Origin of the sequence: Cronobacter malonaticus LMG 23826 (assembly GCF_001277215.2) — a bacterium.
GTDB lineage: Bacteria > Pseudomonadota > Gammaproteobacteria > Enterobacterales > Enterobacteriaceae > Cronobacter > Cronobacter malonaticus.
Map to the genome: position 1 here is coordinate 2,733,884 of NZ_CP013940.1, position 55,205 is coordinate 2,789,088.

General features: G+C 59.1%; 55 protein-coding genes, 5 tRNA genes, 1 other RNA gene and 1 riboswitch (2 of these 62 running past the window's edge). Of the genes, 26 read left to right on the forward strand and 35 right to left on the reverse strand.

What is annotated here, in order from left to right; genetic code table 11:
• Positions 1–1,329: the 3' portion of a glycoside hydrolase family 1 protein gene (locus tag AFK66_RS12865; protein ID WP_007782238.1), read on the forward strand. It extends 144 nt beyond the left edge of the window; the window shows 1,329 of its 1,473 coding nt (coding positions 145–1,473); its start codon lies off the left edge, out of view; it ends in the stop codon at positions 1,327–1,329.
• 9 nt (positions 1,330–1,338) lie between these two features.
• Positions 1,339–2,730 carry a glycoside hydrolase family 1 protein gene (locus AFK66_RS12870; protein WP_007782236.1) on the forward strand — a complete coding sequence of 464 codons (1,392 nt, stop codon included), beginning with the start codon at positions 1,339–1,341 and terminating at the stop codon, positions 2,728–2,730.
• A gap of 443 nt (positions 2,731–3,173) precedes the next feature.
• Here AFK66_RS12870 and rhlE read toward each other — a convergent pair whose 3' ends face one another.
• On the reverse strand, positions 3,174–4,598 hold the full coding sequence (gene rhlE / locus AFK66_RS12875) for an ATP-dependent RNA helicase RhlE (RefSeq protein ID WP_023899109.1): 1,425 nt from the start codon (positions 4,596–4,598) through the stop codon (positions 3,174–3,176).
• A gap of 225 nt (positions 4,599–4,823) precedes the next feature.
• On the opposite strand from rhlE, the gene cecR reads away from it, so the two are divergent.
• Genes cecR through AFK66_RS12900 form a run of 5 tightly spaced genes read left to right on the forward strand, consistent with a single transcriptional unit; the run spans position 4,824 to position 10,467 of the window.
• Complete coding sequence (cecR, locus tag AFK66_RS12880; RefSeq protein ID WP_023899110.1) at positions 4,824–5,522, forward strand: transcriptional regulator CecR; 699 nt, start codon at positions 4,824–4,826, stop codon at positions 5,520–5,522.
• A complete protein-coding gene (hlyD, locus tag AFK66_RS12885; RefSeq protein ID WP_007782227.1) occupies positions 5,515–6,516 on the forward strand; it encodes a secretion protein HlyD in 1,002 nt (333 codons plus the stop codon). Before cecR ends, hlyD begins: the two co-directional genes overlap by 8 nt.
• A complete protein-coding gene (locus AFK66_RS12890) occupies positions 6,503–8,233 on the forward strand; it encodes an ATP-binding cassette domain-containing protein (protein WP_023899112.1) in 1,731 nt (576 codons plus the stop codon). Before hlyD ends, AFK66_RS12890 begins: the two co-directional genes overlap by 14 nt.
• Positions 8,230–9,351, forward strand: coding sequence for an ABC transporter permease (locus tag AFK66_RS12895; RefSeq protein ID WP_023899113.1), 1,122 nt, complete (start codon positions 8,230–8,232; stop codon positions 9,349–9,351). The genes AFK66_RS12890 and AFK66_RS12895 overlap by 4 nt, the downstream gene beginning before the upstream one ends.
• A gap of 9 nt (positions 9,352–9,360) precedes the next feature.
• Positions 9,361–10,467 (forward strand): ABC transporter permease, encoded by a 1,107-nt coding sequence (locus AFK66_RS12900; protein WP_007782089.1) that lies wholly within the window; start codon positions 9,361–9,363, stop codon positions 10,465–10,467.
• Here AFK66_RS12900 and AFK66_RS12905 read toward each other — a convergent pair.
• Positions 10,429–10,845, reverse strand: coding sequence for a YbhQ family protein (locus AFK66_RS12905; protein ID WP_007782087.1), 417 nt, complete (start codon positions 10,843–10,845; stop codon positions 10,429–10,431). The two genes, AFK66_RS12900 and AFK66_RS12905, sit on opposite strands and share 39 nt — an antisense overlap.
• Before the next feature lie 135 nt (positions 10,846–10,980).
• On the opposite strand from AFK66_RS12905, the gene AFK66_RS12910 reads away from it, so the two are divergent.
• The 3 genes from AFK66_RS12910 to AFK66_RS12920 are packed head-to-tail and all read left to right on the forward strand — an operon-like array spanning position 10,981 to position 14,008.
• Positions 10,981–11,742, forward strand: coding sequence for an endonuclease/exonuclease/phosphatase family protein (locus AFK66_RS12910; RefSeq protein ID WP_023899114.1), 762 nt, complete (start codon positions 10,981–10,983; stop codon positions 11,740–11,742).
• The gene (gene clsB / locus AFK66_RS12915) at positions 11,739–12,980 is read left to right on the forward strand and encodes a cardiolipin synthase ClsB (protein ID WP_004387498.1); all 1,242 of its coding nucleotides are present in this window, start codon (positions 11,739–11,741) and stop codon (positions 12,978–12,980) included. The genes AFK66_RS12910 and clsB overlap by 4 nt, the downstream gene beginning before the upstream one ends.
• Positions 12,980–14,008 carry a lysylphosphatidylglycerol synthase transmembrane domain-containing protein gene (locus tag AFK66_RS12920; RefSeq protein WP_007782071.1) on the forward strand — a complete coding sequence of 343 codons (1,029 nt, stop codon included), beginning with the start codon at positions 12,980–12,982 and terminating at the stop codon, positions 14,006–14,008. Before clsB ends, AFK66_RS12920 begins: the two co-directional genes overlap by 1 nt.
• 359 nt (positions 14,009–14,367) lie before the next feature.
• On the opposite strand, the gene AFK66_RS12925 is transcribed toward AFK66_RS12920, so the two are convergent.
• The 6 genes from AFK66_RS12925 to moaA all read right to left on the reverse strand — a co-directional run bounded on the left by AFK66_RS12925 (position 14,368) and on the right by moaA (position 17,875).
• Positions 14,368–15,075 carry a Bax inhibitor-1/YccA family protein gene (locus AFK66_RS12925; protein ID WP_032968024.1) on the reverse strand — a complete coding sequence of 236 codons (708 nt, stop codon included), beginning with the start codon at positions 15,073–15,075 and terminating at the stop codon, positions 14,368–14,370.
• A 95-nt stretch (positions 15,076–15,170) separates the two neighbouring features.
• On the reverse strand, positions 15,171–15,623 hold the full coding sequence (gene moaE, locus AFK66_RS12930) for a molybdopterin synthase catalytic subunit MoaE (protein ID WP_007782066.1): 453 nt from the start codon (positions 15,621–15,623) through the stop codon (positions 15,171–15,173).
• Between the two features lies 1 nt (position 15,624).
• A complete protein-coding gene (gene moaD / locus AFK66_RS12935) occupies positions 15,625–15,870 on the reverse strand; it encodes a molybdopterin synthase sulfur carrier subunit (protein WP_007782063.1) in 246 nt (81 codons plus the stop codon).
• Entirely contained in the window at positions 15,863–16,348 is a 486-nt protein-coding gene (gene moaC / locus AFK66_RS12940) for a cyclic pyranopterin monophosphate synthase MoaC (protein WP_023899115.1), read from the reverse strand. Before moaC ends, moaD begins: the two co-directional genes overlap by 8 nt.
• 3 nt (positions 16,349–16,351) lie before the next feature.
• A complete protein-coding gene (gene moaB / locus AFK66_RS12945) occupies positions 16,352–16,864 on the reverse strand; it encodes a molybdenum cofactor biosynthesis protein B (RefSeq protein ID WP_007782058.1) in 513 nt (170 codons plus the stop codon).
• Positions 16,865–16,885: 21 nt separating this feature from the next.
• Positions 16,886–17,875 (reverse strand): GTP 3',8-cyclase MoaA, encoded by a 990-nt coding sequence (moaA, locus tag AFK66_RS12950; protein ID WP_023899116.1) that lies wholly within the window; start codon positions 17,873–17,875, stop codon positions 16,886–16,888.
• Positions 17,863–17,998: riboswitch (molybdenum cofactor riboswitch) on the reverse strand. (Overlaps the previous gene by 13 nt.)
• Positions 17,999–18,220: 222 nt before the next feature.
• Here moaA and yvcK point away from each other — a divergent pair.
• Entirely contained in the window at positions 18,221–19,129 is a 909-nt protein-coding gene (yvcK, locus tag AFK66_RS12955) for a uridine diphosphate-N-acetylglucosamine-binding protein YvcK (protein WP_007782053.1), read from the forward strand.
• 408 nt (positions 19,130–19,537) lie between these two features.
• Here the strand turns inward: yvcK and uvrB are convergent, their stop codons facing one another.
• On the reverse strand, positions 19,538–21,559 hold the full coding sequence (gene uvrB / locus AFK66_RS12960) for an excinuclease ABC subunit UvrB (RefSeq protein WP_004386467.1): 2,022 nt from the start codon (positions 21,557–21,559) through the stop codon (positions 19,538–19,540).
• A 480-nt stretch (positions 21,560–22,039) separates the two neighbouring features.
• Entirely contained in the window at positions 22,040–22,387 is a 348-nt protein-coding gene (locus tag AFK66_RS12965) for a hypothetical protein (RefSeq protein WP_230582699.1), read from the reverse strand.
• Between the two features lie 61 nt (positions 22,388–22,448).
• Here AFK66_RS12965 and AFK66_RS12970 point away from each other — a divergent pair, with 61 nt between their 5' ends.
• Positions 22,449–23,156: an ABC transporter ATP-binding protein gene (locus AFK66_RS12970; protein ID WP_007782046.1), complete on the forward strand. Its 708-nt coding sequence runs from the start codon at positions 22,449–22,451 to the stop codon at positions 23,154–23,156.
• Here AFK66_RS12970 and bioD read toward each other — a convergent pair.
• The 4 genes from bioD to bioB are packed head-to-tail and all read right to left on the reverse strand — an operon-like array spanning position 23,153 to position 26,759.
• Positions 23,153–23,836 (reverse strand): dethiobiotin synthase, encoded by a 684-nt coding sequence (gene bioD, locus AFK66_RS12975; protein WP_007782043.1) that lies wholly within the window; start codon positions 23,834–23,836, stop codon positions 23,153–23,155. The two genes, AFK66_RS12970 and bioD, sit on opposite strands and share 4 nt — an antisense overlap.
• Positions 23,829–24,587: a malonyl-ACP O-methyltransferase BioC gene (bioC, locus tag AFK66_RS12980; protein ID WP_023899117.1), complete on the reverse strand. Its 759-nt coding sequence runs from the start codon at positions 24,585–24,587 to the stop codon at positions 23,829–23,831. Before bioC ends, bioD begins: the two co-directional genes overlap by 8 nt.
• A complete protein-coding gene (gene bioF / locus AFK66_RS12985) occupies positions 24,571–25,722 on the reverse strand; it encodes an 8-amino-7-oxononanoate synthase (protein WP_007782038.1) in 1,152 nt (383 codons plus the stop codon). Before bioF ends, bioC begins: the two co-directional genes overlap by 17 nt.
• Positions 25,719–26,759: a biotin synthase BioB gene (gene bioB / locus AFK66_RS12990; protein ID WP_004385710.1), complete on the reverse strand. Its 1,041-nt coding sequence runs from the start codon at positions 26,757–26,759 to the stop codon at positions 25,719–25,721. The genes bioF and bioB overlap by 4 nt, the downstream gene beginning before the upstream one ends.
• A gap of 81 nt (positions 26,760–26,840) precedes the next feature.
• Between bioB and bioA the strand changes: the two genes are divergently transcribed.
• The 4 genes from bioA to AFK66_RS13010 all read left to right on the forward strand — a co-directional run bounded on the left by bioA (position 26,841) and on the right by AFK66_RS13010 (position 30,794).
• Positions 26,841–28,133, forward strand: a complete 1,293-nt coding sequence (gene bioA, locus AFK66_RS12995; RefSeq protein WP_023899118.1) for an adenosylmethionine--8-amino-7-oxononanoate transaminase — start codon at positions 26,841–26,843, stop codon at positions 28,131–28,133.
• Positions 28,134–28,200: 67 nt separating this feature from the next.
• Positions 28,201–28,881, forward strand: coding sequence for a type 1 glutamine amidotransferase domain-containing protein (locus tag AFK66_RS13000; RefSeq protein WP_007782028.1), 681 nt, complete (start codon positions 28,201–28,203; stop codon positions 28,879–28,881).
• A 13-nt stretch (positions 28,882–28,894) separates the two neighbouring features.
• Positions 28,895–29,371: a kinase inhibitor gene (locus AFK66_RS13005; RefSeq protein WP_007782025.1), complete on the forward strand. Its 477-nt coding sequence runs from the start codon at positions 28,895–28,897 to the stop codon at positions 29,369–29,371.
• Between the two features lie 112 nt (positions 29,372–29,483).
• The gene (locus tag AFK66_RS13010; protein WP_007782023.1) at positions 29,484–30,794 is read left to right on the forward strand and encodes a putative acyl-CoA thioester hydrolase; all 1,311 of its coding nucleotides are present in this window, start codon (positions 29,484–29,486) and stop codon (positions 30,792–30,794) included.
• Between the two features lie 185 nt (positions 30,795–30,979).
• On the opposite strand, the gene pgl is transcribed toward AFK66_RS13010, so the two are convergent.
• The gene (gene pgl, locus AFK66_RS13015) at positions 30,980–31,981 is read right to left on the reverse strand and encodes a 6-phosphogluconolactonase (protein WP_023899121.1); all 1,002 of its coding nucleotides are present in this window, start codon (positions 31,979–31,981) and stop codon (positions 30,980–30,982) included.
• Positions 31,982–32,132: 151 nt separating this feature from the next.
• Here pgl and AFK66_RS13020 point away from each other — a divergent pair, with 151 nt between their 5' ends.
• Positions 32,133–32,951, forward strand: a complete 819-nt coding sequence (locus AFK66_RS13020; RefSeq protein WP_007782004.1) for a pyridoxal phosphatase — start codon at positions 32,133–32,135, stop codon at positions 32,949–32,951.
• On the opposite strand, the gene modC is transcribed toward AFK66_RS13020, so the two are convergent.
• From modC to AFK66_RS21535, 4 genes are all read right to left on the reverse strand, one after another.
• Positions 32,948–34,006, reverse strand: coding sequence for a molybdenum ABC transporter ATP-binding protein ModC (gene modC, locus AFK66_RS13025; RefSeq protein ID WP_007782003.1), 1,059 nt, complete (start codon positions 34,004–34,006; stop codon positions 32,948–32,950). The two genes, AFK66_RS13020 and modC, sit on opposite strands and share 4 nt — an antisense overlap.
• Positions 34,006–34,698: a molybdate ABC transporter permease subunit gene (gene modB / locus AFK66_RS13030; protein ID WP_007782000.1), complete on the reverse strand. Its 693-nt coding sequence runs from the start codon at positions 34,696–34,698 to the stop codon at positions 34,006–34,008. The genes modC and modB overlap by 1 nt, the downstream gene beginning before the upstream one ends.
• On the reverse strand, positions 34,695–35,471 hold the full coding sequence (modA, locus tag AFK66_RS13035; protein WP_007781997.1) for a molybdate ABC transporter substrate-binding protein: 777 nt from the start codon (positions 35,469–35,471) through the stop codon (positions 34,695–34,697). The genes modB and modA overlap by 4 nt, the downstream gene beginning before the upstream one ends.
• A 144-nt stretch (positions 35,472–35,615) precedes the next feature.
• A complete protein-coding gene (locus tag AFK66_RS21535; protein ID WP_004386739.1) occupies positions 35,616–35,765 on the reverse strand; it encodes an AcrZ family multidrug efflux pump-associated protein in 150 nt (49 codons plus the stop codon).
• 128 nt (positions 35,766–35,893) lie between these two features.
• Between AFK66_RS21535 and modE the strand changes: the two genes are divergently transcribed.
• The 7 genes from modE (at position 35,894) to gpmA (ending at position 43,674) form a co-directional block, all read left to right on the forward strand.
• Complete coding sequence (gene modE, locus AFK66_RS13040; RefSeq protein ID WP_007781994.1) at positions 35,894–36,685, forward strand: molybdenum-dependent transcriptional regulator; 792 nt, start codon at positions 35,894–35,896, stop codon at positions 36,683–36,685.
• Between the two features lie 71 nt (positions 36,686–36,756).
• Positions 36,757–38,229, forward strand: coding sequence for a molybdate ABC transporter ATP-binding protein ModF (gene modF, locus AFK66_RS13045; protein ID WP_032983217.1), 1,473 nt, complete (start codon positions 36,757–36,759; stop codon positions 38,227–38,229).
• Positions 38,230–38,454: 225 nt separating this feature from the next.
• Positions 38,455–39,471: a UDP-glucose 4-epimerase GalE gene (gene galE, locus AFK66_RS13050; protein WP_032983216.1), complete on the forward strand. Its 1,017-nt coding sequence runs from the start codon at positions 38,455–38,457 to the stop codon at positions 39,469–39,471.
• Between the two features lie 10 nt (positions 39,472–39,481).
• Positions 39,482–40,528, forward strand: a complete 1,047-nt coding sequence (gene galT, locus AFK66_RS13055; protein WP_023899127.1) for a galactose-1-phosphate uridylyltransferase — start codon at positions 39,482–39,484, stop codon at positions 40,526–40,528.
• Positions 40,529–40,530: 2 nt separating this feature from the next.
• Positions 40,531–41,679, forward strand: a complete 1,149-nt coding sequence (gene galK / locus AFK66_RS13060; RefSeq protein ID WP_007781965.1) for a galactokinase — start codon at positions 40,531–40,533, stop codon at positions 41,677–41,679.
• Positions 41,673–42,713 (forward strand): galactose-1-epimerase, encoded by a 1,041-nt coding sequence (galM, locus tag AFK66_RS13065; RefSeq protein WP_004386743.1) that lies wholly within the window; start codon positions 41,673–41,675, stop codon positions 42,711–42,713. The genes galK and galM overlap by 7 nt, the downstream gene beginning before the upstream one ends.
• A 208-nt stretch (positions 42,714–42,921) precedes the next feature.
• Positions 42,922–43,674 carry a 2,3-diphosphoglycerate-dependent phosphoglycerate mutase gene (gene gpmA / locus AFK66_RS13070; RefSeq protein ID WP_007706899.1) on the forward strand — a complete coding sequence of 251 codons (753 nt, stop codon included), beginning with the start codon at positions 42,922–42,924 and terminating at the stop codon, positions 43,672–43,674.
• 309 nt (positions 43,675–43,983) lie between these two features.
• On the opposite strand, the gene aroG is transcribed toward gpmA, so the two are convergent.
• Complete coding sequence (aroG, locus tag AFK66_RS13075; protein WP_007781959.1) at positions 43,984–45,036, reverse strand: 3-deoxy-7-phosphoheptulonate synthase AroG; 1,053 nt, start codon at positions 45,034–45,036, stop codon at positions 43,984–43,986.
• A 324-nt stretch (positions 45,037–45,360) separates the two neighbouring features.
• Between aroG and AFK66_RS13080 the strand changes: the two genes are divergently transcribed.
• Positions 45,361–45,753 carry a protein YbgS gene (locus tag AFK66_RS13080; RefSeq protein ID WP_007706889.1) on the forward strand — a complete coding sequence of 131 codons (393 nt, stop codon included), beginning with the start codon at positions 45,361–45,363 and terminating at the stop codon, positions 45,751–45,753.
• Between the two features lie 128 nt (positions 45,754–45,881).
• Positions 45,882–46,844: a CDF family zinc transporter ZitB gene (zitB, locus tag AFK66_RS13085; RefSeq protein ID WP_032968017.1), complete on the forward strand. Its 963-nt coding sequence runs from the start codon at positions 45,882–45,884 to the stop codon at positions 46,842–46,844.
• Here zitB and pnuC read toward each other — a convergent pair.
• From pnuC to ybgC, 15 genes are all read right to left on the reverse strand, one after another.
• Positions 46,841–47,560 (reverse strand): nicotinamide riboside transporter PnuC, encoded by a 720-nt coding sequence (gene pnuC, locus AFK66_RS13090; protein WP_007781950.1) that lies wholly within the window; start codon positions 47,558–47,560, stop codon positions 46,841–46,843. The genes zitB and pnuC overlap by 4 nt on opposite strands.
• Positions 47,561–47,581: 21 nt before the next feature.
• Entirely contained in the window at positions 47,582–48,643 is a 1,062-nt protein-coding gene (gene nadA / locus AFK66_RS13095; RefSeq protein WP_032968014.1) for a quinolinate synthase NadA, read from the reverse strand.
• Positions 48,644–48,904: 261 nt separating this feature from the next.
• Positions 48,905–49,035, reverse strand: a non-coding RNA gene (locus AFK66_RS13100) — RtT sRNA.
• A 31-nt stretch (positions 49,036–49,066) separates the two neighbouring features.
• Positions 49,067–49,142 (reverse strand) — tRNA-Lys (locus tag AFK66_RS13105).
• Positions 49,143–49,238: 96 nt separating this feature from the next.
• Positions 49,239–49,314: transfer RNA gene (locus tag AFK66_RS13110), tRNA-Lys, on the reverse strand.
• A 78-nt stretch (positions 49,315–49,392) separates the two neighbouring features.
• Positions 49,393–49,468 (reverse strand) — tRNA-Lys (locus tag AFK66_RS13115).
• A gap of 3 nt (positions 49,469–49,471) precedes the next feature.
• A tRNA-Val gene (locus AFK66_RS13120) sits at positions 49,472–49,547 on the reverse strand.
• A gap of 107 nt (positions 49,548–49,654) precedes the next feature.
• Positions 49,655–49,730: transfer RNA gene (locus tag AFK66_RS13125), tRNA-Lys, on the reverse strand.
• A gap of 165 nt (positions 49,731–49,895) precedes the next feature.
• The gene (gene cpoB, locus AFK66_RS13130) at positions 49,896–50,693 is read right to left on the reverse strand and encodes a cell division protein CpoB (protein ID WP_023899128.1); all 798 of its coding nucleotides are present in this window, start codon (positions 50,691–50,693) and stop codon (positions 49,896–49,898) included.
• Between the two features lie 9 nt (positions 50,694–50,702).
• Positions 50,703–51,221, reverse strand: coding sequence for a peptidoglycan-associated lipoprotein Pal (gene pal, locus AFK66_RS13135; protein WP_004386751.1), 519 nt, complete (start codon positions 51,219–51,221; stop codon positions 50,703–50,705).
• Between the two features lie 34 nt (positions 51,222–51,255).
• A complete protein-coding gene (tolB, locus tag AFK66_RS13140) occupies positions 51,256–52,548 on the reverse strand; it encodes a Tol-Pal system beta propeller repeat protein TolB (RefSeq protein WP_007781942.1) in 1,293 nt (430 codons plus the stop codon).
• Between the two features lie 124 nt (positions 52,549–52,672).
• Positions 52,673–53,959 carry a cell envelope integrity protein TolA gene (gene tolA, locus AFK66_RS13145; protein ID WP_023899131.1) on the reverse strand — a complete coding sequence of 429 codons (1,287 nt, stop codon included), beginning with the start codon at positions 53,957–53,959 and terminating at the stop codon, positions 52,673–52,675.
• 39 nt (positions 53,960–53,998) lie between these two features.
• Entirely contained in the window at positions 53,999–54,427 is a 429-nt protein-coding gene (tolR, locus tag AFK66_RS13150; RefSeq protein ID WP_004387901.1) for a colicin uptake protein TolR, read from the reverse strand.
• Positions 54,428–54,430: 3 nt separating this feature from the next.
• Positions 54,431–55,132: a Tol-Pal system protein TolQ gene (gene tolQ, locus AFK66_RS13155; RefSeq protein ID WP_007791890.1), complete on the reverse strand. Its 702-nt coding sequence runs from the start codon at positions 55,130–55,132 to the stop codon at positions 54,431–54,433.
• A protein-coding gene (gene ybgC, locus AFK66_RS13160) for a tol-pal system-associated acyl-CoA thioesterase (protein ID WP_004387903.1) crosses the window boundary here: on the reverse strand, positions 55,129–55,205 show its 3' end. 328 nt of this gene lie beyond the right edge of the window; only the last 77 of its 405 coding nucleotides appear in the window; its start codon lies off the right edge, out of view — the gene reads right to left on this strand; it ends in the stop codon at positions 55,129–55,131. Before ybgC ends, tolQ begins: the two co-directional genes overlap by 4 nt.

A 55,205-nucleotide genomic window follows, 5' to 3' on the forward strand; every position in this document is an offset into this window, starting at 1 on the left:
CGTTGGCTCGATCAGTGGCTCGGCATGACCCACCGCCAGGTGGCGGAGGCGCAGGACCTCAACAGCACGAAATATTACCCGAAGCGCAAGGGCAACGATTTCTATCACCGCTACGAAGAAGATATCGCGCTGTTTGCCGAAATGGGCTTTAAATGCTTTCGCATGTCTGTCGCCTGGACGCGTATTTTCCCGCGCGGCGATGAGACCGAGCCGAACGAAGCGGGCCTCGCCTTTTACGACCGCGTTTTCGACACGCTGCGAAAGCACAATATTGAGCCGATCGTGTCACTTTCGCACTACGAAATGCCGCTCGCGCTGGTGACTGATTACGGCGGCTGGCCCAACCGCCAGCTGGTGGATTTTTATGTGCGCTTCGCCACCACCGTCTTCACACGCTATCGCAAAAAGGTCAAATACTGGATGACCTTTAACGAGATCAACTGCGTGAAGCACCACCCGTACGTCAGCGTCGGCGTGATTGAAGAAGATCATCCGCATCTGGAGCAGGCGAAATATCAGGGCGCGCACCACCAGTTTGTGGCGAGCGCACTCGCGACCAAAGCGTGTCACGAGATAATCCCCGGCTCGCAGGTGGGCTGCATGATAAGCTACCAGATGCTCTACCCGCGCACCTGTCACCCGGACGATTTGCAGGCGTGCGAAGAGGAGCAGCGCGTCTCGCTGTTCTTCAGCGATGTGCAGGCGCGCGGCTACTACCCGGCCTGGACCGAACGTATGTTCGCGGAAAAAAACGTCCGGCTGGAAAAATTGGTGGGCGACGACGAGATCCTGCGCCTCTATCCGGTCGATTACGTCTCGTTCAGCTATTACATGTCGAGCACCGTCAGCGCGCACCCGGAGCAGCTTGAAGGCGTGACCGGCAATCTCATCACCGGCGGCATTCGCAACCCGTATCTGCCGCAGAGCGACTGGGGCTGGCAGATAGACCCGCAAGGGCTGCGCCTGGCGCTCAACCAGCTTTACGACCGTTACCAGAAGCCACTGTTTATTGCCGAAAACGGCCTCGGCGCGATAGATACGCCCGCCTCTGACGGCACCATCAACGACGACTACCGCATTGAGTATCTGCGCCAGCATATCGGTCAGATGCAGGAGGCGATTGCCGACGGCGTGAAGCTCTTTGGTTACACCTGGTGGGGACCGATTGACGTGGTGAGCGCCGGCACCGCGCAGATCTCCAAACGTTACGGTTTTATCTACGTCGATCAGGACGACATGGGCAACGGCACCCAGGCGCGTTCGCGCAAGAAAAGCTTCCACTGGTACAAAAAAGTCATCGCCTCGAACGGCGCAGATCTCAGCGATTAAGGAGCAGACATGGCGATTTTCCCGGATAACTTTTTATGGGGCGGCGCGATTGCCGCCAATCAGGCCGAAGGCGCGTGGAATGCGGATGGCAAGGGGCCGTCCATCGCCGACGTGGTGCGCGGCGGCATCGCCTCCGGCAAACACGACGCGGTGATTGACCCGACTCTTTATTACGCGAGCCACGAGGCCATCGATTTTTATCATTGCTACAAAGAGGATGTGGCACTGTTCGCCGAAATGGGCTTCAAATGCTTTCGCACGTCGATTGCCTGGTCGCGTATCTTCCCGCGCGGCGATGAGCTGACGCCGAACGAGGCGGGCCTCGCCTTTTACGACGCCCTGTTCGACGAGCTGCTGAAATATGGCATTGAGCCGGTGATTACGCTTTCCCACTACGAAACGCCGCTGGCGCTGTTTGAGGAATACGGCGGCTGGCAGAACCGCGAGCTTATCGATTTCTTCACCCGCTACTGCGAGACGGTGTTTCGCCGCTATCAGCATAAGGTCAAATACTGGATGACCTTTAACGAACTGAACAACATGAACCGGATGCCGTTCGCCACCGGCGCGGTGGAGGCAGGCGCGTCGCCGCAGGCGATTTACCAGGCCAATCATCATCAGTTTGTCGCCAACGCGCTCGCCAATAAGCTGTGCCACGAGATTATCCCGCAGGCGAAAATCGGCTGTATGTTGTCGTTAAGCACCGTCTACCCGGCCACCTGCAACCCGGATGACGTGTTCGCCACCTACCAGCTGCGCCGCCGCTCGCTGTTTTACGCCGACGTGATGATGCGCGGGCATTATCCGGCCTACGCAACACGGCTGTTTCGTGATAACGACATTCATCTGGATATTCGTCCTGGTGATGCCGAACTGCTGGCGCAATACCCTTCGGATTATCTCGGCTTTAGTTATTATCGCAGCGTGCTGCATAAAGCGGGCGCGCAGATGCGTGTGGACACCGGCGGCGCGATGGGCGAGGACAATCCGTACCTTGAGAAAACCGCCTGGGGCTGGCCTATCGATCCGGTCGGGCTGCGGCTGGTGTGTAACGAGCTGGCCGACCGCTACGAGAAACCGCTGTTTATCGTGGAAAACGGCTACGGCGGCGAGGATATCGCCGATGAAAACGGCGAGTTCAACGACGAGGCGCGCATTCAGTATGGCCGCCAGCATATTCAGGAGATGGCCGAAGCCGTGGCGGACGGCTGCGAGATTATGGGATACACCTGGTGGGGGCCAATTGACATCGTGAGCGCCGGCACCGGCGAGATGAAAAAACGCTACGGGTTTATTTATGTTGATAAAGACAACGAGGGCAACGGCACCCTCGCGCGGCGCAGGAAGCGCAGCTTCACGTGGTATCAGCAGGTGATCGCGAGCAATGGCGAGCGGATTTAGGGGGCAGGGTTTTCGTAGGGCGGGTAAGGGTAAGCGCACCCGCCGTTAACGCCGCTGCCAGATGAAAGGCATTACCGGTTATAGGCGGGTGAACCGCGTAACCCGGGAATATGCACGCCCGGTTACCCGTTCCGTTCGCCACAACGCTGATTTTCTCTGTCACGTTTACTCACGCGAACGTGTTTAGGGGGCTCGCGGCCAGAGGGCAGCCGCAAGGGAAAACACCCGGCATCGGCGGTGGCATTGGGTTTTGTGGTTTCGTAGGGTGGGTAAGCGTAAGCGCACCCGCCGTTGAATTAAATGGTGGGTGCGCTTACGCTTACCCACCCTACGCATGAGATAAACCGCCCGTTTACACCGCCGCATAACCATAAAAAAGGTGCGCTTGCGCACACCCTTCTTCATTTACCGGCATTGTCAGGCTCCGCTAACACACCCGTGGATTATTCCCCGGACGGTTTACGCGGCGCGCGACGGGTGCGCGGTTTGCTACCTGCCGGACGGTTGCCCTCGCCTGCCGGGCGACGTGAACGCTCACCGGACGGACGATTACCTTCGCCATCCGGACGACGACCGCGCTCACCGGACGGACGGCTGCGTTCGCCGGATGAACGGTTGCCTTCGCTGTTCTGACGACGCGGCTGGCCCTGACCACGACCGCCGCCGCCCTGACCACCACGTCCGCCGCGGCCCTGGCGACCATTCACGATAGGCTCCGCCGGGATAGACGGATCCGGCTCGTAGCCCGGAATAGCCATGCGCGGGATTTCGCGCTTCAGCAGGCGTTCGATATCGCGCAGCAGTTTGTGCTCATCGACACACACCAGCGACAGCGCTTCGCCGGTCGCGGCGGCGCGCCCGGTACGGCCGATACGGTGAACATAATCTTCCGGCACGTTCGGCAGCTCATAGTTCACCACGTGCGGCAGCTCTTCGATATCCAGACCGCGCGCGGCGATGTCTGTTGCCACCAGTACGCGAATACCGCCGGTTTTGAAATCCGCCAGCGCGCGGGTACGGGCGCCCTGGCTCTTGTTACCGTGGATAGCCGCGGCGGTAATGCCATCTTTATTCAGCTGTTCCGCCAGATGGTTAGCACCGTGTTTGGTGCGGGTAAACACCAGCACCTGCTGCCAATTGCCGTCGCCAATCAGATAAGAAAGCAGCTCCCGCTTGCGTTTTTTATCCACGAAATGCACATGCTGCGTCACCTGCTCAGAGGCGGTGTTGCGGCGCGCCACTTCCACTTCTTCCGGGTTATGCAGCAGTTTTTCCGCGAGCGATTTAATGTCGTCGGAGAAGGTCGCGGAGAACAGCAGGTTCTGACGCTTCGGCGGCAGCTTCGCCAGCACGCGGCGGATATCGTGAATAAAGCCCATGTCCAGCATACGGTCGGCTTCATCCAGCACCAGCACTTCCACCTGGTCAAGCTTCACGGCGTTCTGGTGTTCGAGATCGAGCAGACGGCCCGGCGTTGCGATAAGCACATCCACGCCGCCGCGCAGTTTCATCATCTGCGGGTTGATGCTCACGCCGCCAAACACGACCAGCGAGCGGATGTCGAGATATTTGCTGTATTCGCGCACGTTCTCGCCCACCTGGGCTGCGAGTTCACGCGTCGGGGTCAGGATCAGCGCGCGCACCGGGCGGCGGCCTTTCGGGTGCGGCTGGTTCGCCGTCAGGCGTTGCAGCAACGGCAGCGTAAAGCCTGCGGTTTTGCCGGTGCCGGTCTGGGCGCTGGCCATCAAATCTTTGCCTGAAAGCACCACCGGAATGGCCTGGCGCTGGATCGGAGTCGGTTCGTTGTAACCCTGCTCGGAAATGGCGCGCAGGATCTCAGGGCTTAAGCCCAGTGAATCAAAAGACATAGTTATTCCTGACTCGTCCCGACCGCAAAGGGTGTAGTTTCAGGGAGTCTAATGGCCGTCTGGCCGGAGAAGGGACATAAACCACAATGTCGCAGAGGAACGGAGTGTAACAGTTTTTGTGAACTACCGCATAAATTCTCGCGCCTGTACGTAAATCGCTGCTTTTTTCATCTCGACAGGCGCACGTTTCGGGCATAAAGTTAATCAATCGATTGATTAACTTTTATGGATCTCATCGATATGTCGCTCTCCGTCACGCCGCCCACCTCGCGCGGCGAACAGGCTAAAGAGAAGCTCATCAGCGCCGCCATTAACCAGTTTGGCGAGTACGGCCTGCACGCCACCACGCGGGATATCGCCGCCGCAGCCGGGCAGAATATCGCCGCCATTCCTTACTACTTTGGCTCAAAAGAAGATCTCTACATGGCCTCGGCGCAGTGGATAGCCGATTTCATCCGCGCCCATTTTCAGCCCCACGCCGATGCCGCCGAAGCGCTGCTTCGCGAGCCCGAGCCGCCGCCCGCCGCGATGCGCGCGCTGATTGACGACGCCTGCCGCCAGATGATCCAGCTGATGACCGCCGACGAGACGCTAAGCGTCAGCAAATTTATCTCCCGCGAGCAGCTCTCTCCGTCGCCCGCATATCAGCTCATCCACGAGCAGGTCATCGCCCCCCTGCACCACCACTTTACGCGGCTGATCGCCCGCCTGACCGGCGCCGATCCGGACGCCACCGAAACGGTGCTGCACACCCACGCGCTGATTGGCGAAATCCTCGCATTCCGCCTCGGGCGTGAAACCATTCTGCTGCGCGCCGGATGGCGCGGGTTCGACGATGACAAAGCCGCGCAGATCCACCGGGTCGTCACGCTGCATATCGACTGGATCCTCGCGGGTATTTCAGGGAGCCTGAGTGATGAATAAAAAACGCGTCGCGCTACTGGCGCTGGTGGTGGTCATTATCGTTGCAGCTATTGCCGGGTGGCGCTGGTACGCCGCGCGCCACACCCCGCTGACGCTCTATGGCAATGTCGATATTCGTACCGTGAATTTAAGCTTTCGCGTCAGCGGCCGTCTGGCGTCGCTTGCCGTCGATGAAGGCGACGCGGTGCGCGCAGGCCAGCCGCTCGGCGATCTTGACCCGACGCCCCAGCAGAACGCGCTGCGCCAGGCGCAGGCGAACGTCGCCGCCGCGCGCGCCAAATATGATCTTACCGTCGCCGGTTTTCGCGATGAAGAGATAGCCCAGGCCGCTGCCGCCGTGCATCAGGCGCAGGCCGCGTATGACTACGCGCAGAATTTTTATCAGCGCCAGCAGGGGCTGTGGCGCACCAAAGTTATCTCCGCCAACGATCTGGAAAACGCTCGCTCGGCGCGCGATCAGGCGCAGGCGCAGCTGAAATCCGCGCAGGATAAGCTCAGCCAGTACCGCGCCGGTAACCGCCCGCAGGAAATCGCGCAGGCGCAGGCGGCCCTTGAACAGGCGCAGGCGGAGCTGGCCCAGGCGCAGCTTAACGCGCAAGACACGCGCCTGGTTTCCCCGTCTGACGGCACCATCCTGACGCGCGCGGTGGAGCCCGGCTCGATGCTCAACGCGGGCAGTACGGTGTTCACGCTCTCGCTGACCCGCCCGGTCTGGGTACGCGCTTACATTGATGAGATGAATCTGGGCCGCGCCGTACCGGGGAGCAACATCCTGATTTATACCGATGGCCGCCCCGACAGGCCGTACCACGGCCAGATCGGGTTCGTCTCGCCGACCGCTGAGTTCACGCCGAAAACGGTCGAAACCGAAGATCTGCGCACCGATCTGGTCTATCGCCTGCGTATTGTGGTGAACGACGCCGACGACGCGCTGCGCCAGGGGATGCCGGTCACGCTGCGTTTCCAGGATGAGGCGGCGGATGGAAACCGCTAACGACAGCATCGTGCTCGATGGGCTGGTTAAACGCTTTCCGGGCCTCGAAAAACCGGCGCTCGCGCCGCTCAGCGTGACGATCCGCGCAGGCAGCGTCACCGGTCTGGTGGGGCCGGACGGCGCGGGTAAAACCACGCTGATGCGTATCCTCGCGGGGCTGATGCGCCAGAACGACGGCCGCGTGCAGGTGCTCGGGCTGGACCCGATTGCAGAAGAAAACGCGCTGCACGCGGTGCTCGGCTACATGCCGCAGAAATTCGGCCTGTATGAAGATCTCACCGTCCAGGAGAACCTTAACCTGTATGCGGATCTGCGCAGCGTCACCGGCGCGGTGCGCGAGCAGACATTTGCCCGGCTGCTGGAATTCACCGCGCTCGGCCCGTTCACCGGGCGGCTCGCGGGCAAACTCTCCGGCGGCATGAAGCAAAAGCTCGGCCTTGCCTGCACGCTGGTGGGCCAGCCGAAGGTGCTGCTGCTGGATGAACCGGGCGTCGGCGTTGACCCTATCTCCCGCCGCGAGCTCTGGCAGATGGTGCATGAGCTGGCGGGCGACGGGATGTTAATTCTCTGGAGTACTTCTTACCTCGATGAAGCCGAGCAGTGCCGCGAGGTGCTGCTGATGAACGAAGGCGAGCTGCTCTATCAGGGCGCGCCGCAGGCGCTCACCGAGAAAATGGCGGGCCGCAGCCTGCTGTTGCGCCCGGATGACGGCGATAACCGCGCGCTGCTGCGAGAGATCATGCAGCGCCCGGACGTCAGCGACGCCACCATTCAGGGCGCGGCGGTGCGGGTGATTCTGAAAGAGGGTTCCGACGCAGACGCCCTGCGCGCCCTGCCCGGCGCGACGCTTCGTGAAACCGCGCCGCGCTTTGAGGATGCGTTTATCGATCTGGCGGGCGGCTCCGCGCTGCGTGAATCGCCGCTCGGCGCCATTCTGCATGACATTCCCGGCAGCCGCGACGACGTGGTGATTGAGGCGCGCGAACTCACCAAAACCTTCGGCGATTTCACCGCGACCGACCGTGTGAATTTTACCGTGCGGCGCGGCGAGATTTTCGGCCTGCTCGGGCCGAACGGCGCGGGCAAATCTACCACCTTTAAGATGATGTGCGGGCTGCTGAAACCAAGCGACGGCCAGGCGCTGGTGCTGGGCCTCGATTTAAAAACCGACTCCGGCAAGGCGCGCCAGCGGCTCGGCTATATGGCGCAGAAGTTTTCGCTGTACGGCAACCTGACCGTCGAGCAAAACTTACGCTTTTTCTCCGGCGTCTACGGCCTGCGCGGCCGGGCGCAGCAGGAAAAAATGGCGCGCATGAGCGAGGCGTTCGGGCTGAAAAGCATCGCCAGCCAGCCGACGGACGCGCTGCCGCTCGGCTTTAAGCAGCGTCTGGCGCTGGCCTGCGCGCTGATGCACGAGCCGGATATTCTGTTTCTCGACGAGCCGACCTCCGGCGTTGACCCGCTGACCCGCCGCGAATTCTGGCGGCACATCAACAGCATGCCGGAAAAAGGCGTGACGGTGATGGTCACGACCCACTTTATGGATGAGGCGGAGTATTGCGACCGTATCGGGCTTGTCTATCACGGCAAACTTATCGCCAGCGGCACGCCGGATGATTTAAAGCGCCAGGCGGCGCGCGATGCAAACGACGAGCCGACGATGGAAGAAGCCTTCATCCGCCTTATCGAGGCCTGGGATAAGGAGCACAGCCAATGATGAAACTGCGGCGCGTGCGCGCGTTGTGCGTGAAAGAGACGCGCCAGATCCTGCGCGACCCGAGTAGCTGGCTTATCGCGGTGGTCATTCCCCTGCTGCTGCTGTTTATTTTCGGCTACGGCATTAACCTCGATTCCAGCCGCCTGCATGTCGGCGTCCTGCTGGAGCAGCGCAGCGAAGAGGCGCTCGACTTCACGCACACCATTACTGCCTCGCCCTTTATCGCGCCGACCATCAGCGACAACCGCCAGCATTTGATTGAACTGATGCAGGCCGGGAAAATCCGCGGGCTGGTGGTTATCCCAGTGGACTTCGCGGCGCGGATGGCGCGCCCCGGCGACAGCGCGCCGATTCAGGTGATCACCGACGGCAGCGAACCGAACACCGCCAACTTTGTGCGCGGCTATGTGGAGGGCATCTGGCAGCTCTGGCAGGCGGAGCGCGCAGAAGACCGCGGCGAGACGTTCGAGCCGCTGATTGATGTGCAGCTCCGCTACTGGTTTAACCCGGCGGCGATAAGCCAGCACTTTATTATTCCCGGCGCGGTGACGATCATCATGACGGTTATCGGCGCGATACTGACCTCGCTGGTGGTCGCCCGCGAATGGGAGCGCGGCACTATGGAGGCGCTGCTTTCGACCGAAGTCACACGCGGCGAACTGCTGCTGTGCAAGCTTATCCCCTACTATTTCCTCGGTATGCTGGCGATGCTGCTCTGTATGCTGGTGTCGGTGTTTATTCTCGGCGTGCCGTATCGCGGCTCGCTGCTGGCGCTCTTTTTTATCTCCAGCCTGTTTCTGCTGAGCACGCTCGGCATGGGGCTGCTTATCTCAACGCTCACCCGTAACCAGTTCAACGCCGCCCAGGTGGCGTTGAATGCGGCGTTTCTGCCTTCGGTGATGCTTTCAGGGTTTATTTTCCAGATAGACAGTATGCCCGCCGTGATCCGCGCGGTGACGTATATCATTCCGGCGCGCTATTTCGTCAGTACGCTGCAAAGCCTGTTTCTCGCGGGCACGCTGCCGGGCGTGCTGCTGGTCAACGTGCTGTTTCTGCTGGCTTCCGCCGTGATGTTTATCGGACTGACGTGGGTGAATACCCGACGCCGCCTCGATTAAGGAGACGCTATGTGGCACCGCTTATGGACGCTTATCCGCAAAGAGTTGCAGTCGCTGCTGCGCGAGCCGCAGACCCGCGCGATTCTGATCCTGCCTGTCGTCTTGCAGGTGCTGCTGTTTCCGTTCGCGGCGACGCTGGAAGTGACCAATGCCACTATCGCCATCTATAACCAGGATAACGGCGCGCACGCGGTAGAGCTGACCCAGCGCTTCGCCCGCGCCAGCGCATTCAGCCATGTGACATTGCTTAACAGCGAGCAGGCGATCCGCCCGACCATCGATGCGCAGAAGGCGCTGCTGGTCATCCACTTCCCGGCGGATTTCTCCCGCAAGCTGGCGCGCGGCGAACCCGCGACGCTGCAAATTCTGCTCGACGGGCGCAACTCCAACAGCGCGCAGATAGCCGCCAATTACCTTCAGCAGATCGTCAAAGATTATCAGCAGGAGCTGCTCGCAGGCCGCGCGAAGCCTAATAACAGCGAGCTGATTGTGCGTAACTGGTATAACCCGAATCTTGACTACAAATGGTTTGTGGTGCCGTCGCTGATTGCGATGATTACCACTATCGGCGTGATGATTGTGACGTCGCTGTCGGTGGCCCGCGAGCGCGACCAGGGCACGCTCGACCAGCTGTTAGTCTCCCCGCTCGCCACCTGGCAGATTTTCATCGGCAAAGCGGTGCCGGCGCTGATTGTTGCTACCTTTCAGGCAACGATTGTGTTGGCGATTGGTATCTGGGGCTATCAGATCCCGTTCGCCGGGTCGCTTGCGCTCTTTTATTTCACCATGGTGATTTACGGGCTGTCGCTGGTGGGGTTCGGGCTTTTGATTTCGGCGCTCTGCTCGACGCAGCAGCAGGCGTTTATCGGGGTGTTTGTCTTTATGATGCCCGCGATTTTACTCTCGGGCTATGTCTCGCCGGTGGAGAATATGCCGGTCTGGCTGCAAAACCTGACGTGGATTAACCCGATCCGGCACTTTACCGATATTACGAAGGCGATTTATCTCAAGGATGCCAGTCTCGATATCATCTGGCATAGCGTGTGGCCGCTGATAGTGATTACGGCCACAACAGGCTTAGCGGCGTATGCCATGTTTCGACGAAAAATTGGCTGAATCACGCTTGCGCTCTTTAACCAGCAGTGAGAGCAGCGCAGGCCCGGCCAGGATCACCACGCCCGCCAGCGCCAGCAGCAGATTGTTATGCAGAACGCGGGAGAGCAGCCAGAGCGCAATCAACGCCGCGCCAAAATACCAGGTGGTAGTCAGCTCTTCGAGGAAATCGCCCACCTCGCGCCAGAGGCCGTCGTGGTGGCGCTGGAACGCCAGCATCAGGACCACCGTCAGCGCGTAAAACGCGCATAACACCAGGCCGACTTTCACCAGCGCCCCGCTCATCCAGCCCGCCACCAGCATGGCCACGACCGCCAGATGCAGCATAATCTGCCAGCAACTCAGGCCCGTCACCACGCGAATATATTGTTGCCACTTCATGGCCGCACTCCTGTGGGATTTTCAACTCATTCTTCAGAGTACCGCAGTTTACGGAAAATTCCGTATCCCCGCCGCTTTTTGTGACTGGGACTACACTTTAAACACATCAGGAGAATAAGAAGTGGCTGGGGAAACATGGCAGAAAACACACAGCGATTTTCATTTAACGTTTTAACGATTAATACCCACAAAGGTTTTACCGCGTTTAACCGACGCTTTATTTTGCCGGAACTGCGCGACGCGGTGCGGACGGTCTCGGCGGATATTGTCTGCCTGCAGGAAGTGATGGGCGCGCACGAAGTTCACCCACTGCATGTGGAGAACTGGCCGGACACCACGCATTACGAATTTCTGGCCGACACCATGTGGAGCGATTACGCCTACGGGCGCAACGCCGTTTATCCGGAAGGCCATCACGGCAACGCCGTGCTGTCGCGCTACCCGATTGAACATTACGAAAACCGCGACGTCTCGGTGCCCGGCACCGAAAAGCGCGGCGTGCTGCACTGCCGTATTACCCCGCCCGGCTTTCCAAAAGCGATTCATGTGATTTGCGTTCATCTGGGGCTGAAAGAGGCGCACCGCCAGGCGCAGCTCATGATGCTGGCCGAACTGGTCAACAGCCTGCCGGAAGGCGAGCCGGTGGTCGTGGCGGGCGATTTTAACGACTGGCGTCAGCAGGCTAACCGTATTCTGCGCAACGAGGCCGGGCTTGATGAGGTGTTTACCCGCGCTCACGGCCGCCCGGCGCGCACATTTCCGGTGAGTTTCCCATTGCTGCGCCTTGACCGAATCTATGTGAAAAACGCCTCGGCGAGCGCGCCGACCGCGCTGCCGCTGCGTAACTGGCGCCATCTTTCCGACCATGCCCCGCTGGCAGTGGAGATCCATCTATGAAAACGACCTGGCGTGACGGAAACCATATTGAGCTGTTAGAGAACGGCGACGAGTTTTATCCCGCCGTGTTTGACGCCATCGACAAGGCGCGCAGCAAAGTCATCCTCGAAACCTTTATCTGGTTCGACGATAACGTGGGCCGCCAGTTGCATGACGTCATCCTGAATGCCGCCCAACGCGGCGTCAGCATTGAAGTGCTGCTGGACGGCTACGGCTCGCCCGATCTTAGCGACGAGTTTGTCGGCACGCTGACCTCGGCGGGCGTGATGTTCCGTTATTACGATCCGCGCCCGCGCACGATGGGCATGCGCACCAACGTGTTCCGCCGTATGCACCGCAAAATCGTGGTAATTGATGGCGAAGTGGCGTTTGTCGGCGGCATTAACTACTCCGCCGAGCATATGAGCGATTACGGCCCGGAGGCGAAACAGGATTACGCGGTGCGCGTCGAAGGGCCGGTGGTGCAGGATATCTACCATTTTGTGCTCAGCAATCTTGGCGAAGAGCGCGTGAGCCGCTGGTGGCAGCGTCACTATCAGCAGGCGGTGGAGAACACCACGCCGGGCGAGGCGCAGGCGCTGTTTGTCTGGCGCGACAATAACGATCACCGCGACGATATCGAACGGCATTACCTCAAGATGCTGGCGAACGCCAAAAAAGAGGTGATTATCGCCAACGCCTATTTCTTCCCCGGCTACCGCCTGCTGCATGCGATGCGCAACGCCGCCCGCCGCGGCGTGAAAGTGAAGCTGATTGTGCAGGGTGAGCCGGATATGCCTATCGTTAAGGTAGGCGCGCGCCTGCTTTATAACTATCTGGTGAAAGGCGGCGTCGAAGTCTATGAATATCTGCGTCGTCCGCTGCATGGCAAGGTGGCGCTGATGGACGATCACTGGGCGACGGTCGGCTCCAGCAACCTCGACCCGCTGAGCCTGTCGCTCAATCTGGAGGCGAATCTGATTATTCACGACACGCAGTTTAACCAGACCCTGCGCGATAACCTGACGCGTCTGATCCGCGAAGACTGTAAACAGGTGGATGAGAGCATGATGCCAAAGCGCACCTGGTGGAATCTTGCCAAGAGCGTCATCGTGTTCCACTTCCTGCGCCACTTCCCGGCAATGGTGGGCTGGCTGCCCGCGCATACGCCGAAGCTCGCGCAGGTGCCGCCGCCGGTACAACCTGAAATCGAAACCCAGGACCGGGTGGAGACTGAAAATCCGGGAGTGAAACCGTAATGGCGAAATCGCATCCGAAATGGCGCATCGCGAAGAAAATCCTCACGTGGGTGTTTTTTATCGCCGTCGTCGTGCTGATTGTGATGTATGCGCAAAAAGTCGACTGGGAAGAAGTCTGGAAGGTCATTAAAAATTACGACCGCACCGCCCTGCTTATCTCGGTGGCGCTGGTTATCCTGAGTTATCTGCTTTATGGCTGTTACGATCTGCTGGGCCGCGCCTATTGCGGCCATAAGCTTGCCAAACGGCAGGTGATGCTGGTCTCTTTCGTCTGTTACGCCTTTAACCTGACGCTCAGCACCTGGGTGGGCGGCGTGGGGATGCGCTACCGGCTTTACTCACGCCTCGGGCTGCCGGGGAGCACCATCACGCGCATTTTCTCGCTGAGTATTACGACCAACTGGCTCGGTTATATTCTGCTCGGCGGCGTGATTTTCACCTTTGGCGTGGTGAAGCTGCCGGCGCACTGGTATATCGACGAGATGACGCTGCGCATTATCGGCATCGCGCTGCTGGCAGTGATCGCGGTCTATATGTGGTTTTGCGCGTTTGCCAAACGCCGCCATATGACGATTAAGGGCCAGAAGCTGGTGTTGCCGTCATGGAAATTCGCGATAGCGCAGATGGTGATTTCCAGCGCCAACTGGATGGCGATGGGCGCGATTATCTGGCTGCTGCTGGGCCAGGAGATTAACTATTTCTTTGTGCTGGGCGTGCTGCTGGTGAGCAGTATCGCCGGGGTGATTATCCATATCCCGGCGGGCATCGGGGTGCTGGAAGCGGTGTTTATCGCGCTACTCGGCGGCGAGCATGTGAGCCACGGCGCGATTATCGCGGCGCTGCTCGCCTACCGTATGCTCTATTTCTTCGCCCCGCTGCTGCTGGCTATCGTTATCTATCTGGTGCTTGAGAGCCGCGCGAAGAAGCTGCGCGCCAAAAACGAGCAGAAGCTCGCAAAGGCGCAGGGCTCTGACAGCGTGCGTGAGGAGAACGAGGAGCCGTCGCTGAGTCTCGCGAAAGAGAAGTGATAGGTTTTTAGGTGCTGGCGGGTTTGTGGGTAATGGTGGGTTTGTGGGAGCTGGCGGGTGCGCTGCGCTTACCCACCCTACAACATCACACATCACGCATTTTCGTAGGGCGGGTAAGCGCCAGCGCACCCGCCATGCAAAACCAACATCAGCCTCATCACCGTAGGGCGTGTAAGCGCAGCGCACCCGCCATACAAAACCAACATCAGCGTCATCTTCGTAGGGCGTGTAAGCGAAGCGCACCCGCCATACAAAACCAACATCAGCCTCATCACCGTAGGGCGGGTAAGCGCAGCGCACCCGCCGTGCCCCCGCCATAAAAAACCCTCTGCAGAGGGTTTTTATTGCTTCAAAGCTGGTTATCGGCGGTTACCGAAAATCCGCAGCAGCATCAGGAACAGGTTGATGAAATCGAGATACAGGGTCAGCGCGCCGAGAATCGAATATTTGCGCAGGTTCCCGTGGTCGTTCATATCAATCTGCTCGCCCAGGCTCTTCAGCTTCTGCGTGTCATACGCCGTCAGGCCCACGAACACGATAACGCCGATATACGTCACCGCCCACATCAGCGCCGGACTCTTCAGCCAGAAGTTCACCAGCGACGCGATAATCAGCCCAATCAGCGCCATAAACAGGATATTGCCCCAGCCGCTGAGATCGCGTTTGGACGTATAGCCATACAGGCTCATCACGCCGAACATCCCCGCCGTCACCACAAACGTGCTGGCGATAGACGCGTAGGTATAGACCAGAAAGATGGATGAGAGCGTAAGCCCCGTCAGCGCCGAATAGAGCATAAAGAGCGCGGTGGCGACCGCCGGGCTGAGCTTATGCACAAGACCTGAAAGAACAAACACCAGCGCGAGCTGGGCGATGATAAGCCCGAAGAACACAAACCGGCTGGAGAAGATATACATCATCAGGTTTTCGTTGTTGGCCGAATACCAGGCGACGAAGGCGGTCAGCAACAGACCGCAGGTCATCCAGCCATACACCTGAGCCATAAACGTTTGCAGCCCGGCGCGCGGCTGCACAATGCTTTCATTTGAGCGTGGGAATCGATCCATGACGCTGCCTCATTCATTCAGTTAACTTGTGTCGAGACGCGCGCAACGCGCGTCTCCCCACCGTTAAGACTAGAACAAATGACCGGGCGCGCCATTTACCAGCGCTTCGCCGCCTCCTGATCGCTGTCGCGCGCTTCCACCCAGCGGTCGCCTTCCGGCGTGGCCTCGCGCTTCCAGAACGGCGCGCGGGTTTTCAGGTAATCCATAATAAACTGCGCCGCGTCAAACGCCTGGCTGCGGTGCGCGCCGGTCACGCCAACAAAAACGATTTCATCGCCCGGCCACAGCTCGCCCACGCGGTGGATAACCGACACGCGTTGCAGCGGCCAGCGCTCACGCGCCTCGGCGACGATCTCCGCCAGCGCTTTTTCCGTCATGCCCGGATAGTGCTCAAGCGTCAGCGCGCTCACGCTGTCGCCAAGATTATGGTTGCGCACTTTGCCGGTAAAGGTGACGACCGCGCCGTCTTCATCGCACTGCGCCAGCCACTGGTACTCATCGCCGACGCTGAAATTTTCATGGCCGACGCGGATGCGGGTTTCATTCATCTCAGCCTCCGGTCACCGGCGGGAAAAAAGCCACTTCATCGCCATCGGCGAGCGGATGATCAAACGGCACCAGCGTCTGGTTAACGGCCGCCAGCAGCTTGCCCGACTCCAGCGCCAGGGCGTAACGGCCGCCACGCGCCGCAAAATGTTCACGCAGCGCCTCAACGGTCGGGAATTCCGCCGCCACACGCTCGGCGTCCACCCCGATAAGCTCGCGCACCTGCGCGAAGAAAAGCACATTAATCATGAGCGTCTACCTGAAAATCGCCCGATTTGCCGCCGCTCTTCGCCAGCAGCCGCACCGGGCCAATGGCCATATCTTTCTGCACCGCTTTGCACATGTCGTAAATCGTGAGCGCCGCCACCGACGCCGCCGTGAGCGCTTCCATCTCGACGCCGGTTTTGCCGGTCAGTCGGCACAGCGATTCAATCCGCACGCGGCTTCGCGCTTCGTCGGCGAAAAGCTGCACTTCAACTTTGCTCAGCAGCAGCGGATGACAGAGCGGGATCAGCTCCCAGGTGCGTTTGGCGGCCTGAATGCCGGCGATGCGCGCGGTGGCGAACACATCGCCTTTGTGATGGCTGCCGCTTACGATCATCGACAGCGTCTCGGGGCGCATTTCAACAAACGCTTCGGCGCGCGCCTCGCGCACCGTCTCCGCTTTGCCGGAGACATCCACCATATGGGCTTCGCCCGCGGCGTTGATGTGGGTCAGTTGCGACATAACTTACTTCTTCAGATGAGGGTGAAAATTACAGGGGCGCGTGCGGGCGTCGAGCTGCGGCGCGATGATATTTTCCCAGGCGGTGCGGCAGGCGCGCGTCGAGCCCGGCATCGCGAAAATCAGGGTGTCGTTGGCCATCCCCGCTACCGCGCGCGACTGCATCATCGCGGTGCCAATCTCTTCAAACGAGAGCATACGGAACATTTCGCCAAAGCCCGCGATTTCGCGATCGAACAGCGGCTGTAGCGCCTCCGGCACCTGATCGCCCGCGGTAAAACCGGTGCCGCCGGTAATCAACACCACCTGGACATCGTCGCTCGCAATCCAGCGGGAGACTTCCGCGCGAATGGCGTAACGGTTCTCTTTGACGATGGCTTTATCCACGACCTGATGGCCCGCTTCGTGAGCAGCGTCTTTCAAAAAATGGCCGGAGGTATCGTCCTCTTCCCCGCGACGGCTGGACACCGTAAGAATGGCGACGCGCGCCGGCACAAACTCTGCGCTAACCTGACTCATAGTGACTCCTTGTACGCGGCGTCAGCCGCCGATATAGGACAGATTCTGGGTGATGCCGGTGTTGCCCTGATGCAGGAAATGCGTCTGCTTTTTGCCGAGCAACGCCGTTTCAATACGCGCCATCAGCGCCGCCTGCTGCCCCTCTTCGGCCAGCAGATCGCGAAGATCCACGCCGCCGTCGCCAAACAGGCACAGGTGCAGCTTACCTACCGACGACACGCGCAGGCGGTTGCAGCTCGCGCAGAAATCTTTCTCATACGGCATGATAAGGCCGATTTCGCCCTGATAATCGGGGTGGCAGAAGACCTGCGCCGGGCCGTCAGCACGGCTGCGCAACTGATGGATCCAGCCGCGCTTAAGCAGTTCGTCGCGAATCGTCGCGCCAGAAATATGGTGCTTGCGGAAGAGATCGCTCCCCTCACCGGTTTCCATCAGCTCAATAAAGCGTAGCTGGATGGGGCGGGATTTGATCCAGTTGAGGAAGGTGTCGAGCTGGTGATGGTTCACGTCGCGTATCAGCACGGTGTTAACCTTCACTTTTTCAAAGCCCGCGTCGAAGGCGGCGTCGATGCCCGCCATCACCTGGCGGAATTTATCCTGGCCTGTGATCGCGTGAAACTGGCGGGCGTCGAGGCTGTCGACGCTGACATTAACCGCCGTCAGCCCGGCCTCGCGCCACTGCGCGACATCGCGCGCCAGGCGGTAGCCGTTGGTTGTGACGGCAATCTGGCGGATGGAGGGGTTTTCACGCACGGCGGCGATGATGTCGCAAAAATCGCGGCGCAGCGAGGGTTCGCCGCCGGTCAGCCGCACTTTTTCAGTGCCGAGATTCGCGAACGCGCGCGTCACGCGACGAATTTCGTCGAGCGAGAGGAAGCCTTTGTTGGTGACGCCTGCGGGCTTGTAGCCATCCGGCAGGCAATAGGTGCAACGAAAGTTGCAGACGTCAGTCACTGACAGGCGCAAGTAATAGAACTTACGCGCAAACGCATCGGTAAGTTGAGAAGCCATGTACACCTTTCCAAATCGGGAGATGCAGTCATTTCTTCCTGCACCCTGGTGGCGTTTCGCCACGGCCAGAGCACCATATTTCTTAAAAACGTAGGCGCAAAGGCTTGAGTGTCTTTTTTCAGGTTTTTAAACCTGCCAGCGGCGATAGTAGCGTGTTATCGCGGGTTTCGCCACGCGCGATTTCGCTATATAAATTGGTACATAACGGCATTATTCGCGTAACGTGGACCAGAATACGTAAAAATCACGGTTTCACTTTGATATGTGTCATTTTCAGCGCCAGCAGATCGTTTTTCTCGCGCTTTTCAGCTAACGTAGGCGAGTTTTGAATAATAAGGATTAGGTATGCGCAATCGCACGTTTGCGGATCTCGACCGGGTAGTGGCGCTCGGCGGCGGTCACGGTTTAGGACGCGTTATGTCCTCGCTCTCTTCTCTGGGCTCGCGCCTCACAGGCATTGTCACGACGACCGATAACGGCGGCTCGACGGGCCGTATCCGTCGCTCAGAAGGCGGGATCGCCTGGGGCGATATGCGCAACTGTCTCAATCAGTTAATTACCGAACCGAGCGTCGCGTCGGCGATGTTTGAGTACCGTTTTGGAGGTAATGGGGAACTTTCGGGGCATAACCTCGGAAATCTCATGTTAAAGGCGCTGGATCACCTGAGCGTGCGGCCTTTAGAGGCGATAAATCTTATCCGCAACCTGCTTAAAGTGGACGCGTTCCTGATCCCGATGTCTGAGCAACCAGTCGATCTGATGGCTATCGATCGCGAAGACAACGAAGTATATGGCGAAGTCAATATCGATTTGCTGAGCCATCCGCCGAAAGAGCTGATGCTCTACCCTGCCGTGCAGGCGACGCGCGAGGCCGTTGAGGCGATTGCCGAAGCGGATTTAATCGTGATTGGCCCCGGCAGTTTTTACACCAGCCTGATGCCGCTGCTGCTGCTTGACGATCTCGCCAAAGCGCTGCGCCGCACGCCTGCGCCGATGGTTTACATCGGCAATTTAGGCCGCGAGTTAAGCCCGGCCGCCGCCGCGCTCAGGCTTGAAGAGAAGCTGGCGCTGATGGAAGCGCATATCGGTAAACGCGTGGTGGACGCCGTAGTTGTTGGCCCGAAGGTGGACGTGAGCGGCGCGCAGGACAGAATTGTGATTCAGGAGCCGCTGGAAGCAAGCGATATTCCTTACCGCCATGACCGCCACCTGCTGCGCGCGGCGCTGGAAAAGGCGATTCAGGCGCTGGGGTAAGAGCTATGGGTGCAATGGGTTGCGATTACGGCGGGTGCGCTGCGCTTACCCGCCCTACGGCTCCCGGAATGGGCTTTGATGATATGTAGGGTGGGTAAGCGAAGCGCATCCACCACACGGCTCACAAAGCAGGCGTTGATGCAATGTAGGGTGGGTAAGCGAAGCGCACCCATCACACGGCTCACAAAGCAGGCGTTGATGCAATGTAGGGTGGGTAAGCGAAGCGCACCCACCACACGGCCCACGGAGCGGGCGTTGATGGAATGTAGGGTGGGTAAGCGAAGCGCACCCACCACACGGCCCACAAAGCAGGCGTTAATGAAATGTAGGGTGGGTAAGCGAAGCGCACCCACCACATCACAGATAATCACACCTCACCACAACCCCTCCCGCCGCAACGAGAAGAGCTTACGACGCGGCGATAAACAGCTCGCGCAGTTGATGAAGCTTATCGCGCAGTTGCGCCGCCTCTTCAAACTCCAGGTTCTGCGCGTGCTGCACCATCTGCGCTTCAAGCTGATGAATTTTCTGCTGCAACGCTTTCGGCGTCAGCGCCAGTTCAGCGGCTTCAGCATCCGCCACGGTGCGCCCTTTTCCGCGTCCTTTCGGCTTGGTTTTCGCGATATTCTCGCCAAGCGCCAGAATATCGACCACTTTCTTGTTAAGCCCCTGCGGCACAATGCCGTGCTCTTCGTTATACGCCTGCTGTTTCTCACGACGGCGTTCGGTTTCGCCAATCGCCTTCGCCATTGACGGCGTGATTTTATCGCCGTAGAGAATCGCCTTGCCGTTCACGTTACGCGCCGCGCGGCCAATCGTCTGGATAAGCGAACGTTCGGAGCGCAGGAAGCCCTCTTTGTCGGCGTCGAGAATAGCCACCAGCGACACTTCCGGCATATCCAGCCCCTCACGGAGCAGGTTGATGCCCACCAGCACGTCGAACTCGCCAAGACGCAAATCGCGGATAATCTCCATACGTTCCACGGTATCGATATCCGAGTGCAGATAGCGCACTTTTTCGCCGTGCTCTTCCAGATACTCGGTTAAATCTTCCGCCATACGCTTGGTGAGCGTCGTCACCAGCACGCGCTCGTTAATGGCGACGCGCTTGCGGATTTCCGACAGCAAATCGTCCACCTGGGTCGCCACCGGACGCACTTCGATAATCGGATCGAGCAGACCGGTCGGGCGCACCACCTGGTCGATAATCTCGCCGCCCGATTTTTCCAGCTCATAGTTGCCGGGCGTCGCCGAAACATACACCGTCTGCGGTGCCAGCGCTTCGAACTCTTCAAATTTCAGCGGGCGGTTATCCAGCGCCGACGGCAGGCGGAAACCATATTCCACCAGCGTCTCTTTACGCGCGCGGTCGCCGCGATACATCCCGCCGATCTGCGGAATAGTCACGTGCGATTCATCGACCACCAGCAGGCCATCCGCCGGCAGATAGTCAAACAGCGTCGGCGGCGCTTCGCCAGGGCCCCGGCCGGAGAGATAGCGCGAATAGTTTTCGATGCCGGAGCAGTACCCCAGCTCGTTCATCATTTCGAGATCGAACTGGGTACGCTGGGTCAGGCGCTGTTCTTCCAGCAGCTTGTTGTTTTCCAGCAGCACTTTGCGGCGCTCCGCCAGCTCTACTTTGATCTCTTCCATCGCCTGCACAATGCGCTCACGCGGGGTGACGTAGTGCGTTTTCGGGTAGACGGTGAAACGCTGGATAATGGAATCGACGGTGCCGGTGAGTGGATCGAACAGCGACAGCCGCTCCACCTCTTCGTCGAACAGCTCGACGCGCAGCGCCAGCTCGTCCGATTCCGCCGGGAAGATATCAATCACCTCGCCGCGCACGCGGAAGGTACCGCGCTGGAACGCCTGATCGTTGCGGGTATATTGCAGCTCCGTCAGGCGGCGCAGAATGGCGCGCTGGTCGATGATCATCCCTTTGGTGAGATGCAGCATCATCTTCAGGTAGAGATCCGGGTCGCCCAGACCATAGATAGCGGAGACCGACGCCACCACGACCACGTCGCGCCGCTCCAGCAGCGCTTTGGTGGCCGACAGACGCATCTGCTCGATATGCTCATTCACCGACGCGTCCTTCTCGATAAAGGTATCGGAGCTCGGCACATACGCTTCCGGCTGGTAGTAGTCGTAGTACGAGACGAAATATTCCACGGCGTTTTCCGGGAAAAACTCTTTCATTTCGCCATAGAGCTGCGCCGCCAGCGTTTTGTTTGGCGCCAGCACCATCGTCGGGCGCTGCAAATCGGCGATGACGTTCGCCATGGTGAACGTTTTCCCCGAGCCCGTCACACCCAGCAGCGTCTGGTGCGCCAGCCCGTCTTCCAGCCCTTCCTTGATGCGGCGGATAGCCTCGGGCTGGTCGCCGGAAGGTTTGAAAGCGGAATTGAGTTTGAACGGTTTGCTCATGAAGAAACACCTGATGAAGATTTGCGCGGACAGAGCGTTAATTTTACTCGCCGCAGCGATTTTTGCCAACGATAAATACTGGATATAAAATCAGTAGCAGGTTAGCGGATTTTGTTCACACCGCATTTTTACCATCTGGTATGAACCAAATTTGGCCGTGCGCCGGATAAAACACTATACGAGGGCGGTTATCCCCAAAATTTTTTATCCTTTAACATTTGTCAAGCGAGGCCATGATACTTTTGTTGCAGCAGATGACACTTTTCCTTCAGCGCTTGCTTTTAAATAACCCGTTAATTTTAAAATGATTTCCTGAAAAGACGGCTTTCGCGCCAGATCGGGTGCAAGCCGCATCGGCTCTCGCTTACGGCGCGTTTTCTAACTCTAATACACAAGGTTATCCACAGGAATAGTGGATAACTGCGTCCAGCCCTGAAAGCGCGCCGCATCGCCGCTTCGCATCACTCGCCCGCGTCTGGCTCAGAAAAAAATTTTCCCGGTGGGTTTTGAAGTATTTTCCTTGCTTTCCGCGCGGCGCTTTGCGCGATCCTTTTCACATATTTCTGCTTTGCTTTTGCGCAACGCTGCACCAAAACCACGCCCTGACCAGCACTCAAAATGTGCACGCCGCCCGGCTTTTTCCAGGATAACCCACTGCGCCTGACGCAGGCTTTCAGGTTTAGTCTCAATTTCAGACGCGATCGAAGGGCATTTCACTGGCTGGCAAGAGAATTGCAGTATCCCGTTTACCGGAACTACACCCTCTTCCCGTCGTTGGCGGGAAGCGACTGCAGGACGCACGGGCAGGCCGGGGAAGTCATCGCGCACGCGGCATCAGAGCACGTGCGCTAACGCTGTTTTCCGATACCCTGTCTGAAGGAGAAGCGCCATGTTAAGTCTGCACGCAGTTAACCACTTTTACGGCACGCAGCATACGCTGTGGGACGTCAGCCTCGATCTTCTGCCCGGCGAGTGCACCTGCGTTATCGGCGCGCCGGGCATGGGAAAAACCACGCTGCTGAACTGCGTGGCAGGCTATCTGCCGGTTAAGAGCGGCAGCATGCTCTGGCATGAGGCTGGCGCCGCGCCGCAGGAATTAATGCGCGTCGGCCCGGACGCCCGCGCGGCGCTCGGCATCCGCTACGTGCCCCAGGAGCGGCGCTATTTTTCACAGCTGACGGTGGAAGAGAATCTGCATATCGCGCTGCGGGCACAGCCCGAGACCGCGGCCAGCCCGGAGCCGGTGTTTGAACTGTTGCCGACGCTCTGGACACATCGCCACACCCAGGCCGCCGGGCTTGCGCCGGAAGTCGCACTCCAGCTGACGCTCGCCCAGGCGCTGGTGACGCGGCCACGGCTGCTGATTCTGGATGAGCCGACGCGCGGCCTCGGGCAGGCGTTCATTCCGAGGCTTGCGGATCTGCTGACACGGCTTAGCCGCGAATGGGGAATGAGCCTGTTAGTGGTGGAGCGCCATCTGTCTTTTATCCGCCGGATAGCGGATCGCTTCTGCCTGCTGCACCGCGGGCGCGCCGTGGCCCGCGGTAGCGCGGCGCAGTTAACCGATGCGCGGCTTATGCACTGGATAACGCCCTAGCGCGTCAGTTTGCTGAGATCAATCCACTGCGCGGCAGGCGTCACGTCAGGCTCGGCCCCCAGCCACGGAATTTCGCCGAGCATAGGGGCCGGTAACAGACGCTCAAGCGTGGCGAGATACTCCTGATGACGGCGGCCTGGCGGCTGCACATCGTTCGCCACCCAGCCCGCGAGACGCAGGCCCGCGGCCTGTACCGCCTGCGCAGTCAGCAGCGCGTGGTTGATGCAGCCAAGCTTAACGCCGACCACTAAAATCACCGGCAGGCGCTCCTGCTGCACCCAGTCGGCGAACGTCGCGTCGTCAGAGAGCGGCGTAAACCAGCCGCCTGCGCCTTCCACCTGCACCCAGTCGGCGAGCGGCTCCAGCGCGCGCAGGCCAGCGGACATCACCGTGAAATCAATCGGCAGCCCCTCTTCCTGGCTTACGATATGCGGCGAGGTTGGCTCTTCGAACGTCAGCGGGTTCACCTGCTCGTAGCGCAGCGCCACGCTGCTGTGGCGCTGCAACGCCAGCGCGTCGCTGTTGCGAAGCCCCTGCGGCGTGATATCGCTGCCGGAGGCGACCGGCTTATAGCCTGCGGTGCTAAAGCCTGCGGCTTTCGCGGCCTCCAGCAGCGCGCAGCTCGCGATAGTTTTGCCTACTTCCGTGTCGGTTCCGGTAATAAACCAGCGTTCAGTCACGTTCAATTACTCCAGAAATCAGTTGGTAAGTCAGCGGAAAACGCCCGTCCTGACGCGGCCAGGCGTCTTCAAGCATACGAAGCTCGCGGCGCGTGAGCGTGCGGCTGTCACGCCCGGCGTGCAGATGCGTGGCACCGATGCCCTTGAGCGACTGCATGGCGCTGAGCGCATCGCCAAAGAGCAGCGTCACGGGATGCTGGCGCAGCGTCATGCGTGCATCAGGAGCGGCAGCGTGAACCGCGTCGGCGCTCGCGAAACGGTTAGCGTGCGGACGGTCGTCCACCGCCGCCCACGCCTGATGCAGCTCGCCAAGCGAGCCGTGCGCCAGCGTGCTGAACGCCACGCGGCCGCCAGGGCGCGCCACGCGCAGCATCCCGGCGAGCGCGCCTGACAGGCTCTGGCACCACTGCACCGCCAGATTGCTCCACACCAGGTCAAAACTGCCTTCGGCAAACGGCAGCGCCTCGATATCGCCCTGCACGTAGCAGTGCGCCGCGCCGCGTTCGCGGGCGCGCGCCAGCATGGCCGGGCTTAAATCAAACGCCGTGACGTCGCAGCCGCGCGCGCGCCAGTCGAGGCTGCCTGCGCCGGTGCCGCAGCCGGCATCCAGCACCGTGTTAATGCCCTGCGCGCCACAGTGTTCAGCCAGCAACTGCGCGCTCTGGCGCTGAAGCGCCGCAAAATCGTCATAGGTTTGCGCCGCGCGGCCAAACGCCGCCGCCACCGCGCGTTTATCAACGGCAACAGTCATATAACGCCTCCAGCAGCGCGTCGATGTCGTCATCCTGATGCGCGGCGCTGAGCGTCAGGCGCAGGCGCGCCGTACCCGCTGGCACGGTCGGCGGGCGAATGGCTGTGACCCAGCAGCCGCGTTCGCGCAGCTTTTCCGCAAGCGCCAGCGCGGCACCGTTCTCACCGACAATCAGCGGCTGAATGGCGGTCTGCGAATCGGCAAGCGTCAGCGGTAGCTGCGACGCGCCCGCGCGAAACCGCGCGATGTTGCGCGCAAGCCGCGCGCGTAAGTCGTCGCCCTCGCGAATAACCGTTAAGGCCGCGTTCAGCGCACAGGCCTGGGCGGCGGGCATCGCGGTGCTGTAGATGAGATGGCGCGCGGTTTGCAACAGATAGTCCGCCATCGGCGCGCTGCACAAGAGCGCCGCGCCGCTCAGCCCGAAGGCTTTGCCAAATGTCACCAGCAGCAGATCGGGCCGGATGCCCGCCACATCGCAGCTGCCCCGCCCTTCGCGCCCCAGCACGCCGACGCCGTGGGCGTCATCCACCATCATCAGCGTCTGCGCGCCCTGCGAGATGCCTGCGATATCCGCCAGCGGCGCGCTGTCGCCATCCATGCTGAACACCCCTTCGGTAAAGACGAGCGTCAGTCCGTCGCAGGGTTTGTCCAGCAGGGCTGCGAGCGCGCCCGAATCGTTATGCGCGAAGCGGCGCAGCGTCGCCGGGCTGAGGCTTGCGGCTTCGAGCAGCGAGGCGTGGCTTAAACGGTCGGCGAGAATGCGGTCAGGCTGCTGCATCAGCGCGGCGACCACCGCCTGATTGGCGGCGAAGCCGGAGATAAACAGCAGCGCGCGGTCAAAGCCGAGCCACTGCGCCAGCGCGTTTTCCAGCGACTGATGCGCGTCGCTGTAGCCGCTGACGTGGCCGGACGCGCCGCTTCCCACGCCATATGTCTGCGCGCCCTGTTGCCAGGCCGCGATGAGCGCCGGGTGCTGGCTTAAGCCCAGATAGTCGTTGCCGGAAAAGTTACGGTAGCGCACGCCCTGATGCACCAGCGCGCCGCCGGGCGCGGGTGTGCAGACGACGCGGCGGCGCAGGCTGTGGCTGGCTTCGCGCGCGCTCAGCGTTGCATCGATTCTCGCCTGCCAGGTCATACCGCCGCCGCGTTGTAGTATTGCTGGTTATCCGCGTCGCGCAGCGCGTGCTCCAGGCGTTCCTGCTGCTCGTTATCGCCCGCCAGCACCGCCGTCTGCTGCGGGTTGAGGCCCAGCTTGCGGAACAGTTGCAAATCTTTGTCCTCTTCCGGGTTCGGGGTGGTCAGCAGTTTGCAGCCGTAGAAAATCGAGTTGGCCCCCGCCATAAAGCACATCGCCTGGGTCTGCTCGTTCATCTGCTCGCGACCGGCGGAGAGGCGCACGTAAGACGTCGGCATCATGATGCGCGCCACCGCGATAGTGCGGATGAAATCAAACGCGTCGACATCCTCGTTATCGGCAAGCGGCGTGCCCTTGACCTTCACCAGCATGTTGATCGGCACGCTTTCCGGCGGCGTCGGCAGGTTGGCGAGTTGCAGCAGCAGCCCGGCGCGGTCGGTGACGGTTTCGCCAAGCCCCACGATGCCGCCGGAACAGACCTTAATGCCCGCCTCGCGCACTTTCTCCAGCGTATCGAGACGCTCCTGATAGGTGCGCGTGGTGATGATGTTGCCGTAGAACTCCGGCGAGGTGTCGAGGTTGTGGTTGTAGTAATCGAGGCCCGCTTCGCCGAGGCGCTGCGCCTGATCGTCGCTCAGCGTGCCGAGCGTCATGCAGGTTTCCAGGCCCAGCGCTTTAACGCCCTGCACCATCTGCTCCAGGTACGGCATATCGCGGTCGTTCGGGTTTTTCCAGGCAGCGCCCATGCAGAAGCGCGTCGAACCCGCCGCTTTGGCCTTGCGCGCGGAATCGAGCACCTGCTCCACTTCCATCAGGCGCTCGGCCTCAAGGCCGGTTTTGTAACGTGCGCTCTGCGGGCAGTATTTGCAGTCTTCCGGGCAGGCGCCGGTTTTGATCGACAGCAGCGTGCTGACCTGCACCTGGCGCGGATCGAAGTGCTGGCGGTGCACCTGTTGCGCTTCAAACAGCAGATCCAGCAGCGGTTTTTCAAATAGTTCAGTGACTTGCGACAAAGTCCAGCGTGAAAGGTGAGCCATCGGGCGTCTCCAAAGGGTTTTATTTATCTGGGTTATGGATATACTCGTAAACCTAAATCTTTTTAAAATGGTTTACAAGTCATGTTAACACCCGCCGATCTCGCCTTCGATCGTGACCATATCTGGCACCCTTACACCTCCATGAGCGCGCCGCTGCCGGTCTACCCGGTGACGCACGCCGCCGGCTGCGAACTGCATCTGGCGAGCGGCGAACGGCTGGTGGATGGTATGTCGTCGTGGTGGGCCGCCATTCACGGCTATAACCATCCGCGCCTCAACGCGGCGATGAAAACCCAGATTGACGCGATGTCGCACGTCATGTTTGGCGGCATTACCCACCCCGCCGCAATAGCCCTGTGCCGCAAGCTGGTGGCGATGACCCCGGAGGATCTCGAGTGCGTATTTCTTGCCGACTCCGGCTCGGTGGCGGTGGAAGTGGCGATGAAAATGGCGTTGCAGTACTGGCATGCCCGCGGCGAGCCGCGCCAGCGCTTTCTGACCTTCCGCCACGGCTACCACGGCGACACCTTCGGCGCGATGTCGGTGTGCGATCCGGATAACTCGATGCACAGTCTCTGGAAGGGCTACCTGCCGGAAAACCTCTTCGCGCCTGCGCCGCAGAGCCGCTTTGACGGCGAGTGGGATGAGCGAGATCTCGCGCCATTCGCCCGCCTGCTGGCCGCGCACCGCCATGAGATAGCCGCGGTTATCCTGGAACCGATTGTGCAGGGCGCAGGCGGCATGCGGATGTATCACCCGGAGTGGCTTAAGCGCATCCGCCGCATGTGCGATCGCGAAGGGATTTTGCTTATCGCCGATGAGATAGCGACCGGCTTTGGCCGCACCGGCAGGCTGTTCGCCTGCGAGCACGCGGGCGTGACGCCGGATATTCTCTGTCTTGGCAAGGCGCTGACCGGCGGCACGATGACGCTTTCCGCCACCCTCACCACGCGGCATGTCGCCGAAACTATCAGCAACGGCGAGGCGGGCTGTTTTATGCATGGCCCGACGTTTATGGGCAATCCGCTCGCCTGCGCAGTGGCGGCCGAGAGCCTGGCGCTGCTGGAAACCGGCGAGTGGCGCGCGCAGGTCGCGGCCATTGAGCAGCAACTGCGCGATGAGCTGACGCCGTGTCGTGAGCTGCCGCAGGTCGCCGATGTGCGCGTGCTCGGCGCTATCGGCGTCGTGGAAACCACCGCGCCGGTCGAGATGGCCGCGCTTCAGCGCTTTTTCGTGGAACAGGGCGTCTGGGTGCGCCCGTTTGGCCGCCTGATTTACCTGATGCCGCCCTATATCATCACGCCTGAACAGCTCACGCAGCTTACCCGCGCGGTGTGCGAGGCCGTGAAAAACCCGCCGTTTTTCAGACAGTGAGCGCCCGGCAAGCCGTGAGGGATGCACTACACTTTCAGGATTTGCGATAAACAACCAGGAGAGCGCGATGAAGATTCTGATGGTACTGACTTCCCACGACAAACTGGGTGATACCGGGAAAAAGACCGGCTTCTGGCTGGAAGAGTTTGCGGCGCCTTACTTTGTGTTTCGCGACGCGGGGATCGACGTGACGCTCGCCACGCCGCAGGGCGGCCAGCCGCCGCTCGATCCGAAAAGCGACGAGCCGGATGCGCAGACCGCCGACACCCGACGTTTTCGTGAAGATCCTGAGGCCCAGGCGGCGCTGGCGAATACCGCGCGGCTTGATGAAATCAACGCCGACGAGTATGACGCGCTGTTTTATCCGGGCGGCCACGGCCCGCTGTGGGATCTCGCCGATCACCCGATTTCCATCGCGCTTATCGAACACTACTGGGGCAGCGGCAAGCCGGTCGCGACGGTGTGCCACGCGCCGGGCGTGTTGCGTCATGTGAAAAAGCCCGACGGCAGCCCGTTGGTGGAAGGCAAACGCGTCACCGGCTTTACCAACAGCGAAGAAGAGGCGGTCGGGCTGACAAATGTCGTGCCGTTCCTCGTGGAAGATGCGCTCAAGGAGGCGGGCGGCCAGTTTGAGCGCACCGATGACTGGGGCGTGCATGTGGTCGTTGACGGGCATCTGGTGACCGGCCAGAACCCGGCCTCTTCCGCGGCGACTGCCGAAGCGCTGTTAAAATTGCTTCATCTGTAAGCGGGGAAACGGCATGAAGTTAATCAGTGTGAATTTTAACGACGGGGATAAACTCCCCGCCCGCCACGTGTTTAACGGCATGGGCTACGAGGGCGATAATATTTCACCCCATCTCACCTGGGATGAGGTGCCGCCCGGCACGAAAAGTTTTGTGGTGACCTGTTACGATCCTGACGCGCCTACCGGCTCCGGCTGGTGGCACTGGATCGTTGCGAATCTGCCCGCCGATACCCGTGTGCTGCCGCAGGGCGCAGGGTCTGGCCAGGCGGAACTGCCGGACGGCGCTATCCAGACGCGCACCGATTTTGGCACCGCTGGCTATGGGGGCGCGGCCCCGCCAAAAGGGGAAACACACCGCTATATTTTCACGGTGCATGCGCTGGATGTGGAGCGCATCGACGTTGATGAAAACGCCAGCGGCGCGATGGTCGGGTTTAATGTGCACTTCCACCGGCTCGCCAGCGCCTCGCTGACGGCGCATTACATCTGAATCATTTTGAAGCCGGTTATCACAATCGGCTTCCCGTTTCGCTCAACTTAGTATAAAAAAGCAGGCTCTTGTGCGTTCCCCCATTTTAAACAGGCTTAGCAAGGAGCAACCCTTGAACACATTTTCGGTTTCCCGTCTGGCGCTGGCGTTCGCTTTTGGCGTGACACTGACTGCATGCAGCTCAACGCCACCGGACCAACGTCCTTCTGAACAACGCGCGCCGGGTACGTCGGCTCGCCCGGTGCTGTCTGCGGATGAAGCGAAAAATTTCGTCCCGGCCCGCTATTTCTCCAATGTCGATCCGAATGCCGCGCCGTGGGCGCCCTCCCCGATTCGACTGCCTGAAAAAGCGGACTTTGTGGTCGGCCAGGCGGGCGAGCAGGGCGTGACCCACACCAGCATTCAGGCGGCCGTTGACGCCGCTATTGCGCGCCACGCGACGGCACGTCAGTACATCGCTGTGCTCCCCGGCACCTATGAAGGCACCGTTTACGTGCCTGCGGCACCGGGCAGCGTGACGATTTACGGCACCGGCGAAAAACCGCTGGATGTGAAAATCAGCGCCGCGCTGGACAGCGAAATGGATGCCAACACCTGGCGTCGTACCGTGAACCCGTCCGGCAAATATATGCCCGGCAAACCGGCCTGGTATATGTTCGATAACTGCCAGAACCGCCGCAACGGCACCGTCGGCCTGATGTGTTCCGCGGTGTTCTGGTCGCAGAATAATGGCCTGCAACTGCAAAACCTGACCATCGAAAACAGCCTCGGCGACGCCGCAGGCGAAGGTCAGCACCAGGGTGTCGCGCTGCGTACCGATGGCGACCGCGTGCAGATCAACAAAGTGAATGTCCTGGGCCGCCAGAATCCGTTCCTGGTGACCAACAGCGATATCCGCAACCGCTTCACGCCGGATCGTCTGACCCGCACGCAGGTGACGAACAGCTACGTGGAAGGCGATGTGGATCTGGTCGCGGGCCGCAGCGCGGTAGTGTTTGATAACACCGAATTCCGCGTGGTGAACACACGTACCCAGAAAGAAGGTTATGTGTTTGCGCCAGCGACCATGCCGAACTTCTATTACGGCTTCCTCGCCGTGAACAGCCGCTTTGTGGCGGCAGGTGAAGGCGTGGCGCAGCTTGGCCGCGCATGGGATATGGACGCGAGCGCCAATGGTTATACCCCAGGCCAGACGCCGAACGGTCAGGTGGTTATCCGCGACAGCGTGATTGACGCCGGTTTCAACACCGCGCAGCCGTGGGGCACCGCGCTCGGTTCACAGCGTCCGTTCACCGGCAACACCGGCGCGCAGGACGATAAAGGCAATATCCAGCGCGATCTGAACGATGCGAACGCCAACCGTCTGTGGGAATACAACAACCGCGGACTGGGCAGCAAAGTGGTTGCCGAACCGAAAAAGTAATCGCCCGGCATTAACGGACGTCAGAAAAAAGGGGGAGCAATCCCCCTTTTTCTTTGCCTGTTTGTTGACGCAAGGCAATCGCCTGACGGCGGCGGTCCGTATGATTAAAGCGTTGAGAACAACAGACGTGCAGGGTGGCTCACCACCGCCCATAAAAAACCTCGCCGCGGCGAGGTTTTTTATTTTTACGCGTCGAAGGCGTTAATGACGACCCACATCGGGCCCTGTCCTACTGCGTAACGGCCTTTCTCCGCGAGCAGCCCCTGCTCGCCTTCAATGCCGTAAACCGCAATGTGATGCGATTTCTGGCCGGCGGCAATCAGATACTGCCCGCTGTTGTCGATGTTGAAGCCGCGCGGCTGGGTTTCGGTTGGCTGGTGCCCCTGCACCGCCAGGACGCTGCCATCTTCAGAAACGGTGAAGACCGTAATGACGCTCGCGGTGCGGTCACAGGCGTAGAGATGACGGCCATCCGGCGTAATGTGAATATCCGCCGCCCAGCGGGTGTCGGAGAAATCGGCCGGCATCATATCCAGCGTCTGCACGCATTCAATGTTGCCGTGCGGATCGCTCAGCGCCCACACATCCACCGAGCTGTTCAGCTCATTCACACAGTAGGCGAACGGCTTGCTCGGGTGGAAGACCATATGGCGCGGCCCGGCGCCCGCGACGGTGGTGACTTCCGCTGGCGTTTGCGGCTCAAGGTGGCCATCGTCGGTCAGCGTAAACAGGCAGATGCGATCCTGCTTCAGCGCAGGCACCCACAGCGTGCGGTTATCCGGGGAGATATTCGCGGAGTGGCAGCCTTCCAGCCCTTCTACCACAGTGACGGTCTCGCCCGGCAGGCCGTCGTTCAGGCGCACCACGCTCACGCTGCCTGCGTTATAGGAGCCGCTGAACAGGAAACGACCGGTATGATCGGTCGAAATGTGCGTCGGGCTGCCCGGCAGCGGCGCTTCGCCCGCCTCGCTGAGCGTGCCGTCATGTGCGGCGATGCGATACGCGATAATGCGAAACTCCGGGCGCACGCCAACATAGAGGAAACGCTTGTCAGGACTGATGACCATCGGCTGAACCTGCCCTGGCGCATCCACCACCTGCAACAGCGTCAGCGTGCCCTGCGGCTCCAGACGCCAGACGTGGATCTGCTGGCTCTCCGGGCTTGCGGTATAAACGGTTTGTTTCATGAATACTCCTTGCTTCACTGAGCCTGAAAGACTGTTTCAAGGGTAGCGTGTTTTATCTTCCTGTGCCGACGCAGGCCTTGCGGGTTTTGCGCGACGTCTGTCGCGGTGTACCATCAACCGGATATTCTGACTGACGACTCTGGAAACCTGCATGACTTTTCGCGTAATCGCTCTCGACTTAGACGGCACATTGTTAACTGCTCAAAAAACCATCCTCCCGGAATCCCTCGACGCGCTGGCGCGCGCGAAAGCGGCCGGGCTGAAACCGGTGATCGTCACCGGGCGCCACCATAATGCCATCCACCCTTTTTATCAGGCACTGGCGCTCGATACACCTGCCATTTGTTGTAATGGCACTTATTTGTATGATTATCAAGCGGAAAAGGTCATTACGGCCGATCCGATGAGCCCGCAACAGGCTGAAGGGCTGCTGGAATTACTGAGCGACGCGGGAATCCCGGCGCTGATGTATATGGATGACGCGATGCTGTATGAACACGCCTGCGGCCATATCGAGCGCACCCAGAACTGGGCGCTGCGCCTGCCTGAAGCTCAGCGCCCGGTGTTCCGTCAGGTCGATTCGCTGCGCGAGGCGGCCCGCTCGGTGGAGAATATCTGGAAATTCGCGCTCACCGGGGAAGACATTCCGCGTCTGCAAAGCCTCGCGCTGACGATTGAGCGCGAGCTGGGCCTCGCCTGTGAGTGGTCATGGCACGATCAGGTGGATGTGGCCGCACCCGGCAACAGCAAAGGCAAACGCCTGGCGCAGTGGGTGGAATCGCAGGGATTATCGATGGATCAGGTGGTAGCCTTCGGGGATAACCATAACGACATCTCCATGCTGGAGCGCGCCGGGCTTGGCATCGCCATGGGCAACGCCGACGACATTGTGAAATCACACGCCGACAAAGTCATTGGCCCCAATAACGAGGCCAGCATTGCCGACGCGCTGCGTCAGTGGGTGCTTTAAGTCGTTATCGAGACGCTTTTTATCTGGGCGTAGAGCCACAGGCCGGGCTTGATGGCCAGTTCATCGCGCGCCCACGGGCTGATGCGCGCCCAGAGGGTGCGCGAGCCTACCTCCAGTTGCACTTCCACCTGCCCGTTGTCGTCGTAACACTGCGCCACACGGGCGCGCAGAATGTTGCGGATGCTGCTTTGCAGCGGCGGCTGTAACACCAGCGACACGTCAGACGCCTGAATGCGAATGCGCAGCGCCGTCTGAAGCGGCTTTTCGATACGGTTAACCCACAGGTGCTGATCGCCCAGCGCCAGCGCCGTCATCGCGTAATGCGGATGATGCTCAAGCACCGTGACTTTCAGCACGCTGCTCTGCTGCTCCGGCGGCAGCCAGGGGTGCATCACGCTGCTGCCCCAGATATCCTCCAGGCTACCGAACGCTTTCACCTCGCCCTGCTCCAGCACCAGCACTTTATCGGCCAGATGCAGGATCTCCTCCAGCGAATGGCTGACATAGAGCATGGGGATATTGATTTCGCGCGCCAGTCGTTGCAGGTACGGCAGCAGCTCGCGCTTGCGCGGCACGTCGAGCGAGGCGAGCGGTTCGTCAAGCAGCAGCAATTCCGGCGCCGTCAGCAGCGCCCGGCCAATCGCCACGCGCTGTTTTTCACCGCCCGAGAGGGTCCCCGGCAAACGGTCGAGCAGCGGCTCGATGCCGAGCAGCGTCACCAGTTTGTCAAACTGCGCCGCCATCTCTTTCGCCATGCCATATTTCAGGTTGCCGCGCACGTTGTAGTGCGGGAAGAGCCGCGCATCCTGAAAGACATAACCGACGCGGCGTTTTTCCGGCGGCAGAAAAGTGTCGGTTTCGGTGTCGCTCAGCACGCGATCGTTTAAGACGATGCGCCCGTGCTGCGGGCGGGTCAGGCCGCTAATGGCGTTAATCAGCGAGGTTTTGCCCGCGCCCGACACGCCAAACACGGCGGTAATGCCGCTCCCCGGCAGAGTTTCGTTAACCGTCAGGCGATGCTTGCCGAGCACCTGGGTGAAATTGAGTTCCAGCATCAGGATGCCCCCAGACGGCGGCGGCTCTGGCGCGCCAGCCATTCAGAAAACATCAGCGAGCAGAGCGCCAGCACAATGGCGATAACGCACAGGCGCGCGGCGGCACCCTCGCCGCCCGGCGTCTGGATAAGCGTATACATCGCCGACGGCAGCGTGCGGGTTTCGCCAGGAATATTGGAAACAAAGGTAATGGTCGCGCCGAACTCACCGAGCGAGCGGGCAAAGGCCAGCACGGTGCCGACGATAATGCCGGGCAGCATCAGGGGCAGCGTGATAGTGAAAAAGACGCGCCAGCGGCCGGCACCGAGCGTACGGGCCGCGGCCTCAAGACGGATATCGACCGCCTCCAGCGAAAGGCGAATGGCGCGCACCATCAGCGGAAACGCCATCACCGCCGAGGCGAGCACCGCCCCGCGCCAGGTAAACGCGAGCGTGATGCCGAAGAGATCGTAAAGCCATTCGCCTATCAGACCGCGACGGCCAAACACCACCAGCAGCAGATAACCGACCACTACGGGCGGCAGCACCAGCGGCAGATGAACCACGCCGTCCAGAAGCGTTTTGCCCGGGAAGGTGCAGCGCACCAGCACCCAGGCGAGAAGAACCCCGAAGGGCAAACTGATAACTACCGCAAGCGTAGAGACTTTGAGGCTAAGCAGTACCGCCTGCCATTCGGGTTCCGTCAACATCATTGGCTGGTTGTAAATCCGTATCGTTTAAACACTGCGGCAGCTTCCGGGCCTTGCAGATAGTGGTAAAACGCGCTGACCGTCGGGTTGTTATGCCCGTCGATGATCGCCAGCGGGTATTCCACTTTCTGATGGGAATCCTCCGGGAAGGTGCCAACCACTTTCACACCGTGGCTTGCCACGGCGTCAGAACCATACACGATGCCCAGCGGGGCTTCGTTGCGCTCCACCAGCGCCAGCGCGCCGCGCACATCTTCCGACGGCGCGAGTTGCACAGAGAGCGTCTCCCACGCGCCGAGTTTTTGCAACGCCTCTTTGGCGTAAATCCCGGCCGGCACATGCGCCGGATCGCCCACCGCCAGACGGCCGCCTTTCAGCAGGCTTTTCCAGTCGGTGCTGCGGTTAATCACGATATCGCCCTGCGCGCTTTTTGCCGGTGCCATCACCACAAGACTATTGCCGAGCAGCGTTTTACGGCTCTGTGCGTCAATCGTTTTTTTATCAGCGGCGTAATCCATCCACTTCTGATCGGCGGAGATAAAAATATCCGCAGGTGCCCCCGCTTCAATCTGGCGCGCGAGCGTGGAAGAGGACGCGAACGACGAGACCACTTTCACCTGATGCCCTTTGGCATAGTCTTTAGCGATATCCTGCAGCGCGTTAGTCAGCGACGCGGCGGCGAACACCGTTACCGTGTTGTCCTGCGCCAGAGACGCGCCAACTGCGCCCGCGCTTAAGGTGACGCCGAGCGCCAGTTTTAACCACAATTTTGCCATGAGAGAGTCCTTACCGTTTCGTTATATATTAAATAATATAACGCTGCGGACAGGGTTTTCCCAGTAATTATCTATCGGCAAAAAAAGCGGCGGCTTGAGGGTTCAGAAAGGAAAACGCCCGGCAAAGCCGGGCGCGGGGGGGAATCAGCGGTGCTGTTTAGACTGGTCTTTGTGACCGATGCCGGAGAAGATATTGAACACTTCACCGAGGCCCCAGATTAACCCCAGGATCACGGCCATCACCACCGGCACCATAATCACGGCAAATGCCAGACTTTTCAACAACTCGAACATGGTTGCCTCCTGAAAACAGTAAACCGTCATTCTAGCGGCATTGGCACGAAACATCCTGCCCTTTTGTGCCATTTGCGCCAACCCGCCGCTTTCCTTCACAATAGTCTTTTGCCCGGCTGGAGGCCACCATGCAGGCCGATATTCTCCTTACGCTTAAACTGCACGACAAAATTTTTGCCGACCCGCGACGCATCCATCTGCTGAAACAGGTGGCGCTGACGGGCTCCATCAGTCAGGGCGCGAAACTCGCGGGCATCAGCTATAAAAGCGCGTGGGACGCCATCAACGAGATGAACCAGCTTGGCGATAAACTCCTGGTGGAACGCGCCACCGGCGGCAAAGGCGGCGGCGGCGCGCAGGTGACGCCTTACGGCGAGCGGCTTATCGCACTCTACGATTTGCTGGGGCAGATCCAGCAAAAGGCGTTTGACGCGCTTTCTGACGACGCGCTGCCGCTGGACAGCCTGCTGGCCGCCATCGCCCGCTTCTCGCTGCAAACCAGCGCCCGCAATCAGTGGTTCGGCGAAGTCGTCAGCCGCGACGCCTGCCCGGTTCAGGAAACTATTGAGATTGCACTCGCCGGGAGCGGCACGCGGATCAACGCCGCGGTCACTACGCAGAGCGCCGAGCGGCTGGCGCTTTCGCCGGGCAAAGAGGTGCTGGCGCTCGTTAAAGCGCCGTGGGTGCATCTCACCCGCGATCCGCAGGAGGCCGCCCATGCCGATAACCAGCTCGCCGGCACCATCAGCCATATCGCCCGTACCCCGCAGCACTGTGAAATTCTCCTGACGCTGCATGACGGGCAGACGCTCTGCGCCACGCTGACGCCGGAAGCCGCGCAGGCGTTAGACCCGCAGGAAGGCCTGCCGGTGACGGCCTGGTTTAACGCCGACAGCGTGATCGTCGCCACCCTCTGTTAGCACGCGACGTTGACATTGCGCCGTGAAAAACGTATCCCTGTGGTTTTGCGCTGCAAAAAATGGGATACGGGATGACAACGTTGCAAATTATGCAAGGCACGTTTCGCATTGGCGATACGCGCGCGCTTCATATTGAGGATCTGACCATCCAGGCGGGCGAAAGCTGGGCGTTTGTCGGCGCTAACGGCAGCGGGAAATCGTCCCTTGCGCGGACGCTGGCGGGCGAACTCATCACAGAAAAAGGCGAGCGCGTTTGTCACTTCTCCCGCATCGCCCTGCTCTCGTTTGAACAGTTGCAAAAGCTGGTCAGCGCCGAGTGGCAGCGTAATAACACCGATTTGCTAAGCCCCGATGAAGACGACACCGGGCGTACCACCGCGCAGATTATTCAGGATGAAATCCATGACCCGGCGCGCTGCGCGGCGCTGGCGGCGCGTTTCGGCATCGACGCGCTGCTGGCGCGGCGATTTAAATATCTCTCCACCGGCGAAACCCGCAAAACACTGCTCTGCCAGGCGCTGATGTCGCAGCCCGATTTACTGATCCTCGACGAGCCGTTTGATGGCCTCGACGTCGCCTCACGCGAACAGCTCGCGCAGCTGCTTGGCGAGCTGAATGCGCAGGGCCTGACGCTGGTGCTCATTCTGAACCGCTTTGATGAAATCCCCGATTTTGTGCAGCACGCGGGCGTGGTGGCGGACTGCACGCTGGTGGAGACAGGCGATAAAGCCACGCTCCTGAACCAGGCGTTAGTGGCGCAACTGGCTCACAGCGAGCGATTGTCGGGCGTGCAACTGCCGGAGGCGGACGCCCCCGCGGCGCGCCACACGCTCAATGCCAGCGAGCCGCGCATTGTGCTGCGCAACGGTGTGGTCTCGTATAACGACCGCCCGGTCCTCAACAACCTGAGCTGGACGGTGCGCCCCGGCGAACACTGGCAAATCGTCGGCCCCAACGGCGCGGGGAAATCGACGCTGTTAAGCCTCGTGACGGGAGACCATCCGCAGGGCTACAGCAATGACCTGACGCTCTTTGGCCGCCGTCGCGGCAGCGGCGAAACCATCTGGGATATCAAAAAGCATATCGGTTATGTGAGCAGCAGCCTGCATCTCGATTACCGCGTCAGCGCCTCGGTGCGCAGCGTGATCCTTTCCGGTTATTTCGACTCCATCGGCATTTATCAGGCCGTCTCGGACCGCCAGCAGCAGCTGACGCGCGAGTGGCTCGATATTCTCGGCATGGACGACGCCACCGCCGACGCGCCGTTTCACAGCCTCTCCTGGGGCCAGCAGCGGCTGGCGCTGATTGTACGCGCGCTGGTAAAACACCCGACGCTGCTGATCCTGGATGAGCCGTTGCAGGGACTCGACCCGCTGAACCGCCAGCTGGTGCGCCGTTTTGTGGATGTGTTGATTAGCGAAGGCGAAACGCAGCTGCTGTTTGTCTCGCACCACGCCGAAGACGCGCCGCAGTGCATGACCCACCGTTTAACCTTCATTCCTGACGGCGACAGCTACCGTTATCAGTTCGATACGCTGCGTTAACGCAGCGTTGTTACGCGGGCCGGGCGTTTCCCTGCCCGCGCCCCGCTGTCACTTTCAGATTACCTGCAAATGCGCGCTTCGCGTTTTGTTTTACAATGGCTTAGCGTTGTGAGCCAGATGAGTGAAAAGCAGTGTAAACGATTCCACTAATTTATCCCATGTCACACTTTTTAGCGCTCTGTTATGCTATGGTTAATACATACCATAAGCGTAATGGAGCCAAATATGCGAGTTCTGGTAACAGGTGGTAGCGGTTACATCGGAAGTCATACTTGTGTACAGCTGCTGCAAAACAATCACGATGTCGTCATTCTTGATAACCTCTGCAACAGCAAGCGCAGCGTTCTGCCGGTGATTGAGCGTCTGGGCGGTAAAGCCGCGACGTTTATCGATGGCGATATCCGCGATGAAGCGCTGCTGCGCGAGATTTTCCACGACTACGCCATCGACACGGTGATCCATTTCGCCGGTCTGAAGGCGGTCGGCGAATCCGTCGCGAAACCGCTGGAGTATTACGACAACAACGTCAACGGTACGCTGCGCCTGATCTCCGCGATGCGCGCTGCGGGCGTCACCAATTTTATTTTCAGCTCCTCCGCGACCGTTTACGGCGACCAGCCGAAAATCCCTTATGTCGAAAGTTTCCCGACCGGTACGCCGCAAAGCCCGTATGGCAAAAGCAAGCTGATGGTCGAGCAGATCCTGACCGACCTGCAAAAAGCCTGCCCGGAGTGGAGCATCGCGCTGCTGCGTTATTTCAATCCGGTCGGCGCGCATCCGTCAGGCGATATGGGCGAAGATCCGCAGGGCATCCCGAACAACCTGATGCCGTATATCGCGCAGGTGGCGGTCGGTCGTCGTGAGTCGCTGGCGGTTTTCGGTAACGATTACCCGACCAAAGACGGCACCGGCGTACGCGACTATATCCACGTCATGGATCTCGCCGACGGCCACGTGGCCGCGATGCAGCAACTGGCCGATAAGCCGGGCGTGCATATCTACAACCTCGGCGCGGGCGTCGGCAGCAGCGTGCTGGATGTCGTGAACGCGTTCAGCAAAGCCTGCGGCAAGCCTATCAATTATCATTTCGCGCCGCGCCGCGACGGCGACCTGCCCGCGTACTGGGCGGACGCCACTAAAGCAGACCAGGATCTGAACTGGCGCGTGACGCGTTCATTACAGGAAATGGCGGACGACACCTGGCGCTGGCAGTCACGTCATCCCCAAGGTTATCCCGATTAAAGGAAGTCAGATGGAACAGTTTAACCCCGTGGATCATCCGCACCGTCGTTATAACCCGCTGACCGGACAATGGATTCTGGTTTCGCCGCATCGCGCCAAGCGCCCCTGGCAGGGGGCGCAGGAGACGCCTGCGAAACAGACGCTGCCGCAGCACGATCCCGATTGTTTTCTCTGCCCCGGCAACACGCGTGTCACCGGGGATAAAAACCCGCAGTACACCGGCACCTATGTGTTTACCAACGATTTCGCCGCGCTGATGACCGATACGCCGGACGCGCCGCAAAGCGCCGATCCGCTGATGCGTCTTGAGAGCGCCCGCGGCACCAGCCGCGTGATTTGCTTCTCGCCGGATCACAGCAAAACGCTGCCGGAGCTGACGCTGCCCGCGCTCGAAGAAGTGGTGAATACGTGGCAGACGCAGACCGCCGAGCTGGGCAAAACCTACCCGTGGGTACAGGTGTTTGAAAACAAAGGCGCGGCGATGGGCTGCTCCAACCCGCATCCGCACGGTCAGATCTGGGCCAACAGCTTCCTGCCGAATGAAGCCGAGCGTGAAGACAGGCTGCAGCGCGACTATTTCGAACAGCAAGGCTCGCCGATGCTGGTGGATTACGCCCAGCGTGAACTGGCAGACGGCAGCCGCACCGTGGTGGAAACCGAACACTGGCTGGCGGTAGTGCCGTACTGGGCGGCCTGGCCGTTTGAAACGCTGCTGCTGCCGAAAACGCACATTCTGCGCATGACCGATCTGACTGACGCGCAGCGCAGCTGCCTTGCGGTGGCGCTGAAAAAACTCACCAGCCGCTACGACAACCTGTTCCAGACCTCGTTCCCCTACTCGATGGGCTGGCACGGCGCGCCGTTCAATGGTGAAGAGAACACGCACTGGCAGCTTCACGCCCACTTCTACCCGCCGCTGCTGCGCAGCGCCACGGTCCGTAAATTTATGGTGGGGTATGAAATGCTGGCGGAAACCCAGCGTGATTTAACCGCCGAACAGGCGGCAGAGCGCCTGCGCGCCGTCAGCGACGTCCACTTTCGCGAATCCGGAGAATAACAATGAGCCTGAAAGAAAAGACACACGCCCTGTTTGCCGAAAAATTCGGCTACCCTGCCACCACTCACATTCAGGCACCGGGCCGCGTTAACCTTATTGGCGAGCACACCGACTATAACGACGGTTTCGTGCTGCCGTGCGCTATCGATTACCAGACGGTGATCAGCTGCGCGAAGCGTGACGACCGCCGCGTGCGCGTCGTTGCTGCCGATTACGATAACCAAACCGATGAGTTTTCTCTTGATGAGCCGATCCTGACGCACGACAGCCAGCAGTGGTCGAACTATGTGCGCGGCGTGGTGAAGCATCTGCAACAGCGCGACCCTGGCTTCGGCGGTGCCGATCTGGTGATCAGCGGCAACGTGCCACAGGGCGCGGGCTTAAGCTCTTCCGCGTCGCTGGAAGTGGCGGTTGGCACCGTGTTCCGCCACCTCTATCACCTTTCGCTCGACGGCGCGCAGATCGCTCTGAACGGCCAGGAAGCGGAAAACCAGTTCGTCGGCTGCAATTGCGGCATCATGGATCAGCTGATTTCCGCGCTGGGCAAAAAAGACCATGCGCTGCTCATCGATTGTCGCAGCCTTGGCACCAAAGCCGTGCCGATGCCGCAGGGCGTCGCGGTCGTTATTATCAACAGTAATTTCAAACGCACGCTGGTCGGCAGCGAGTACAACACGCGCCGTGAGCAGTGCGAAACCGGCGCGCGTTTCTTCACGCAAAAAGCGCTGCGCGACGTGAGCCTGGATCAGTTTAACGCCGTGGCGCATGAGCTTGACCCGATTGTGGCTAAACGCGTGCGCCATGTGCTGACTGAAAACGCCCGTACCGTCGAAGCGGCTGACGCGCTGGCGAAAGGCGATCTGACACGCATGGGCGAACTGATGGCGGAATCTCACGCCTCGATGCGCGACGACTTTGAAATTACCGTTCCGCAGATCGATACTCTGGTGGAGATTGTGAAATCGGTTATCGGTGACAAAGGCGGCGTGCGCATGACGGGCGGCGGCTTTGGCGGCTGCGTCGTGGCGCTGGTGCCGGAAGCTATCGTGCCGGAAGTGCAGGCCGCTGTGGAAGCGCAATATGAAGCGCGCACCGGTATTAAAGAAACGTTTTACGTGTGCAAACCTTCAGAAGGAGCAGGTCTGTGCTAAAAGAGACGCCACAACTGGCCCCGGATGGCCAGCCGTATCGTATCTCCACCCTGCGCAACGCGGCAGGGATGGTCGTCACCGTGATGGACTGGGGCGCGACGCTGCTGTCGGCCCGCGTCCCGATGAAAGACGCCAGCGTGCGCGAAACGCTGCTGGGCTGCCCGAGCCCGGAAATCTGGCTGGAGCAGACCGCGTTTCTCGGCGCGTCGGTGGGCCGTTACGCCAACCGCATCGCGCAGTCACGCTTTACGCTCGATGGCGAGACGTATTCTCTTACGCCAAGCCAGGGCGAAAACCAGCTGCACGGCGGCCCGGAAGGGTTCGACAAACGCCGCTGGCGCATTGTGCGCCAGAACGGACAGGAAGTGCTTTATACGCTGGATTCGCAGGATGGCGACCAGGGTTATCCCGGCGAGCTGCGCGCCACCGCGCATTTCCGCCTGACCGACGATAACCGCATCAGCATTGAATACCGCGCCCGCGTGGATAAACCGTGCCCGGTCAATCTCACGAACCATGCCTATTTCAACCTGGACGGCGAGCAGAACGACGTGCGCGACCATCGCCTGCAACTCTTCGCCGAACGCTATCTGCCGGTTGATGAGCAGGGCATTCCGCGTGAGGGGCTGGCGGACGTGGCGGGAACCGGTTTTGATTTCCGCGAGCCGAAAAAAATCGCGCAGGATTTCCTGAAAGATGAAGGCCAGCAGCGCGTAAAAGGCTATGACCACGCCTGGCTGCTGGACGCGAAAGGCGATGTGAACCAGCCGGCGGCGCATGTCTGGTCGAGCGATGAAAAGCTCAAAATGACGGTCTATACCACCGCCCCTGCGTTGCAGTTCTACTCTGGCAACTATCTGGAAGGCACGCCTGCGCGCGAGCAGGGTACGTACAGCGCCTGGCAAGGGCTGGCGCTGGAGAGTGAATTCCTGCCGGACAGCCCTAATCACCCGGAATGGCCGCAGCCGGACTGCATTCTGCGCCCGGACCAGGAATACCAGAGCATCACGCAGTATCACTTTATTCCTCAGTAATCTTCAGCCCTCTTTCAAAGAGGGCTTTTTTTCGCCATTTTGCTGCTATTGCCGCCAGTTACTGACAAAAAAATCACGGCCCATTCACATGCGCCTTACACTGCACCGCTATTTTCGCTATGTTAAAGGTTTACGTTGCCGCTAACTTCAACACGGCAATATAATGATAACTGTTATCATTCAATCAGGCTTATGAAGGAGTAATACTATGGCTGTTACTAAGCTGGTTCTGGTTCGTCACGGTGAAAGCCAGTGGAACAACGAAAACCGCTTTACCGGTTGGTATGACGTTGACCTGTCTGAAAAAGGCGTCAGCGAAGCGAAAGCTGCGGGCAAGCTGCTGAAAGACGAAGGCTACAGCTTTGACTTTGCTTATACCTCCGTGCTGAAACGTGCCATCCACACGCTGTGGAACATCCTGGACGGGCTGGATCAGGCCTGGCTGCCGGTTGAAAAATCCTGGAAACTGAACGAGCGTCACTACGGTGCGCTGCAGGGTCTGAACAAAGCCGAAACCGCTGAAAAATACGGTGATGAGCAGGTGAAACAGTGGCGTCGCGGCTTCGCGGTGACTCCGCCGGCGCTGACCAAAGATGACGAGCGTTTCCCGGGCCACGATCCGCGTTACGCGAAACTGAGCGAGCAGGAGCTGCCGCTGACCGAGAGCCTGGCGCTGACCATCGATCGCGTTATTCCTTACTGGAATGAAACCATTCTGCCGCGCCTGAAAAGCGGTGAGCGCGTGATTATCGCCGCTCACGGTAACTCCCTGCGTGCGCTGGTGAAATACCTGGATAACATGAGCGAAGAAGAGATTCTTGAGCTGAACATCCCGACCGGCGTACCGCTGGTGTATGAGTTTGACGAGAACTTCAAACCGATTAAACACTACTATCTGGGCAATGCTGACGAGATCGCAGCGAAAGCGGCGGCTGTCGCAAACCAGGGTAAAGCGAAGTAATTCGCAACCGTAAGGTGTGCAAAAGGCGTGGTGAAAACCACGCCTTTTTTATTGGCGGGGACGGTGGGAGGATATGACGGGTGCGCTTCGAGTGGGACGGCGGGTGCGCTTTGCTTACCCGCCCTACGATAACCGTATGATTCGTGCTGGACGGCGGGTGCTTGCGCTTACCCGCCCTACGATAGACGGATTATTCGTGCTGGACGGCGGGTGCGCTAACGCTTACCCGCCCTACTTCGGTGCCAGAGGTATGTAGGGTGGGTAAGCGTTAGCGCACCCACCTTTTGTCCCTGCATCTCAACCAGCGACTTAACCGCGACGCGCTTTCACGGCCTCGGCAAGCTGGCGCAGGATAGCGTCGGTATCTTCCCAGCCGATGCAGGCGTCGGTCACGCTCTTGCCATACACCAGCGACTCGCCGCTCTCCAGGCTCTGGTTGCCTTCCACCAGATGACTTTCAATCATTACGCCCATAATGGCGCTTTCGCCGCCGGCGATTTGCGCGCAGACATCCGCGCCGACGTCCATCTGCTTTTTAAACTGCTTGCTGGAGTTGGCATGGCTGAAATCGATCATCACCTGCGGCTTCAGACCCGCTTTCTCAAGACCGGTTTTCACCTCCGCCACATGCGCCGCGCTGTAGTTCGGCGTTTTACCGCCGCGCAGGATGATATGGCAATCGCTGTTACCGCTGGTGTTAACGATAGCCGAGTGGCCCCACTTGGTGACCGACAGGAAACAGTGCGGTGCGCTGGCGGCGTTGATGGCGTCAATCGCCACTTTGATAGTGCCATCGGTGCCGTTTTTAAAACCAACCGGACAGGAAAGCCCGGACGCCAGCTCACGATGCACCTGTGATTCGGTTGTACGCGCGCCGATAGCGCCCCAGCTCATTAAATCCGCCAGATACTGCGGCGTAATCATATCCAGGAACTCGCCCGCCGCCGGCAGGCCGGTGTCGTTGATATCCAGCAGCAATTTACGCGCAATCTTCAGTCCCTCGTTAATCTGGAAACTGTTATCCATGTGCGGATCGTTGATAAGCCCCTTCCAGCCCACCGTGGTACGCGGCTTCTCAAAATAGACGCGCATAACGATTTCCAGCTCATTCTTTAACGCCTTACGCAGCGGCAGCAGACGCGAGGCATACTCCTTCGCCGCCATCGGGTCGTGAATAGAACACGGGCCAATCACCACCAGCAGACGATCGTCGTCGCCATGCAGAATCTGATGAATCGCCTGGCGCGCCGCAGAAACCGTCTCGGCAGCCTTTTCAGTAGCGGGAAATTTTTCCAGGAGTGCGACAGGTGGGAGTAACTCGTTGATGCCATTGATGCGTAAATCGTCGTTCTGATAAGTCATGATGGTTCCAGGAGGCCCTGCAGTTTTATGGGAAAGCAATCCCCTCAATCTATCTTGTCGCGCCAGTAGTGTAAACACGCATTTACACTTCGCACAGAAAATTCCTGGAAGTTAACTTAAAAACGCCAGAAAGTAGCGTAAAGAGAGATCCAGTCTACACTTTTTAATTGTTAGCACTCTGTTTTATACATTTTACCGAATCACCTGCTGCCTTTCGGCGATGGTGTGGTTTTTTCGACCGCAACACACACGCTGATCAACTTTTTCGCAGTGCACTGTTGGAAGAAGTTATCCAGCAATAACGACCAGAACAGGAGCATGACTATGAAACTGAATAAACTGACTTCACTCTTTCTGACCGCCACTCTGACTCTGGCCAGCGGCGCGGCGCTTGCCGCCGATTCCGGCTCATCGACTGGCGGCAGCGACACCGGCTCTGCAAACGCAGCCGCTAACGCAGGCCAGGTAGCGCCTGACGCCAAACAGAATGTCGCTCCGAACGGCGTGGATAACAGCAATATCAACACCTCCGGCACCAACTCCGCGAACAGCGGCGTGAATACCGGCACCGGTACGGCCACCGGCACCTCTTCCGGCACCGCGCACAGCACCAGCGGTGAAGCGGGCGCGACCGGCAGCAGCACATCCGGTACTACCGGTAGCGTACAGTGTACTGGCGACGCCTGCCCGAGCACGTCTGGCAGCACCTCCCAGTAATCGCATTTAACGCCTGAATGATAAAAGGAGAGCTTCGGCTCTCCTTTATTTTTGCTATTGTGGTAGCGCGCGGTGGCCGCGCAAATAACTGATATTGATAATCACAAAAATGTTGAGCGACACACGCTATGGCCCATTCCCATACCCATTCTCATTCACACGAGCCCCACGAGCACTCCCATAATCATTCCAACAGTAAACGCCTGCTGATTGCTTTCCTGATCACCGCCATTTTTATGGTACTGGAGATTGCCGGCGGCCTGCTTTCCGGTTCGCTGGCGCTGCTCGCCGACGCGGGCCACATGTTTACCGACGCCGCCGCGCTGCTGGTGGCGTTGATGGCGGTGCGTTTCGCACGCCGCAGCCCGAATGCGCGTCATACTTTTGGGCTGTTGCGTTTAACCACGCTTGCCGCGTTTGTGAACGCGCTGGCGTTGCTGGTGATCACGGTGATTATCGTCTGGGAGGCTGTCGCGCGTTTTATTACGCCTGAGCCTGTCGCGGGCGCGCCTATGCTCGGTATCGCCATTGCAGGACTGGTGGCGAATTTGCTGTCATTCTGGATTTTGCACCGCGGCAGCGACGAGAAAAACATGAACGTGCGCGCGGCGGCGCTGCATGTGCTTGGCGATCTGCTGGGTTCCGTCGGCGCGATTGTAGCGGCGGTGGTTATCCTCTGGACGGGCTGGACGCCTATCGACCCTATTCTCTCGATTCTGGTCTCATGCCTCGTGCTGCGCAGCGCCTGGCGGCTGCTTCAGGAGAGCATGAATGAACTACTGGAAGGCGCGCCCAGCGCGGTGGATGTCGATCAGCTGCGCCGCAGGCTGGTACGTGAAATCCCGGAAGCGCGAGATGTACATCATGTGCATCTGTGGCTGGTGGGGGAAAAGCCGGTGATGACGTTGCATGTGCAGGTGGTACCACCGCATGATTATGACGCGCTGATGGAGAGCATTCACGACTATCTGCGACACCACTATCAGATAGCGCATGCGACGGTACAGCTTGAGTACCAGTCGTGCAGCGTTAAAGACTGCGATTTGAATGCCGGGGACGTGACACCGCACGCCCACGGCCATTCACATTAATGAGACAGTGCGCGCGAGCCCCGCTCGTGCGCCGCTTTGATCCACATCCGGCTACCGTTGAGCGCAATGAACGTCAGGATCAGATACTCAAGCGACATCGCATAAACGCCCTGGCGCGCGAAAATCACCACGCTGATGACGTTAATGATGACCCACAGCAGCCAGTTTTCGACATATTTACGGGTCATCAGGATCATCGCCACCACAGACAGTACCGTCATGCAGGAATCCCAGAACGGGAAGGCGTCTGGCTGAAGCTGCGGCATAGCCACGTTAAGCCCAACCGCCTGCATGACCTGAACGGCGATGCGCGTCAGAAACGCAAATACCGGGTCAATCCACACCGTCATCATACCAATCGCCACCACGCAGACCGCCAGCCAGCCGAAGGCTTTCGGGCGTGGCAGCCAGCGGATGTGCAGAGCCGCCTGGTTGTCGCTGCTCTGGCGCGACCACGCGTACCAGCCGTAAATATTCGCCGCAAAGAAAAAGACCTGTAGCAGCAGGCTCGCATAGAGCTGGATCTGGAAGAAAATAATCGCAAACAGCGTGACGTTAATTAAACCGAACACATAGTTGACGATTTTCTCAAGGCTCGCCAGCCAGATGCACAGCAGGCCCGCGAGCGTGCCGATGGCTTCAATCCATGATAATGAGTACCCGCCCTCGCCGAGCGGAATATGCACCAGAATGTTTTGTACGCTAAAAAAATCCATATCTCCCCGAAGCGTAAAACCTTACGCGTTTCCTTTAACCGAAAGACGAAGTGTAGCCGCAAAATCCAGCATGCGGTTAAGCGGCGTTAACGCGGCTTCTCGCAGGCTGGCGTCAACATGAATCTCATGAGCCGCGCCGCCATGCTCAAGCGCCTCTGCGATGGCCTGAAGGCCATTCATCGCCATCCACGGACAGTGCGCGCAGCTGCGGCAGGTTGCGCCCTCGCCGGCGGTCGGTGCTTCAAGCAGCGTTTTTTCCGGGCACGCCTGCTGCATTTTGTAAAAAATACCGCGATCGGTCGCCACAATCAGCTGCGGATGCGGCAGCGTTTTCGCGGCGTTGATGAGCTGGCTCGTGGAGCCTACAGCATCGGCCATATCGACAATCGCCTGCGGGGACTCTGGATGCACCAGAACGGCGGCATCCGGATAGAGCGCCTTCATACGCGCCAGCGCCTGCGTCTTAAACTCATCATGTACGATGCAGGCGCCCTGCCAGCAGAGCACATCAGCACCCGTCTGTTTCTGCACGTAACGACCCAGATGCCGGTCAGGCGCCCAGATAATTTTCTCGCCAAGACTGTCGAGATGTTCAATCAACTCTACGGCGATGCTGGAGGTGACTACCCAGTCGGCGCGGGCTTTTACCGCCGCCGAGGTATTGGCGTAAACCACGACGGTGCGATCCGGGTGACTGTCGCAAAACGCAGCGAATTCCTCTTCCGGGCAGCCGAGATCCAGCGAGCACTCCGCCTGTAGCGTCGGCATCAGAATCGTTTTTTCGGGGCTTAAGATTTTGGCGGTTTCGCCCATAAAGCGCACGCCAGCAACCAGCAGCGTGGTGGCTGGGTGATTCGCGCCAAAACGCGCCATCTCAAGCGAGTCAGAAATACAGCCGCCCGTCTCTTCGGCCAGCGCCTGAATTTCCGGGTCAGTGTAGTAGTGCGCCACCATCACCGCATTGCGCTCCTTAAGGAGACGCTTAATTTTTTCGCGGTAAACGGCTTTCTCATCCGCACTCAGCGGCGCGGGCTTTGGCGGGAATGGATAAATTGCGGCTTCGGGATCGAACATTACACTCATTTGCACCATCTCGTTTTTTGCACTTAACTAAAGCCGCTTAACCGAGCCGTTAAAAGCCACCTGGCAGCTTCATTTGTTTTGTATGCTAAACAAGATAGCGGATTGACGGGGAAAAGTCACAGGAAAAGGTGGCGTGGGGGTGCGCGTAGCGCATCATCGGATGAAAGAGGTGAGCAAGCGTATGGCGGGAAGCATTTTACAGCATGCGGATGAAGTTACGTCTGAAAAGCAAAAAGGCGCCTTTAGGGCGCCTTTTTACACTGGTGGGTCGTGCAGGATGACTCGCTTCGCTCGCCCTTCGGGCCGTCGCCGCAAGCGGCTCCGTTGTCTCGCCATAAATGGCTCGACCCGAACCTGCTGCAGGTTCGAATCTTTCTTATGTTCAGATAAGCAAAAAGGCGCCTTTAGGGCGCCTTTTTACACTGGTGGGTCGTGCAGGATTCGAACCTGCGACCAATTGATTAAAAGTCAACTGCTCTACCAACTGAGCTAACGACCCCTTTCGGGAACTGCTTCTTTCAGAGGGAGGCATGGAAGATACTTGCTGCCTTGCAACGTTATCCTTCACACCTGTCTTTAACACCCACGATTTCAATGGTGGGTCGTGCAGGATTCGAACCTGCGACCAATTGATTAAAAGTCAACTGCTCTACCAACTGAGCTAACGACCCATTCGGGTGTTATCTGAAAGATTTACTGCTTTACCAACAAAAGCGTTGGTTGTCCGCGCATGTTTTAACATGAAGCGTTGGTGGGTCGTGCAGGATTCGAACCTGCGACCAATTGATTAAAAGTCAACTGCTCTACCAACTGAGCTAACGACCCGAGTGGTGGGTGATGACGGGATCGAACCGCCGACCCCCTCCTTGTAAGGGAGGTGCTCTCCCAGCTGAGCTAATCACCCGATACTACGCTGGTTTACTGCGTGTGGTCAGTCGTGGAGGGAATAACACTAACGAAGCGTTGCAACGTTGCCTTCACGATATCGCTCATTTAAACCACCTGAGCGAGTGGTGGGTCGTGCAGGATTCGAACCTGCGACCAATTGATTAAAAGTCAACTGCTCTACCAACTGAGCTAACGACCCACATTTTTTGCCACCGCGGGTTTGTTTCGTATCCCGTGGCAACGGCGGCATATATTACTGATTTAAGATTCTGACGCAACAAAAATTTCGAGGCAGATCACTTAACTGCTTACGTTTCATGCGGCAAGACCAGAAATAATACGTTATCTGGTCAAGCCGCATGCATTACATCGCATTCAAGCGTTTTTGCGCCTGCTTTGCACCATCGGTGCCGGGGTATTTGGAGATAACCTGCTGATAAACGGCCTTTGCTTTCGCGGTATCGCCTTTATCCTGCATGATTACGCCGACCTTATACATCGCATCTGCCGCTTTCGGTGATTTAGGATAGTTCTTCACCACAGAGGCAAAATAATACGCCGCGTCATCCTTCTTACCTTTGTTGTAATTCAGCTGGCCGAGCCAGTAATGGGCATTCGGCTGGTAAGTGGAATCCGGGTATTGCTTAATGAAATTGGAAAACGCGGTGATGGCTTCATCCTGACGGGCTTTATCCTGCACCAGCGCGATAGCTGCGTTGTAATCGGTATTGGCATCCCCGCTTTGCGTCGGTGCGCTGGCTGCGGGCGCGGAGGCATTCGCATCCGGTGTGGCTTGCGCCGCGCCGTTTTGCGCCTGATCGCCGCCCTGCGCCGCTGCCGCTCCGCCATTGCTATTTGTCAGACTGTCCATCTGCAGCAAAATCTGCTTTTGACGTTCCACAATCTGGTTAAGCTGATACTGATTTTCCTGAATCTGTCCGCGCAGGGAATCAATATCGGACTGGTTATCGGAGAGCTGCTGCTGAAGCTGGGTTAAAAGCTGACTATGAGCGTTGGAAATACGCTCGAGTTGAACGACACGGTCTTCGACCGAGCCTGAGCCGACATCACTGATTGGCGCCTGGGCATTAGCGGCCCAGGGGGCCGCTACGCCAACCAGTAACGACAGACCCAACAGGTGATGTCTGAAGTTACTGATCATGCAATTCTCTTAGTAAACCAGTACGGCGCGACGGTTTTTGGCATATGCCGCTTCGTCGTGACCCAGTACTGCAGGTTTTTCTTTACCGTAAGAAACGATGGAGATCTGGTCAGCAGAAACGCCTTTACCCTGCAGGTACATCTTAACGGCGTTAGCACGACGCTCGCCCAGGGAGATGTTGTACTCCGGGGTGCCGCGCTCATCCGCGTGACCTTCTACAGTCACTTTGTAAGACGGGTTGCTACGCAGGAAGTTAGCGTGCGCATCCAGCATTGCAGCGAAGTCAGAACGGATGTCGTACTTGTCCAGATCGAAGTAAACGATGTTGTTCTGCTGCAGCTGCTGCATCTGCAGACGCGCCTGCTCTTCAGAAGACATGTTGCCGCCGTTGCCGTTCATACCAGTGCCGGCACCCAGCATGCCTTCGCCGCTCTGGTCATTGCTGGCGTTCTTGTTAGAAGAACATGCCGCGATTGCCATAACAGGCAGAGCGATCATCAGCCCTTTCAGCACTTTGTTCAGTTGCATTTCTTTGATTCCTTTAGTAATCAATTAATTATTATTACAGATACGGCGACCAGGCAGGTGATTTTACCTGTCCATCAGTTGCCGGAAGACGCGCTTTGAAACGCCCATCTGTAGAAACCAGGTTCAGCACGGATCCCATCCCCTGAGAAGAGCTGTAGATAACCATAGTGCCGTTAGGTGCCAGACTTGGCGTTTCATCCAGGAACGTTGACGACAGCGTCTGTACGCCACCCGTTGCCAGATCCAGTTTAGCGATGTTCTGAGCGCCGCCATTGGAGCTCACCATCACCATAAATTTACCGTCAGAGCTGATGTCAGCGTCCTGGTTCTGAGAACCTTCCCAGGTCACACGCTGCGGCGCACCGCCGTTGATATTGACTTTATACACCTGCGGACGACCAGCCTGGTCAGAGGTATAGGCCAGCGTCTGGCTGTCCGGATACCAGGTCGGCTCGGTGTTGTTGCTGCGGCCATCAGTGACCTGACGGATCTGGCCGGAGCCGATATCCATTACGTACAGGTTCAGGCTGCCGGTTTTAGAGAGCGCGAAAGCCAGTTTGCTGCCGTCCGGCGAGAAAGCCGGCGCACCGTTGTGGCGCGGGAACGACGCAACCTGACGCACAGCGCCGTTTGCCAGCGTCTGGATAACCAGCGCAGAACGACCGCTTTCAAAGGTCACGTAAGCGAGTTTGCTGCCATCCGGCGACCATGCCGGAGACATCAGCGGCTGCGGAGAACGGTGAACAACGAACTGATTGTAGCCATCGTAGTCAGAGACGCGCAGTTCATACGGGAACTGACCACCGTTGGTCTGAACCACATAAGCGATACGGGTGCGGAAAGCGCCTTTGATGCCGGTCAGCTTTTCAAACACTTCGTCGCTCGCAGTATGGCCAGCATAACGCAGCCACTGCTTGTTCACTTTGTAGGAGTTTTGAGCAAGCACAGTACCCGGCGCGCCGCCGGTATCAACCAGCTGATACGCAACGGTATAGCTGCCGTCGCCGTTCGGCGTCACCTGCCCTACCACGACCGCGTCGATACCGAGCGCAGACCATGCCGCCGGTTGTACTTCCTGCGCGGAAGCAGGCTGTTGCGGCAGACGAGAGCGATCGAGCGGGTTGAACTTACCGCTGTTACGCAGATCCGCCGCCACGATGCCGCCGATATCTTCCGGCGCAGCGCCTGGACCCGCCCATTTAAACGGCACCACACCAATCGGACGCGCCGAGTCAACCCCCTGGGTTATCTCGATGCGTACTTCTGCGTGCAGCACCGCTGCCCACAGCATCAGAAAACTAAATGCTAAACGTAATGCCTGCTTCATCATATCTCCCTTATCTGGACGTCAAAGCCCACGATAATTTAGCAGAATGTTAACAAACTCAAAGATAGACAACCACATCGCACGCCGGCTTAAACCGGACAGTGAAGCCCGGTTTTACCGGAAATCACTGTGGTTTGAAAAGCAACGGCGCGTTTTTAAAGACTTCATAAACAGCCTGGCTTGGCGGTTTAGGAATCTTAGCCTGTCGGGCGGCGGAAATAGCTGCCTGGCAAAGCGCAGGATCGCCCCCTTCCGACTGGATATCCAGCAGTAAGCCGTCCGGTGCAAGTTTAATACGCAGCGTACAGGTTTTGCCTGAATACGATGACGCATCATAGAACTTGCTTTCAATGGCCGACTTTATCTGCGAGGCGTAGCCATTGATTTCAGCGCCGCTGGCACCGTTGTTCTTACTATTACCGCTTCCCGCCGGCGCTGCATTACTGCCTTTCGCCCCGCCGCCGGTTTTCGGCGCATTCTTACCTGAGCTGAGATCGCCAAGCAGATCGTCGACGCCTTCCGCCGCGGCCGCTTTCTCTGCCGCGGCTTTCGCGGCTGCAGCTTTCTTCGCCGCAGCTTTTTCAGCTGCCGCTTTCTTATCAGCAGCGGCTTTCTCGGCGGCAGCTTTTTCCGCGGCCGCTTTTTCCGCTGCAGCGGCTTTCTTCTCGGCCGCCGCTTTTTCTGCTGCCGCTTTCTCGGCCGCGGCCGCTTTTTCGGCTGCGGCTTTTTCGGCTGCGGCTTTCTTCGCAGCCTCGGCTGCCGCTTTCTTCTCGGCGTCCTGCTGCGCTTTTTTCGCCGCATCGGCGGCCGCTTTTTTCTCTGCCTCTTCCTGCGCTTTCTTCGCGGCGGCGGCGGCTTTAGCGGCCTCCTCCTGCGCTTTTTTCTGCGCGTCGGCGGCGGCTTTCTTCGCCGCCTCTTCCGCGGCTTTCGCCTGGGCGTCAGCTTTCGCTTTTGCGTCTGCTGCGGCTTTGGCTGCCGCCTCTTCCGCCTGCTTCTGTTGCTCCTGCGCGCGCTTCGCGGCTTCTTCAGCCTGTTTCTGCTGTTCCGCCTGCTGCTGCGCTTTCTCCTGTGCCTCAAGACGCTCCTGCTCAAGCTTTTTCAGGCGCTCCTGTTCGGCAGCCTGTTTCTCGCGCAGTTCTTCCTCCTGCTGCTGCGCCTGTTTCTCGCGCTGCTCGGCGGCTTGCTTAGCGCTTGCCTGCTGTTGCTGCTGGCGGTTGTACTGCTGCACTACCGCGCCGGGATCGACCATCACGGCGTCGATAGCCGATCCGCCGCCGCCGCCCGCCGCGTCTTCATTGATATGCTCATCGAACGAACTCCAGATCAGCAGTGCAATGAGCAATACATGCAGCACTACGGAAATGATGATCGCGCGTTTCAGCTTATCGTTTTGTTCGGTTGCCTTTGCCACTCTCGGTTTCCAAAACTTGTAGCCCTGTCAGGCGGTGGATCAGATAGGCTGCGTCATTAAGCCGACAGATTTTACGCCAGCCTGATGTAACAGGTTCAGCGCTTTAATAATCTCGTCGTAAGGAACCTCTTTGGCGCCACCGATTAAAAAGACCGTTTTCGGGTTCTCCTGCAGGCGACGCTGCGCCTCGGCAACAATTTGCTCGGCAGGCAGCTGATCCATACGGTCTTTTTCCACCACCACGCTGTACTGGCCCACGCCGGAGACTTCAATAATCACCGGCGGGTTGTCATTACTGCTGACGGTCTGGGAATCCGTGGCGTCCGGCAAATCCACTTCCACGCTCTGGGTGATGATGGGCGCTGTCGCCATAAAAATCAGCAGCAGTACCAGCAGCACGTCCAGCAGCGGGACGATGTTGATTTCAGATTTCAGATCACGACGACCACGTCCACGTGTTCTGGCCATGACTTACCCCTTGTTGCTTTCGCTGGTGCTAGTGCTGGTGAAAGCCTGGCGATGCAGGATAGCCGTGAACTCTTCCATAAAGTTGTCGTAATTCAGCTCCAGTTTGTTCACGCGCTGGTTCAGACGGTTGTAGGCCATTACCGCCGGGATCGCGGCAAACAGACCGATCGCCGTCGCGATAAGCGCTTCCGCGATACCCGGTGCCACCATTTGCAACGTCGCCTGCTTCACCGCGCCCAGCGCGATAAAGGCGTGCATTATCCCCCACACGGTGCCGAACAGACCGATGTACGGACTGATGGAACCTACTGTGCCGAGGAACGGGATATGCGTTTCGAGGGTTTCAAGCTCGCGATTCATTGAGATACGCATCGCACGCGAAGCCCCTTCGACAATCGCTTCCGGCGCATGGCTGTTGGCGCGATGCAGACGGGCGAACTCTTTAAAACCGGCGTAGAAGATCTGCTCGGAGCCGGAGAGGTTTTCGCGACGCCCCTGGCTCTCCTGATACAGGCGAGAGAGCTCAATGCCCGACCAGAATTTATCTTCAAAGGCTTCCGCTTCGCGCGACGCAGCATTGAGGATGCGCGTTCGTTGAATGATGATGGCCCAGGACGCGATTGAAAAACCAATCAAAATCAACATGATAAGTTTGACCAGAAGACTTGCCTTCAGGAACAAATCAAGGATATTCATGTCAGTCACTGCTTGAACTCCGCGACAATAGACTTGGGAAGCGCACGAGGCTTCATTAAGAGTGGATCAACGCAGACAATCA

What these genes read in the sequence shown, in the direction of transcription:
- moaB (WP_007782058.1), bottom strand. Translation starts at nt 16,864, where the DNA reads ATGAGTCAGGTTAGCGCAGAGTTTGTGCCGGCGCGCGTCGCCATTCTT.
- moaA (WP_023899116.1), bottom strand. Translation starts at nt 17,875, where the DNA reads ATGGCTTCTCAACTTACCGATGCGTTTGCGCGTAAGTTCTATTACTTG.
- AFK66_RS12895 (WP_023899113.1), top strand. Translation starts at nt 8,230, where the DNA reads ATGATGAAACTGCGGCGCGTGCGCGCGTTGTGCGTGAAAGAGACGCGC.
- AFK66_RS12970 (WP_007782046.1), top strand. Translation starts at nt 22,449, where the DNA reads ATGTTAAGTCTGCACGCAGTTAACCACTTTTACGGCACGCAGCATACG.
- AFK66_RS12920 (WP_007782071.1), top strand. Translation starts at nt 12,980, where the DNA reads ATGGCGAAATCGCATCCGAAATGGCGCATCGCGAAGAAAATCCTCACG.
- hlyD (WP_007782227.1), top strand. Translation starts at nt 5,515, where the DNA reads ATGAATAAAAAACGCGTCGCGCTACTGGCGCTGGTGGTGGTCATTATC.
- uvrB (WP_004386467.1), bottom strand. Translation starts at nt 21,559, where the DNA reads ATGAGCAAACCGTTCAAACTCAATTCCGCTTTCAAACCTTCCGGCGAC.
- pgl (WP_023899121.1), bottom strand. Translation starts at nt 31,981, where the DNA reads ATGAAACAAACCGTTTATACCGCAAGCCCGGAGAGCCAGCAGATCCAC.
- AFK66_RS12910 (WP_023899114.1), top strand. Translation starts at nt 10,981, where the DNA reads ATGGCAGAAAACACACAGCGATTTTCATTTAACGTTTTAACGATTAAT.
- gpmA (WP_007706899.1), top strand. Translation starts at nt 42,922, where the DNA reads ATGGCTGTTACTAAGCTGGTTCTGGTTCGTCACGGTGAAAGCCAGTGG.
- modE (WP_007781994.1), top strand. Translation starts at nt 35,894, where the DNA reads ATGCAGGCCGATATTCTCCTTACGCTTAAACTGCACGACAAAATTTTT.
- AFK66_RS12870 (WP_007782236.1), top strand. Translation starts at nt 1,339, where the DNA reads ATGGCGATTTTCCCGGATAACTTTTTATGGGGCGGCGCGATTGCCGCC.
- galK (WP_007781965.1), top strand. Translation starts at nt 40,531, where the DNA reads ATGAGCCTGAAAGAAAAGACACACGCCCTGTTTGCCGAAAAATTCGGC.
- AFK66_RS12890 (WP_023899112.1), top strand. Translation starts at nt 6,503, where the DNA reads ATGGAAACCGCTAACGACAGCATCGTGCTCGATGGGCTGGTTAAACGC.
- modA (WP_007781997.1), bottom strand. Translation starts at nt 35,471, where the DNA reads ATGGCAAAATTGTGGTTAAAACTGGCGCTCGGCGTCACCTTAAGCGCG.
- galT (WP_023899127.1), top strand. Translation starts at nt 39,482, where the DNA reads ATGGAACAGTTTAACCCCGTGGATCATCCGCACCGTCGTTATAACCCG.
- AFK66_RS21535 (WP_004386739.1), bottom strand. Translation starts at nt 35,765, where the DNA reads ATGTTCGAGTTGTTGAAAAGTCTGGCATTTGCCGTGATTATGGTGCCG.
- AFK66_RS12925 (WP_032968024.1), bottom strand. Translation starts at nt 15,075, where the DNA reads ATGGATCGATTCCCACGCTCAAATGAAAGCATTGTGCAGCCGCGCGCC.
- bioB (WP_004385710.1), bottom strand. Translation starts at nt 26,759, where the DNA reads ATGGCTCACCTTTCACGCTGGACTTTGTCGCAAGTCACTGAACTATTT.
- yvcK (WP_007782053.1), top strand. Translation starts at nt 18,221, where the DNA reads ATGCGCAATCGCACGTTTGCGGATCTCGACCGGGTAGTGGCGCTCGGC.
- bioF (WP_007782038.1), bottom strand. Translation starts at nt 25,722, where the DNA reads ATGACCTGGCAGGCGAGAATCGATGCAACGCTGAGCGCGCGCGAAGCC.
- AFK66_RS13000 (WP_007782028.1), top strand. Translation starts at nt 28,201, where the DNA reads ATGAAGATTCTGATGGTACTGACTTCCCACGACAAACTGGGTGATACC.
- modC (WP_007782003.1), bottom strand. Translation starts at nt 34,006, where the DNA reads ATGCTGGAACTCAATTTCACCCAGGTGCTCGGCAAGCATCGCCTGACG.
- moaD (WP_007782063.1), bottom strand. Translation starts at nt 15,870, where the DNA reads ATGATTAATGTGCTTTTCTTCGCGCAGGTGCGCGAGCTTATCGGGGTG.
- tolB (WP_007781942.1), bottom strand. Translation starts at nt 52,548, where the DNA reads ATGAAGCAGGCATTACGTTTAGCATTTAGTTTTCTGATGCTGTGGGCA.
- AFK66_RS12905 (WP_007782087.1), bottom strand. Translation starts at nt 10,845, where the DNA reads ATGAAGTGGCAACAATATATTCGCGTGGTGACGGGCCTGAGTTGCTGG.
- nadA (WP_032968014.1), bottom strand. Translation starts at nt 48,643, where the DNA reads ATGAGTGTAATGTTCGATCCCGAAGCCGCAATTTATCCATTCCCGCCA.
- bioA (WP_023899118.1), top strand. Translation starts at nt 26,841, where the DNA reads ATGTTAACACCCGCCGATCTCGCCTTCGATCGTGACCATATCTGGCAC.
- cecR (WP_023899110.1), top strand. Translation starts at nt 4,824, where the DNA reads ATGGATCTCATCGATATGTCGCTCTCCGTCACGCCGCCCACCTCGCGC.
- AFK66_RS13020 (WP_007782004.1), top strand. Translation starts at nt 32,133, where the DNA reads ATGACTTTTCGCGTAATCGCTCTCGACTTAGACGGCACATTGTTAACT.
- modF (WP_032983217.1), top strand. Translation starts at nt 36,757, where the DNA reads ATGACAACGTTGCAAATTATGCAAGGCACGTTTCGCATTGGCGATACG.
- bioC (WP_023899117.1), bottom strand. Translation starts at nt 24,587, where the DNA reads ATGACTGTTGCCGTTGATAAACGCGCGGTGGCGGCGGCGTTTGGCCGC.
- galE (WP_032983216.1), top strand. Translation starts at nt 38,455, where the DNA reads ATGCGAGTTCTGGTAACAGGTGGTAGCGGTTACATCGGAAGTCATACT.
- AFK66_RS13005 (WP_007782025.1), top strand. Translation starts at nt 28,895, where the DNA reads ATGAAGTTAATCAGTGTGAATTTTAACGACGGGGATAAACTCCCCGCC.
- cpoB (WP_023899128.1), bottom strand. Translation starts at nt 50,693, where the DNA reads ATGATCAGTAACTTCAGACATCACCTGTTGGGTCTGTCGTTACTGGTT.
- pnuC (WP_007781950.1), bottom strand. Translation starts at nt 47,560, where the DNA reads ATGGATTTTTTTAGCGTACAAAACATTCTGGTGCATATTCCGCTCGGC.
- moaE (WP_007782066.1), bottom strand. Translation starts at nt 15,623, where the DNA reads ATGAATGAAACCCGCATCCGCGTCGGCCATGAAAATTTCAGCGTCGGC.
- AFK66_RS12900 (WP_007782089.1), top strand. Translation starts at nt 9,361, where the DNA reads ATGTGGCACCGCTTATGGACGCTTATCCGCAAAGAGTTGCAGTCGCTG.
- rhlE (WP_023899109.1), bottom strand. Translation starts at nt 4,598, where the DNA reads ATGTCTTTTGATTCACTGGGCTTAAGCCCTGAGATCCTGCGCGCCATT.
- AFK66_RS13080 (WP_007706889.1), top strand. Translation starts at nt 45,361, where the DNA reads ATGAAACTGAATAAACTGACTTCACTCTTTCTGACCGCCACTCTGACT.
- moaC (WP_023899115.1), bottom strand. Translation starts at nt 16,348, where the DNA reads ATGTCGCAACTGACCCACATCAACGCCGCGGGCGAAGCCCATATGGTG.
- modB (WP_007782000.1), bottom strand. Translation starts at nt 34,698, where the DNA reads ATGATGTTGACGGAACCCGAATGGCAGGCGGTACTGCTTAGCCTCAAA.
- clsB (WP_004387498.1), top strand. Translation starts at nt 11,739, where the DNA reads ATGAAAACGACCTGGCGTGACGGAAACCATATTGAGCTGTTAGAGAAC.
- aroG (WP_007781959.1), bottom strand. Translation starts at nt 45,036, where the DNA reads ATGACTTATCAGAACGACGATTTACGCATCAATGGCATCAACGAGTTA.
- pal (WP_004386751.1), bottom strand. Translation starts at nt 51,221, where the DNA reads ATGCAACTGAACAAAGTGCTGAAAGGGCTGATGATCGCTCTGCCTGTT.
- zitB (WP_032968017.1), top strand. Translation starts at nt 45,882, where the DNA reads ATGGCCCATTCCCATACCCATTCTCATTCACACGAGCCCCACGAGCAC.
- tolR (WP_004387901.1), bottom strand. Translation starts at nt 54,427, where the DNA reads ATGGCCAGAACACGTGGACGTGGTCGTCGTGATCTGAAATCTGAAATC.